Annotated in this window: 57 protein-coding genes (1 of these 57 only partly in view); 23 read left to right on the forward strand and 34 right to left on the reverse strand. The window is 45.1% G+C overall.

Annotated features, from left to right (window positions below; all coding sequences use genetic code 11):
- Positions 1-126: 126 nt before the first annotated feature.
- The 4 genes from QUB11_RS15540 to QUB11_RS15555 all read right to left on the reverse strand — a co-directional run bounded on the left by QUB11_RS15540 (position 127) and on the right by QUB11_RS15555 (position 4,560).
- Complete coding sequence (locus tag QUB11_RS15540) at positions 127-396, reverse strand: FitA-like ribbon-helix-helix domain-containing protein (RefSeq protein WP_333204243.1); 270 nt, start codon at positions 394-396, stop codon at positions 127-129.
- A 322-nt stretch (positions 397-718) separates the two neighbouring features.
- Entirely contained in the window at positions 719-3,421 is a 2,703-nt protein-coding gene (locus tag QUB11_RS15545; protein WP_333204241.1) for a protein-arginine deiminase family protein, read from the reverse strand.
- Positions 3,422-3,700: 279 nt separating this feature from the next.
- The gene (locus QUB11_RS15550; RefSeq protein WP_333204240.1) at positions 3,701-4,027 is read right to left on the reverse strand and encodes a DUF433 domain-containing protein; all 327 of its coding nucleotides are present in this window, start codon (positions 4,025-4,027) and stop codon (positions 3,701-3,703) included.
- A 29-nt stretch (positions 4,028-4,056) separates the two neighbouring features.
- Positions 4,057-4,560, reverse strand: a complete 504-nt coding sequence (locus QUB11_RS15555; protein ID WP_333257039.1) for a hypothetical protein — start codon at positions 4,558-4,560, stop codon at positions 4,057-4,059.
- Between the two features lie 183 nt (positions 4,561-4,743).
- On the opposite strand from QUB11_RS15555, the gene QUB11_RS15560 reads away from it, so the two are divergent.
- The 4 genes from QUB11_RS15560 (at position 4,744) to QUB11_RS15575 (ending at position 7,612) form a co-directional block, all read left to right on the forward strand.
- Positions 4,744-6,072 carry a hypothetical protein gene (locus QUB11_RS15560; protein WP_333204236.1) on the forward strand — a complete coding sequence of 443 codons (1,329 nt, stop codon included), beginning with the start codon at positions 4,744-4,746 and terminating at the stop codon, positions 6,070-6,072.
- 136 nt (positions 6,073-6,208) lie between these two features.
- Entirely contained in the window at positions 6,209-6,823 is a 615-nt protein-coding gene (locus tag QUB11_RS15565) for a hypothetical protein (protein WP_333204234.1), read from the forward strand.
- 7 nt (positions 6,824-6,830) lie between these two features.
- Positions 6,831-7,274, forward strand: a complete 444-nt coding sequence (locus QUB11_RS15570) for a hypothetical protein (RefSeq protein WP_333204232.1) — start codon at positions 6,831-6,833, stop codon at positions 7,272-7,274.
- Between the two features lie 137 nt (positions 7,275-7,411).
- The gene (locus QUB11_RS15575; protein ID WP_333204230.1) at positions 7,412-7,612 is read left to right on the forward strand and encodes a type II toxin-antitoxin system HicB family antitoxin; all 201 of its coding nucleotides are present in this window, start codon (positions 7,412-7,414) and stop codon (positions 7,610-7,612) included.
- 298 nt (positions 7,613-7,910) lie between these two features.
- Here the strand turns inward: QUB11_RS15575 and QUB11_RS15580 are convergent, their stop codons facing one another.
- From QUB11_RS15580 to QUB11_RS15590, 3 genes are all read right to left on the reverse strand, one after another.
- On the reverse strand, positions 7,911-9,320 hold the full coding sequence (locus QUB11_RS15580) for an NAD(P)(+) transhydrogenase (Re/Si-specific) subunit beta (protein WP_333204228.1): 1,410 nt from the start codon (positions 9,318-9,320) through the stop codon (positions 7,911-7,913).
- Positions 9,317-9,610: an NAD(P) transhydrogenase subunit alpha gene (locus QUB11_RS15585; protein ID WP_106150865.1), complete on the reverse strand. Its 294-nt coding sequence runs from the start codon at positions 9,608-9,610 to the stop codon at positions 9,317-9,319. The genes QUB11_RS15580 and QUB11_RS15585 overlap by 4 nt, the downstream gene beginning before the upstream one ends.
- A gap of 258 nt (positions 9,611-9,868) precedes the next feature.
- Positions 9,869-11,017: a Re/Si-specific NAD(P)(+) transhydrogenase subunit alpha gene (locus QUB11_RS15590; protein ID WP_333204224.1), complete on the reverse strand. Its 1,149-nt coding sequence runs from the start codon at positions 11,015-11,017 to the stop codon at positions 9,869-9,871.
- A 548-nt stretch (positions 11,018-11,565) separates the two neighbouring features.
- Here QUB11_RS15590 and QUB11_RS15595 point away from each other — a divergent pair.
- The 3 genes from QUB11_RS15595 (at position 11,566) to QUB11_RS15605 (ending at position 14,861) form a co-directional block, all read left to right on the forward strand.
- A complete protein-coding gene (locus QUB11_RS15595; RefSeq protein WP_333204222.1) occupies positions 11,566-12,756 on the forward strand; it encodes an RNA-guided endonuclease TnpB family protein in 1,191 nt (396 codons plus the stop codon).
- A 34-nt stretch (positions 12,757-12,790) separates the two neighbouring features.
- On the forward strand, positions 12,791-13,303 hold the full coding sequence (locus QUB11_RS15600) for a DUF2808 domain-containing protein (RefSeq protein WP_333204220.1): 513 nt from the start codon (positions 12,791-12,793) through the stop codon (positions 13,301-13,303).
- 289 nt (positions 13,304-13,592) lie between these two features.
- Positions 13,593-14,861, forward strand: coding sequence for an MFS transporter (locus QUB11_RS15605; RefSeq protein WP_333204218.1), 1,269 nt, complete (start codon positions 13,593-13,595; stop codon positions 14,859-14,861).
- A gap of 119 nt (positions 14,862-14,980) precedes the next feature.
- On the opposite strand, the gene QUB11_RS15610 is transcribed toward QUB11_RS15605, so the two are convergent.
- The gene (locus QUB11_RS15610) at positions 14,981-15,748 is read right to left on the reverse strand and encodes an ATP-binding cassette domain-containing protein (protein WP_333204216.1); all 768 of its coding nucleotides are present in this window, start codon (positions 15,746-15,748) and stop codon (positions 14,981-14,983) included.
- Positions 15,749-15,974: 226 nt separating this feature from the next.
- The gene (gene glyQ / locus QUB11_RS15615; protein WP_242720870.1) at positions 15,975-16,853 is read right to left on the reverse strand and encodes a glycine--tRNA ligase subunit alpha; all 879 of its coding nucleotides are present in this window, start codon (positions 16,851-16,853) and stop codon (positions 15,975-15,977) included.
- A gap of 181 nt (positions 16,854-17,034) precedes the next feature.
- Here glyQ and QUB11_RS15620 point away from each other — a divergent pair, with 181 nt between their 5' ends.
- Together QUB11_RS15620 and QUB11_RS15625 are read left to right on the forward strand one after the other, a co-directional pair.
- A complete protein-coding gene (locus tag QUB11_RS15620; RefSeq protein WP_333204212.1) occupies positions 17,035-17,952 on the forward strand; it encodes a hypothetical protein in 918 nt (305 codons plus the stop codon).
- A gap of 39 nt (positions 17,953-17,991) precedes the next feature.
- Complete coding sequence (locus tag QUB11_RS15625; protein WP_333204210.1) at positions 17,992-20,097, forward strand: SUMF1/EgtB/PvdO family nonheme iron enzyme; 2,106 nt, start codon at positions 17,992-17,994, stop codon at positions 20,095-20,097.
- Positions 20,098-20,136: 39 nt separating this feature from the next.
- Here the strand turns inward: QUB11_RS15625 and QUB11_RS15630 are convergent, their stop codons facing one another.
- Positions 20,137-21,459, reverse strand: coding sequence for a DUF4041 domain-containing protein (locus QUB11_RS15630; RefSeq protein ID WP_333257042.1), 1,323 nt, complete (start codon positions 21,457-21,459; stop codon positions 20,137-20,139).
- 220 nt (positions 21,460-21,679) lie between these two features.
- Here QUB11_RS15630 and QUB11_RS15635 point away from each other — a divergent pair, with 220 nt between their 5' ends.
- Positions 21,680-22,822 carry an Rpn family recombination-promoting nuclease/putative transposase gene (locus tag QUB11_RS15635; RefSeq protein WP_333204208.1) on the forward strand — a complete coding sequence of 381 codons (1,143 nt, stop codon included), beginning with the start codon at positions 21,680-21,682 and terminating at the stop codon, positions 22,820-22,822.
- 192 nt (positions 22,823-23,014) lie between these two features.
- Here the strand turns inward: QUB11_RS15635 and QUB11_RS15640 are convergent, their stop codons facing one another.
- Both QUB11_RS15640 and QUB11_RS15645 read right to left on the reverse strand, forming a co-directional pair.
- Positions 23,015-23,302: an NfeD family protein gene (locus tag QUB11_RS15640; RefSeq protein WP_333204206.1), complete on the reverse strand. Its 288-nt coding sequence runs from the start codon at positions 23,300-23,302 to the stop codon at positions 23,015-23,017.
- A 94-nt stretch (positions 23,303-23,396) separates the two neighbouring features.
- Positions 23,397-23,684 (reverse strand): NfeD family protein, encoded by a 288-nt coding sequence (locus QUB11_RS15645; RefSeq protein WP_333101688.1) that lies wholly within the window; start codon positions 23,682-23,684, stop codon positions 23,397-23,399.
- Positions 23,685-24,088: 404 nt separating this feature from the next.
- Between QUB11_RS15645 and QUB11_RS15650 the strand changes: the two genes are divergently transcribed.
- The gene (locus QUB11_RS15650; protein WP_333204204.1) at positions 24,089-24,262 is read left to right on the forward strand and encodes a hypothetical protein; all 174 of its coding nucleotides are present in this window, start codon (positions 24,089-24,091) and stop codon (positions 24,260-24,262) included.
- Positions 24,263-24,751: 489 nt separating this feature from the next.
- Here the strand turns inward: QUB11_RS15650 and QUB11_RS15655 are convergent, their stop codons facing one another.
- The 5 genes from QUB11_RS15655 to QUB11_RS15675 form a co-directional block, all read right to left on the reverse strand.
- Complete coding sequence (locus QUB11_RS15655) at positions 24,752-25,222, reverse strand: GNAT family N-acetyltransferase (protein ID WP_333204202.1); 471 nt, start codon at positions 25,220-25,222, stop codon at positions 24,752-24,754.
- On the reverse strand, positions 25,222-25,854 hold the full coding sequence (locus QUB11_RS15660) for a type I restriction enzyme HsdR N-terminal domain-containing protein (RefSeq protein WP_333204199.1): 633 nt from the start codon (positions 25,852-25,854) through the stop codon (positions 25,222-25,224). The genes QUB11_RS15655 and QUB11_RS15660 overlap by 1 nt, the downstream gene beginning before the upstream one ends.
- 36 nt (positions 25,855-25,890) lie before the next feature.
- Positions 25,891-26,940 (reverse strand): DUF1611 domain-containing protein, encoded by a 1,050-nt coding sequence (locus tag QUB11_RS15665; protein WP_333204197.1) that lies wholly within the window; start codon positions 26,938-26,940, stop codon positions 25,891-25,893.
- Between the two features lie 80 nt (positions 26,941-27,020).
- Entirely contained in the window at positions 27,021-27,821 is an 801-nt protein-coding gene (locus QUB11_RS15670) for a Uma2 family endonuclease (RefSeq protein ID WP_333204255.1), read from the reverse strand.
- A gap of 34 nt (positions 27,822-27,855) precedes the next feature.
- Positions 27,856-28,926 (reverse strand): dipeptide epimerase, encoded by a 1,071-nt coding sequence (locus QUB11_RS15675; RefSeq protein ID WP_333204195.1) that lies wholly within the window; start codon positions 28,924-28,926, stop codon positions 27,856-27,858.
- Positions 28,927-29,047: 121 nt separating this feature from the next.
- Between QUB11_RS15675 and QUB11_RS15680 the strand changes: the two genes are divergently transcribed.
- On the forward strand, positions 29,048-29,761 hold the full coding sequence (locus tag QUB11_RS15680; protein ID WP_333204192.1) for a hypothetical protein: 714 nt from the start codon (positions 29,048-29,050) through the stop codon (positions 29,759-29,761).
- Between the two features lie 48 nt (positions 29,762-29,809).
- Positions 29,810-30,256, forward strand: a complete 447-nt coding sequence (locus tag QUB11_RS15685) for an NADAR family protein (protein WP_333204190.1) — start codon at positions 29,810-29,812, stop codon at positions 30,254-30,256.
- A 454-nt stretch (positions 30,257-30,710) separates the two neighbouring features.
- Here the strand turns inward: QUB11_RS15685 and QUB11_RS15690 are convergent, their stop codons facing one another.
- Both QUB11_RS15690 and QUB11_RS15695 read right to left on the reverse strand, forming a co-directional pair.
- Positions 30,711-31,415: a hypothetical protein gene (locus QUB11_RS15690; protein ID WP_333204189.1), complete on the reverse strand. Its 705-nt coding sequence runs from the start codon at positions 31,413-31,415 to the stop codon at positions 30,711-30,713.
- Between the two features lie 205 nt (positions 31,416-31,620).
- On the reverse strand, positions 31,621-31,989 hold the full coding sequence (locus QUB11_RS15695) for a hypothetical protein (protein ID WP_333204187.1): 369 nt from the start codon (positions 31,987-31,989) through the stop codon (positions 31,621-31,623).
- Between the two features lie 43 nt (positions 31,990-32,032).
- On the opposite strand from QUB11_RS15695, the gene QUB11_RS15700 reads away from it, so the two are divergent.
- The 3 genes from QUB11_RS15700 (at position 32,033) to QUB11_RS15710 (ending at position 34,581) form a co-directional block, all read left to right on the forward strand.
- A complete protein-coding gene (locus tag QUB11_RS15700; protein ID WP_333204184.1) occupies positions 32,033-32,242 on the forward strand; it encodes a hypothetical protein in 210 nt (69 codons plus the stop codon).
- A gap of 166 nt (positions 32,243-32,408) precedes the next feature.
- Entirely contained in the window at positions 32,409-33,125 is a 717-nt protein-coding gene (locus QUB11_RS15705) for a Uma2 family endonuclease (RefSeq protein ID WP_333204182.1), read from the forward strand.
- A gap of 115 nt (positions 33,126-33,240) precedes the next feature.
- A complete protein-coding gene (locus QUB11_RS15710) occupies positions 33,241-34,581 on the forward strand; it encodes a 16S rRNA (cytosine(967)-C(5))-methyltransferase (protein ID WP_333204180.1) in 1,341 nt (446 codons plus the stop codon).
- A gap of 116 nt (positions 34,582-34,697) precedes the next feature.
- On the opposite strand, the gene QUB11_RS15715 is transcribed toward QUB11_RS15710, so the two are convergent.
- The 7 genes from QUB11_RS15715 to QUB11_RS15745 all read right to left on the reverse strand — a co-directional run bounded on the left by QUB11_RS15715 (position 34,698) and on the right by QUB11_RS15745 (position 42,924).
- Positions 34,698-37,280 carry a penicillin-binding protein 1A gene (locus tag QUB11_RS15715; protein ID WP_333204253.1) on the reverse strand — a complete coding sequence of 861 codons (2,583 nt, stop codon included), beginning with the start codon at positions 37,278-37,280 and terminating at the stop codon, positions 34,698-34,700.
- A gap of 239 nt (positions 37,281-37,519) precedes the next feature.
- Positions 37,520-38,530 (reverse strand): chlorophyll synthase ChlG, encoded by a 1,011-nt coding sequence (gene chlG / locus QUB11_RS15720; protein WP_333204178.1) that lies wholly within the window; start codon positions 38,528-38,530, stop codon positions 37,520-37,522.
- Between the two features lie 293 nt (positions 38,531-38,823).
- Positions 38,824-39,306 carry a DUF29 domain-containing protein gene (locus QUB11_RS15725; RefSeq protein WP_333391117.1) on the reverse strand — a complete coding sequence of 161 codons (483 nt, stop codon included), beginning with the start codon at positions 39,304-39,306 and terminating at the stop codon, positions 38,824-38,826.
- Between the two features lie 136 nt (positions 39,307-39,442).
- Entirely contained in the window at positions 39,443-40,180 is a 738-nt protein-coding gene (locus tag QUB11_RS15730) for a helix-hairpin-helix domain-containing protein (protein WP_333391120.1), read from the reverse strand.
- Positions 40,181-40,324: 144 nt separating this feature from the next.
- Complete coding sequence (locus QUB11_RS15735; protein ID WP_333204172.1) at positions 40,325-40,672, reverse strand: NINE protein; 348 nt, start codon at positions 40,670-40,672, stop codon at positions 40,325-40,327.
- A 96-nt stretch (positions 40,673-40,768) separates the two neighbouring features.
- The gene (locus QUB11_RS15740; protein ID WP_333204170.1) at positions 40,769-40,981 is read right to left on the reverse strand and encodes a hypothetical protein; all 213 of its coding nucleotides are present in this window, start codon (positions 40,979-40,981) and stop codon (positions 40,769-40,771) included.
- Between the two features lie 350 nt (positions 40,982-41,331).
- Complete coding sequence (locus QUB11_RS15745; RefSeq protein ID WP_333391123.1) at positions 41,332-42,924, reverse strand: type II CAAX endopeptidase family protein; 1,593 nt, start codon at positions 42,922-42,924, stop codon at positions 41,332-41,334.
- Between the two features lie 215 nt (positions 42,925-43,139).
- On the opposite strand from QUB11_RS15745, the gene QUB11_RS15750 reads away from it, so the two are divergent.
- The 5 genes from QUB11_RS15750 (at position 43,140) to QUB11_RS15770 (ending at position 47,250) form a co-directional block, all read left to right on the forward strand.
- Complete coding sequence (locus QUB11_RS15750; RefSeq protein WP_333391126.1) at positions 43,140-44,501, forward strand: histidine phosphatase family protein; 1,362 nt, start codon at positions 43,140-43,142, stop codon at positions 44,499-44,501.
- Between the two features lie 234 nt (positions 44,502-44,735).
- On the forward strand, positions 44,736-46,049 hold the full coding sequence (locus tag QUB11_RS15755) for a dihydroorotase (protein WP_333391129.1): 1,314 nt from the start codon (positions 44,736-44,738) through the stop codon (positions 46,047-46,049).
- A gap of 39 nt (positions 46,050-46,088) precedes the next feature.
- On the forward strand, positions 46,089-46,268 hold the full coding sequence (locus QUB11_RS15760) for a hypothetical protein (RefSeq protein ID WP_333391132.1): 180 nt from the start codon (positions 46,089-46,091) through the stop codon (positions 46,266-46,268).
- 4 nt (positions 46,269-46,272) lie between these two features.
- The gene (locus QUB11_RS15765; protein ID WP_333391135.1) at positions 46,273-47,028 is read left to right on the forward strand and encodes a 4'-phosphopantetheinyl transferase superfamily protein; all 756 of its coding nucleotides are present in this window, start codon (positions 46,273-46,275) and stop codon (positions 47,026-47,028) included.
- Positions 47,029-47,079: 51 nt separating this feature from the next.
- Entirely contained in the window at positions 47,080-47,250 is a 171-nt protein-coding gene (locus QUB11_RS15770; RefSeq protein ID WP_333204158.1) for a hypothetical protein, read from the forward strand.
- Between the two features lie 154 nt (positions 47,251-47,404).
- Here QUB11_RS15770 and QUB11_RS15775 read toward each other — a convergent pair whose 3' ends face one another.
- Positions 47,405-48,145, reverse strand: a complete 741-nt coding sequence (locus QUB11_RS15775; protein ID WP_333391137.1) for a response regulator transcription factor — start codon at positions 48,143-48,145, stop codon at positions 47,405-47,407.
- A 535-nt stretch (positions 48,146-48,680) separates the two neighbouring features.
- Between QUB11_RS15775 and QUB11_RS15780 the strand changes: the two genes are divergently transcribed.
- Positions 48,681-49,427 (forward strand): creatininase family protein, encoded by a 747-nt coding sequence (locus QUB11_RS15780; protein ID WP_333204157.1) that lies wholly within the window; start codon positions 48,681-48,683, stop codon positions 49,425-49,427.
- Between the two features lie 459 nt (positions 49,428-49,886).
- Here QUB11_RS15780 and ndk read toward each other — a convergent pair whose 3' ends face one another.
- Positions 49,887-50,336, reverse strand: a complete 450-nt coding sequence (gene ndk, locus QUB11_RS15785) for a nucleoside-diphosphate kinase (protein ID WP_333035325.1) — start codon at positions 50,334-50,336, stop codon at positions 49,887-49,889.
- Between the two features lie 771 nt (positions 50,337-51,107).
- Between ndk and QUB11_RS15790 the strand changes: the two genes are divergently transcribed.
- A complete protein-coding gene (locus tag QUB11_RS15790; RefSeq protein WP_333204155.1) occupies positions 51,108-51,866 on the forward strand; it encodes a hypothetical protein in 759 nt (252 codons plus the stop codon).
- Between the two features lies 1 nt (position 51,867).
- Here the strand turns inward: QUB11_RS15790 and proB are convergent, their stop codons facing one another.
- The 6 genes from proB to QUB11_RS15820 all read right to left on the reverse strand — a co-directional run.
- Positions 51,868-52,977 (reverse strand): glutamate 5-kinase, encoded by a 1,110-nt coding sequence (gene proB, locus QUB11_RS15795; protein WP_333204153.1) that lies wholly within the window; start codon positions 52,975-52,977, stop codon positions 51,868-51,870.
- Positions 52,970-53,497, reverse strand: coding sequence for a YqeG family HAD IIIA-type phosphatase (locus QUB11_RS15800; RefSeq protein WP_333204152.1), 528 nt, complete (start codon positions 53,495-53,497; stop codon positions 52,970-52,972). Before QUB11_RS15800 ends, proB begins: the two co-directional genes overlap by 8 nt.
- A gap of 149 nt (positions 53,498-53,646) precedes the next feature.
- The gene (gene mltG / locus QUB11_RS15805) at positions 53,647-54,771 is read right to left on the reverse strand and encodes an endolytic transglycosylase MltG (protein WP_333204149.1); all 1,125 of its coding nucleotides are present in this window, start codon (positions 54,769-54,771) and stop codon (positions 53,647-53,649) included.
- A 247-nt stretch (positions 54,772-55,018) separates the two neighbouring features.
- The gene (locus QUB11_RS15810) at positions 55,019-55,597 is read right to left on the reverse strand and encodes a DUF3727 domain-containing protein (protein ID WP_333105541.1); all 579 of its coding nucleotides are present in this window, start codon (positions 55,595-55,597) and stop codon (positions 55,019-55,021) included.
- 313 nt (positions 55,598-55,910) lie between these two features.
- Entirely contained in the window at positions 55,911-56,372 is a 462-nt protein-coding gene (gene ruvX, locus QUB11_RS15815; protein ID WP_333204147.1) for a Holliday junction resolvase RuvX, read from the reverse strand.
- A gap of 256 nt (positions 56,373-56,628) precedes the next feature.
- Positions 56,629-57,671, reverse strand: partial view of a GNAT family N-acetyltransferase gene (locus tag QUB11_RS15820; protein WP_333204145.1) — the 3' portion only. 283 nt of this gene lie beyond the right edge of the window; only the last 1,043 of its 1,326 coding nucleotides appear in the window; the start codon falls outside the window, past its right edge; its stop codon occupies positions 56,629-56,631.

Below are 57,671 nucleotides of genomic sequence, written 5' to 3' on the forward strand. Positions count from 1 at the left end.
TGTGGAACAGGCATCTTGCCTGTTCATAAAAATGGTACTTGTGTGGAACAGGCATCTTGCCTGTTCATAAAAATGGTACTTGTGTGGAACAGGCATCTTGCCTGTTCATAAAAATGGTGCAAGATATTATTTGTCACGCTCCTCTCTAATTAAAGCGGTACTATCTAGTATCATCCCCATATTCGCCGGACGAGACTCGCGACGACGGCTGATTTCTGCCAATATTTCTGTTACAGACTTTTTACGTTTTCCTGAGAGGGGTTTTGTCTCTGTTGATAACTCGGCTTCTAAAATGGCGATCGCAAACGCGCTAATCGAGAGGTTTTGAGCTGCGGCTAACTCTTGCAGTCTCGCGTACAATTCCTCTGGTATGTTTTCTATTTGCAGGGTAGCCATCTGTTAAACTCCTAGCATAGTTTGGCTAAATATTAGCATAGGGAGGCGGGTTTAGGAGGTATATTGAGATTTACCGTTGGGTGGGGGCGGGTTTACGAGATTGTTCGTTACAGCTCACATCTTGCACCATTCTCAAGAACGGGCAAGATGCCCGTTCCACAAAGAGTAGATTTTCTTGTGGAACAGGCATCTTGCCTGTTCCTAAAACGCTAATTGAGAATGGTGCAAGATGTCAGTTACAGGCGCGTATTGTTGGTGAACCCGCCCCTACAAATTCCTGATTCACGATTCCCGATTCCCGATTCCCATGCCCGATTCCCAATTAGTAATTATTAGGCAAAGACTGCCAAAAAGGTCGCTCTTCTGGCTTCCTCACAGTATTCGTCGCCGACTGCACGTTTCCTTTTAATTCTTGATAATACCTGTCATCCAGAAAACTAACGCTGACGCCAGCAGGAAGCAGCAGTTGGCGCAATCTTTCCTGAGTGTAATCTACACCGTCAATCATTGGCCCGCGCGGATTTGAAACTAACAACTTGCCGTTAACTGGCACCGAATTGACCATATTTGGCCACCAAGCATAACCGCTATAGCCAAACATCACCGGAACTTGAATAATTTGGTCGTCTCCGAGTAAAAACTCTCTTTTCAACTTCTCTATAATCGGATTAAGTTTCTGATTTTGCAAATAGAGATTGTGTTGAATTAAAGCACGGTTTTTCAAGGCGGCGCTGACTGTTGTTTGAGTGCTCAAACCACGATTGATCGCCACATCGCCGTAACCTCTTTCCTCCAAGTCTTGCAACAGCTTAACTCCGGCTTCGGGACTGGCGATCGCCATTACATATTGTCCGGGAGTTTGAGTGGGAATAAAATTGATAATTTCATCAACTTGGCGAGTCAAAAGCCAAGAAGTATCAATATCCACTGGCGGCCCTTGAATTCTCTGAGCTTGAATAAAATCAAGTACCTCTGGATTAAAACTAGCATTTCCCGAATTCCCGTAATAAACTCGACCCATTGGGTGTCCGGGAATCGGCGGTGTCACCTGCAAATTGCCGTATCCGTCAGACCACTGACTTACAGGGTCTAAAGAACGAGGATTGCCAATTTTAACTACTTTCAAATCAGGGTTTTGAGTTGATTTAACAGGCGGGTTTTTCTCTGGTTCGCTATTGCTTTTTAGGGCGACATTAAACTGGCGTATCTCCGATTTTTCGGGGAGTTGAACGTATCCGTTTTTCTGGGTATCTTGCATCCAAGTGCGATCGCCCTGGAGAATTTTTACTTTGGCGCCCGTGGGTTCTACTGCTTGTTTTAGTTGCGAGATAAATTCGCTGTTTACCGCGCCTCTGTCGCTGACCTGAACTTCGGTTACTGGTGCTGTATTGGGCGCTATCATCCAAGGACTAACGCCCATTTGGATTGTTGTGGAGGCGATTTCTTGACCGTTGTTTTGGGCAGTTGCTTTGAGATTAACAGTGCCGTTCCAATTGCGATCGGCAAATTGTTTTGCTTCGACACCTAAAACAATATTCGTGCTGAAAACTAGAGGTTTAGCACCGGATATATCTACAGGTTGCCAGCCGTCGCCCGTCTTCTGAAAAACGCTGATGTGAGGGCTAGCAATGCTGTCAGCCGTGATAAATAATTGAGAGGTTTTGAAGTTTTCCGACAGTGTTAAGTTAACTTGAGAAAGCATTGCTGCACGGCGGGGAGCGCTAACTTTGGTTTGTTTCCAAGTCGGTATCTTGCCGCGATCGTTATTGCGATCGTTAAATGAAATTAGCGCGCCACTGGACAAAGACCATTGTTCTTTTCCGAGTTCGTCTTGCTGGTTAATTTGGCCATCTCTGTTAGTATCTCCCGCAAAGAAAAAGTTCGACGGGGACGCAGCAGGCGTAGCTGGGGCGGGAGTTGGTGTTGCAGTTGATTCAGGAGTTGGTTGAGAAGTTGCTTGCTGATTTCTCTCTAACTCTTGTCTTTCAAGTTCTTGTCTGGCTAATTCTTGTCTGGCTAATTCTTGCCTTTCAAGTTCTTTTCTAGCTAACTCTTGTCTAGCTAATTCTTGCCTTTCAAGTTCTTGTCTAGCTAATTCTTGTCTGGCTAATTCTTGCTTTTCAAGTTCTTGTCTAGCTAATTCTTGCCTTTCAACTTCTTTCCTGGCTAATTCTTGCCTTTCAACTTCTTGCCTTTCAACTTCTTTCCTGGCTAATTCTTGCCTTTCAAACTCTTGCCTTTCTAGTTCTTTACGGGCTAATTCTTGCCTTTCAACTTCTTTTCTGGCTAATTCTTGCCTTTGGAATTCTTGTCTTTCTAGTTCTTTTCTAGCCCGGTCTTTTTTCTCTTGCTCTTTTCTCTCTATTTCTCGACGAGCAAATTCTTTTTTCTCTTGCTCTTTGCGGGCTCGCTCTCTTATCTCTTCTTCCTCGGCTCTAACTTTCTCAACAGAACGTGCGACTTGCATTTCATAGGTAGCTACACTGAGGTTTCCTTGGTATTCAATGGTTTTGTCGATCGCCCGATCGGCCAAAAAAGAATCGTGAGGAATGAGTCGCAGCGTATTGATAGCCAACTGCCACAGCCGCTGGGACTCTTCCCAGGTAGCAGAAGAAGGATTAGAAGTGCGTCCAATTAAGACTGCTTGGGCGGCTAATTTAGCAGCATCGTCCCAATTATATTTTGCTCTTTCTTCTATTTGAATCTGACTTTGAACGTTTTGGAGTTGCTGCGTCAGAGTTTGGGATTGCTGGCGGTTGATTGCGGATTTCCAAAGTTCACCAGGAAACGGGGCGCTGTCGGAAGTTTTGGCAAGGTTATCTAATTGTACTTTCAGGCGATCGCGCAATTTGTAGAGCTCGGAAAGGGATTGCGGAGTTTCCCCGTCTGGCTGTCGCCCAGAGAGTGCGAGTTGGTAGTTTAGGGAAGGTTGAGCCACTGTTGTGGGGACTGCTACCCAGATAATCCCGATGACGACACCGAAACCATTGATAATGGCGATCGCAATATATCGAACCCAGCGCATATAGTTTATCCTCAGACTCCCAAATGATTTTAGCTAATATTGGGAGCAATGGGGGATTTAATTATAAGGACTTACGCATGGGCCCAGAAACCGGGTTTTTTACGAAAATACTTCGCTGCTACCGATAGATTAGGTAAAAACCCGGTTTCTTAGCATCGCATACCAGGCCAGAAACCGGGTTTTTTACGAAAATACTTCGCTGCTACCGATAGATTAGGTAAAAACCCGGTTTCTTTGCCAAAGTCGGTAAGTCTTGTTATCGCAAATTCGCGCCATGTTTTAAGCAGCCTCATTTTCTATTCTCGCAGCTTCAATTTCCTCTGGGTGTGCCTCAGCATAAGCCCAAGCATTCGCCAAATCTGCTGCACTCAAATGAGGAAAGTCTTGCAAAATCCGCACATCATTTGCACCCAGAAGGCGATAATTTATCATCGACCAAATGGGTATGCGAGTCTTGGCAATTCTAGCATCGCCGCCGCACACGCCCGGAGTTTTTTCGATTCCTTGCCAAGTATTGCTTAGACTTTGAACTAATAGCTGTATTGCTTGAGTTTTTTCACTTAGAGTTAAGGCAAGTAGTTGTTTTTCTAATTCTTTCAGTGCCATTTTTTACAATCTCAATCCTTTTTTCTAAATTATAACGCTTTATCCACCTGTTGAACCTCTTCCAAGGTTAGCCCCAGAAACTCTGCGATTTGCTCGTCGATCAAGCCAAACTGCCGCAACTTACTAATTTTTTCAATCTTGGCTTCATCCTTTGCCTGCTGAAAGTCAGGAGTTTTAGGCTGATTTTCATCTGGGCTCGCAGTAGGGCGATCGGAACAAACATTGATATAGCCAATTATGTTGCTATTACCAATAGTACAATCCGAGATATTCAGATTTCCTTGCCGATCTAGAACAGATTTAAGATTACCTTTATCAACAGGTTCATCAAAGGTATCAGATAACATTTGTAAAAGTTCGTAACCCACATCTTTAACGTGACCTTGTGTAAGACGATAAGTATCTGCAATCTCAGAATACTTTTGTTGTTTCAGTGTTCCCTCGATAATTCCGCGCTGCAAGTCATTTAGACGTTTGCCTGTCTTGGCATAGACTACTTTATCTACAAATTGCAATACCTCGTGAATGTCCATCAGCATAGAGGTGAGAGAACTAGCAGTATTATACCCGACTTTATCCGTCTATATCCGTCCAGATCCGACTTGCACATCAAGGTTAGAAAAGCTCCGTCTTTTTCCGCTTTTCAGATTGTGAGAGAAAACTCTACTATATGGAGGGTAAAGTTATGAAGCGTAGCTTGGCTGGAGAAAGTAGCTATGAGTGGAGGACTCTTCGATTGGGTTGGCGAAGTGGTTACTGAGATCGGCTCTGAGATTGCTGAAGCCTTGGGCTTTGATGATGCTGCTGGTAGTAACTCAGGGGAGGCACAGGCGACAACCACTAGCAGAAGTCAAGAAATAGGTAGAGCTAGTTATGAAAAGGGAGAAAAATTTGAGGAAGACACAGAGGAAAAACTCGCAAAATTTGGATTTAATGCTGTTCAGGTTCCTCGTAACTTCCTTTACAATGAGACATGTGAACAGTACGGTAGACCTACTCAAATCGATGTCACCATTGATGACAATAATGACAACGAAGTAGCAATAATAGAGTGCAAATCTTATACATCTAAATGGAATAATGACGAGGCGGTCGATCAAGCTAAACGGCTAGTTCATGTAGCAAATGAGAGAGGAATACCCCTCATATTTTCTACTCCTGATGGTACTACCGACTGCTTCGGCTCTCGTGTCAAAGAAGTGTTGAATGAAACTCAGTGCTTCGTAATCTCTCCCGATAATATCTTCTTTGCCGATCCATCTGATGTCAAAGAAAATGGCATTACGTTGGGACTTCCTCCTGAAATTAAACCTCACTGGAATAGTAACAGTAGCGATAGCGGGGGAGAATCATTATCGAGTGATGGTGGAGGAGAATCCTTACTTGGTGGCTTTATATCATCATTTGTTGGCTTTTTTGGGAGCAGTCCCGACTCTGAATCAAGTGATACTTCTGATTCCAATAGCAGTGATTCTGGCGATAGTGGTGGCTCTTGGGATTTGTTCGGTAATTGGTTCGATGATAGCTCTGACTCCGAATCTAGTGATAATTCTGATTCCGAATCTAGTGATAATTCTGATTCCAATAACAGTGATTCTGGCGATAGTGGCAATTCTTGGTTCGGTGGTTTGTTTGGGGATAGCTCTGACTCCGAATCAAGTGATAGTTCTGATTCCAGCAGTAGTGACTCTGACTCAAGTTACAGTTCCGACTCTGGCTCAAGCTATAGTTCCGATTCTGGAAGTAGTGATTATGGAGATAGTGGCGGCTCTTGGGATTTGTTCGGCGCTAGCTCTGACTCCGAATCAAGTGATAGTTCTGATTGCAGCAGTAGTGACTCAGACTCAAGCTACAGTTCCGATTCAGACTCAAGCTATGGTTCCGATTCAGACTCAAGCTATAGTTCCGATTCAGACTCAAGCTATAGTTCCGATTCAGACTCAAGCTACAGTTCCGATTCTGGAAGTAGTGATTATGGAAGTGGGGATTATGGCGATAGTGGCGGATCTGATAGTAGCTCTAGCAGTAGTGATAGTTGGTGGTAACACCTGCTTTTTATGGAAAGGAAGCAATGGATAAAGCTATCTGGCAAGAAAATAAATTTTCGGCAAAGGTAAGCGACTACATCATCCTAGTAGCACAGGGCAACATCCTAAATAGTGAGACTTGCAGTGTGGTTTTATGACTCAACAACCAGTTATTAGACAAGAGACTCATAGCGGACACAATTTTGAGACTCCTCTCTCTCAACTATCGGAAACAATTAGAAAAAGCAAATGGGCTAGGTCTCCACTAGATGCGATAGTTACAGATGGTTTGGAAGTTGCCAAGGAGACTGACGCTATTTACTATGAGGAAGGAAGCTTTACCAAGTTTAGGCTATACCTACTGTACAAAGTAGCTTTTGAAGTATGGTCATATCAGCATCAAGCTCTTCTTGAGATTCTTAAAGCCAATAAACAGCAACAGTTTCCAAATAATTCGCAGCTAGTTTGGCAGCATCACAATGTAATGATAAATATGTTTGATGATCTCAACCAGCTTGCTAGTGTCACTGACCCCAATAGCTTGAGAGATAGCTGGTTATCAGTATGGACACAGACTATCTCTGAGTTGACGAAATTCGTAGACATCCCAAGGGTTTATCCTGTAAATAAAAACAAGCGAAATTTCCCTAAATTTAGCTTTAGGATGAGACTATCGGATATGTCTGTCAATACTAAGTATGCCATTCTTTCAGCCTTTTTATTGGTGCTTGCAATAGTGATTGTTACCCGAATACTGATTCGTAATTGAGGAATATATGAGAGATAAAGGAATAATACCAATCTTAATTACTGGGTTTTCCGTTGGACTGCTTTGGGACTTCATGACAACATTTTTAGGAGTAGTATCAATAGTTGCAGGTCCAAAATTTTCTATTTCTCTGAGTAATTTTGATCCCAATACTTTAGGAGCCTACGGAATAGGTGTTGCTAGTACAGTTATAGTCTTTTGCTTCAACCTACTTACTACAGACGTATGGAAAGAAGCTCGTGAGGGAAAATGGACATTAGTATTACCTTGGTTTCTCTGCGTTGTTTTTGACTTCTTTACATCACTTGCTGGAAACTACCATTTTATACTACCGGAGAGACAAAATCAAATAGCTGTAACAGGTGTCGTATGGTTCGCAACTCTACTCACTACCATCAGTCCAATGGCTGTTCGCTATTTAATACTGGAGTACGAGGATAAGAACCGCTAGATAGATATAAGTTCCCAAAACAAAAACCCGGTTTCTCTAAGAAACCGGGTTTTTTACGAGAGGCGAGCATAATTAATGTGATATAATATCGAGTAAAACTATAATTGTTTGAGCTTGGCAGTCCGCCACTTCAAATTATGAAGTCAACACAACAGTTTACAGCAATTATTGAACGAGAAGGCGATGGATATATATCCCTTTGCCCAGAACTTGATATTGCCAGCCAAGGTGACAATATAGAAGAAGCGCGACGAAATCTGATCGAAGCGTTGGAACTATTTTTTGAGACAGCAGATCCTTCTGAAGTCAAGAATCGGCTGATAAGATTCGGCGATTGAAATCGCTTCTACACAAACGAAGTCTGCCTCCGCCGACTGAAGAATATTGATATCAAATCGGCGATTGAAATCGCTTCTACACAAACGAAGTCTGCCTCCGCCGACTGAAGAATATTGATATCAAATCAGACTTAAATACCCGGTAATTTTCTTAGTCCGCGAAGGCGGACTTTGTTTGTGTAGACGCGGTTTCAACCGCCGAGTTTATCAAAACAACCCCAAAACAAAAACCCGGTTTATCCAAGAAACCGGGTTTAATCATCCGCGTTAATCCGCGTTCATCTGCGGTTGCAAAATCCTACAACTGCTTCACCTCAGCAACCAACTTCGCAACCACATCCTTAGCGCTACCAAACAACATCATCGTCTTATCCTTATAAAACAACTCATTGTCAACACCCGAAAAACCAGCACTCATCCCGCGCTTAATCACGATCGTATGTTTGGCCTTATCAACCTCCAAAATCGGCATCCCGTAAATCGGGCTCGCCGTATCGTGACGCGCCGCCGGATTCACTACATCATTCGCACCAATCACCAACGCCACATCCGTTTCTTCAAACTGCGGATTGATATCGTCCATATCGTACAACTGCGGGTAAGGCACATTTGCTTCCGCCAACAGCACATTCATGTGCCCCGGCATCCGCCCAGCCACCGGGTGAATCGCGTATTTCACGTCAACACCCATTTTTTCCAAACCGTCGGCCAACTCGCGCACGGCGTGCTGTGCTTGCGCTACAGCCATCCCGTAGCCCGGAATAATTACAACCGATCGCGCATAGCCTAACATCATCGCACTTTCTTCGAGATTGATACTGCGAACAGTTTTGTCGATCGCACCAGCAGCCCCAGCAGCAGCCCCAGCACTAGCACCACCGCTACCAAAGGCGCTAAACAGCACACTACCTAACGATCGATTCATCGCCTTGCACATGATTTGCGTCAAAATAATCCCCGACGCGCCCACCAATGCACCAGCGATAATCAGCATATTGTTCATCAAAATGAACCCAGCCACACTCGCCGCAATCCCCGAATAAGAGTTAAGCAGCGACACCACCACCGGCATATCGCCACCCCCAATGGGTAGCACAAACATGATTCCCAGAATATTGGAAATCGCCACCAAACCCAGGAATACCGGCACATCCTCCGGATTAAACAGCATATAACCGCTGCCGGCTAAAAGTGCGATCGCCAGCGCAGCATTAAACGGCTGTTGCAGCGGAAACGTCATCGGCGCACCCGGTAGCAATTCTTGCAGCTTCGCAAACGCCACAAGGCTACCAGTGAAAGTAATTCCGCCAATCAACACACCCAAAAGGATCGTGATTGTCGCGTCTGGAGTTGGCGATTCCGGGATGCTGAGATAGCGCCAGAATTCGCCCACAGCAACGAGTGCAGAAGCCGCGCCCCCAAAACCGTTAAGCAAACCCACCATCTGCGGCATATCCGTCATCGCGACGGTTTTTGCCATAATTGTTCCCAAAATGGAACCGACGATTATTCCGACAGCAATCAATTCGTAGCTGACTACTTGCTTTTCCAGCAAAGTACCGACGATCGCAATTAACATCCCGATCGCAGCTAACACATTTCCTTGACGCGCAGTTGCAGGGGAACCCAACTGTTTCAAACCGATAATAAACAAAGATGCCGCAACTAAATAACCTAGTTGAATGCCACTGGGCAGAAAATCGCTCACGCTTTAACCTCTTTTTTCTTGAACATTTGCAGCATTCGATCAGTTACTAAGAAACCGGCGACAACGTTAATTGTGGCCAGGGCGATCGCGATCGTCCCCAAAATCGAAGTAACAGTCACATTACCTTGGCCAGAAATCAGAATTGCACCTAAAACCGCAATTCCTGAAATCGCATTGGAACCCGACATCAAAGGTGTGTGCAGCGTCGGCGGGACTTTATTAATTACTTCAAATCCCACAAACGACGCTAGAGTAAACACCACTAAACCTGCAATCAATCCTTCTGCCATAACAATTGGTAATGGGTAATTGGAAATAACTCGTTCCCGGTTGAATCCGCCAGGGAATTCATTCCCTGGCTCAAAGCCAAAGTCCTCTTAAGAGGACTAATAGACCTCTCCAATAATTCTTGTGGAACAGGCATCTTGCCTGTTCAAAAAAGCCTTTTTTGGAGATATTTAATCAGTTCTTCAGTCCTCATAGCGAGGACTTTAGCTTTGAGGCAGGGGTTTCAACCCTTGCCGGACTTTGCCTGATAACGACAGAATCTAACTGACGGCTGAAGCCTGAGCAGCCAAAGCATCGCGAACTCGCTGGTTACTAATTTCACCATCGCGAGCCACACAGGAACCAGCAATGATATCGTCTTCAAAATTCAAATTGAGTTCCTTATCTTTCACCATCAACTGAACTAAAGCCGAGATATTCTTCGAGTAAGTTTCGCTAGCGTGTACCGGCATCGACGAAGGCACATTAATCGGGCCGATGACATTAACGCCGTTCCATTCAACATCTTTCCCCGCTTCCGTGCATTCGCAATTGCCGCCTTGTTCGCCCGCGAGGTCAACAATTACCGATCCGGGCTTCATTTGAGAAACCATTTCTCTAGTAACTAAAATAGGTGCTTTTCTGCCGGGAACTTGAGCAGTTGTAATCACTGCATCGGAAGCGCTGACGTGTTGGGTGAGCACTTGGCGGGTGTATTCTTTAGCCGCTTCTGAGAGCTCTTTAGCATAACCTCCGGCGGCGACGGTTTCTTCCTTGAGTTCGACATCAAGGAATTTAGCGCCCAAACTTTGCACTTGTTCTTTTGTTTCTGGGCGGATGTCGAAGGCTTCGACTACCGCACCCAAACGGCGCGCCGTGGCGATCGCCTGTAAGCCAGCAACGCCCACACCCATTACCAATACTTTCGCGGGGCGAATTGTACCCGCCGCCGTTGTCAGCATCGGGAAATACTTCGGCAATGCACAGGCTGCGATCAGTACCGCTTTGTAACCGGCGACGTTAGCCTGAGATGACAGCGCATCCATGCTTTGAGCGCGGCTGGTGCGCGGGATCATTTCCATGCTGAATGCCGTTACTTTGCGATCGGCTAAACGCTGCACTAAAGCTGGATCTCCCAGAGGATTCAAAAATCCGATGAAAACGCCTCCTTCCCGGAGTTGATGAACTTCTGATTCTTGCAGGGCCCCGATTTTCACGACGACATCGGCTTCGCCCCACAGCCTAGCGGTATCGGCGACAACCTGAGCTCCTGCTTCTTCGTAAGCAAGATCCGAGAAAAAGGATTGTGCGCCGGCACCGGCCTCAACCCAAACTTCGACCCCCTGTTTGACTAATCGGGCTACAGCGTCGGGTACTAAAGCCACCCGGCGTTCCCCTGCTGCTATTTCTTTTGCGATCGCTAATTTCATGAACTCTCCTTATTTAAGCCTTCCCAGGGCGGTTGAAACCGCGCCTACACAGACAAAACCTGCCTCCGCAGGTTTCTTGAAGTGCGATTTTTAATCGCCCGATGCCTTGCTTTACATTGAAACAGCCGTTGCCCTAAACTTCTCTCGTTGATACTAAAGCCGATCGCCCAAATTCGACCCGTATCTTTAACTTATCTTATACATTCAAATTCGCTAAATTGTTAAGTTTGCCACCGATTATGATATAATTTTATGTCGCCTAATTCTGTAGTTTGAATGTCAGTTATCAGTATTACGCAAAAATTACGCAAAAAAAAGTGACCTCAGCCGGCGGGCGATCGCCCTCATCAAATGGCTGAGAGATTCGATATATTGTAGGCACGATCGCAAATTTCGGGCGAGCAATATTTAATGTTCACCAAAAAACTGGGCGGAGCGTAGCGGAGGGCTGAAGCCCCGTCCTTATAGGACGGCTTTGATTCTCTTCATTTTCTGTTAATTGTATTGATAATACATGGTACAATAAAGCAATCAAGCAATAGTAAACAATGAAAGCAAGGTACAAGTACAGAATCTATCCGACCGACCAACAGAAACAGAGCTTGGCTCAGTTATTCGGTTGCGTTCGCGTTGTCTGGAATGATGCTCTTGCACTTTGCAAACAATCCGAAAAAAAGCCGAAATCGACAGAACTTCAGAAAATAGTAATAACTGGGGCAAAACAGACTGAGGAAAGGACTTGGCTGGAAGAGGTGTCATGCGTTCCCTTGCAACAGTCTGTAACCGATTTAGAAACGGCTTTTAAGAATTTCTTTGATTCCTATAAAGGGGAAAAAAAAGGGCAAAAAGTACGGTATCCTAGGTTTAAAAAAAAGACAAGCCGTCAATCGGCCAGATTTACCCTTCGTGGATTTTCCATGAAGAAAAACGGTGGCGTTTACTTAGCAAAAATTGGAATTGTCAAGCCAATATGGTCGAGGGATTTGCCGTCAGCACCTAGCTCGGTCACGGTAATCAAGGATTGCGCTAATCGCTATTTCTTAAGCTTTGTTGTAGAGGTCGAACCAGTTCAATCCGAGGCTTTGCATCCCAGTATTGGTATCGACTTAGGGATTAAAACCTTTGCGGTAATGAGTAATGGCGCCAAAGCCGAAAGTCCTAGTTATAAAAAACTAGACCGGAAAGTTCGCAAACTGCAACGCAAGTTAGCTCGCCAACCTCATGACTCCAAAAGAAGGAATATAACTCGAATCAAGATCGCCAAGCTTCATAACCGTATTTCTGATGTCCGTAAAAATTTTCTACACAAATTATCGACCAAAATAGTCAACGAAAACCAAGTGATTGTTTTGGAAGATTTAAATGTGTCGGGCATGGTTAAGAACCGCAAACTTGCTAGAGTAATCAGCTTGCAAGGTTGGAGAGAATTCAGGACTTTGTGCGAAGCTAAGTCTGAAAAGTTGGGCAGAGAGTTCAAGGTGATTAGTCGATGGGAACCCACCAGCCAGGTCTGTTCGGACTGTGGTTTCAAGTGGGGTAAAATCGATTTATCTATTCGCTCAGTGCTCTGTTTGAATTGTGGTACCGAGCAGGATAGAGATGAAAATGCGGCTAGAAATATAGCTCAAGTCGGGATGGGGAATCGCCACGACTCTAAATGGACGCTGAGGGATTGTCAGACTATTTCGGTAGCAGAACCCGATGAAGCGTCAAGAATCACCGCGCCTGATAGCCGGTGAGTATTTCAACAAGAGTTTAATTAGAGGAGTTGTTATGCGACGATTATTTTCAGCACTAGCGGTTACAGGTTGCTTGGTGGCTGGATTACCCGCCATCAGTTTAGCTCAGTCCATGCCAGGATTCACGATTTTCGGCGGCCCGGAGCGCGCCAACCAATTAAACTATCGCTTAGATTACGGCAAAGCGGGGATGAGCGGCGATAGATATCGGCTGCGAATTCCTTCCAAAAAAGTAAGTTTGGCGATCGCCCAACTGAACATATCCTATCCAGACTACTACAAAGGCGAATTCGACCAAAAAGACATTAAAGTGCGCGTCAAAAACAAAACAATAGAATTGCAAGAAGTAATCTGGGACAAAGAAAATCGTTTCATAGAAATTTATCCCACAGAACCAATTCCTGCAGGCAACAATGTTGAGGTTGTACTCTCCAACGTCCAAAACCCATCTCCGGGCGGAATGTACCATTTCAACGTCCGCATCCGCACTCCTGGAGACGTTCCCTTGCTGCGTTACCTCGGTACTTGGCTATTGAGCATTGATTGAGGAAAGAGTTAGAGGAAGGAATTTCTTGTTAGTCAAGCGATCGCGACTGAAAAATTTAAATGTGGCGATCGTTTTGCTGCGGGCAAAAATTTAACAATACTCAAATCCGGGTTTTCGGGAGTTATAAAATAGAACCTTCGGCTCATATCGCAATTCTCAATGATTCGTAATAATGAGTCTAGGGGCAGTCCCCCGATGGTTGCCCTTAGCTAATTAGGGGTAAGCCCCGGGGCGCTACCCCTACAAAATGTTTACCAATCAAATAGGATTGCTAAGGCCGTACTCTCGCATGAATCTACTAGCAAAAATCAAAACAATACAACTTCCTCCAGCGCTGCGATCGAGAAATTATCGCCTGTTTTTTGCAGGACAAGGGCTCTCACTGATTGGCAGTTGGATGACGCAAGTCGCTACTGTTTGGCTTGTCTACAATTTGAGCGATTCACCTTGGATGCTCGGCGTGGTGGGATTTACAAGTCAAATCCCCACATTAATTTTACTGCCTTTTGCAGGAGTTTTAATCGATCGCTGGAACCGCCACCGAGTCATAATTGCCACTCAAATATTAGCAATGGTTCAATCCTTAGCGCTAGCATTTTTAGCGCTAACAGGAGTCGTTAACATTTGGCAGATCCTGGTACTGAGTTTCTTTCAAGGCGCAATTAACGCCTTTGACGCGCCGGCACGGCAAGCTTTTGTACCGGAACTTGTAGAAAAGAAAGAAGATTTAGCAAATGCGATCGCCCTCAACGCTTCCATGTTCAACGGAGCCCGATTAATCGGCCCAGCAATTGCAGGTTTGCTAATAGCTACAGTCGGCGCAAGTTATTGCTTTCTTATTGATGGACTCAGCTACATAGCTGTAATTGCAGGCTTATTAGCGATGAAGATCAAAGCCCGTAAAATTGCGGCAACTAATACCAAACCCTTACAAAGATTAAAAGAAGGATTCGTTTATGCCTTCGGGTTTCCCCCGATTCGAGCAATTTTACTGCTATTAGCATTAGTCAGTTTTGCGGGAATGTCACACACAGTATTAGTCCCGATTTTTGCCACAAAAATTCTGCAAGGCGACGCACAAACCCTCGGCTTTTTGATGGCATCTTCGGGAGTTGGCGCCTTCGCGGGCGCGATTTATTTGATTTCTCGCAAAAGTATAGTTGGCCTCGGCAAATTGATTGCGATTTCACCAGCAATTATGGGATTCGGGCTGATAGGTTTTGGTTTGTCCCGCGTCTTATGGCTCTCATTAATCATGATGTTGTTCGTGGGGTTTGGTTTCATTTTGCAATTTGCAGGAGGAAACACATTTTTGCAAACAATTGTGGAAGATGACAAACGCGGAAGAGTGATGAGCATATACACGATGGCATTTTTTGGAGTGACACCGTTTGGTAATTTAGTGGGCGGCGGATTAGCCAATTATATCGGCGCTCCCAATACAGTCATCATTGGAGGTATAATTTGTGTTTTAGGCTCCATAGTTTTTACCAAACAGTTGCCCGCTTTAAAACATTTAGTCAAACCAATTTATCAAAAAATGGGTTTAATTTCCTAAACAATTTGTAAACGGCTCTTTTTCTTTGTTCCCCTCTCTTTCTCTGCGCCCTCTGCGCCCTCTGCGGTTAAAAAATCCAAATTAATTACACCAGAGGCTCTGCATCCTATTTTTTATCTTCACCATTCTTGTTGGGCTTCTGCTTCTGCTTGGATTAAATTTTGCCGCAGTTGCACCCAATTAATTTGATGAGAGGGCAAATCTTCGATGAGCTTTCCGCGCTGTAAATGCAGAATTCGCGTGCTAAATTGCTCGGCTAATTCTAATTGATGGTTCACCATTACAATTGTGGTTTTGCCGTTTGTTAGCTGTGTCAATACTTGCAAAAGGTGGGCGGCTTTTCCGGCGTCTAGGGCGGATGTTGGCTCGTCTAAAAGCAAGATTTTTGGTTGTAGGATGATGCCGCGGGCGATCGCCACGAGCTGTTTTTGGCCTGTGGAAAGCTGCAATTCGGTGCGATTGAGCCATTCTTGGGGTATGTGCAGTTGTTCGATCGCCCCGCTAATTCTCTCACTAATGTTTGATGAATTGACGCCCCGCAGCTTCAAAGGATAAGCCAATGCTTCTCGCACCGACATTCCCAAAAGCTTGGATTCTTGCAGGATGAGGGTGATTTGTTTGCGAAGTTCGATCGCAGGTATTTGGCGATATTCTGTATTTTCCAGATAAATCGAGCCGCTGGTGGGAGTGCTGAGCCGATTTAGCAGTCGCAACAGCGTTGTTTTGCCAGCACCTGAAGGGCCCACAATTGCCACGCGAGATCCCTTGTGTACCTGAAACGATATATTTTCCAACAAATGACTTGAGGCGATCGGTGTTTTCAAGCTTACACCGTCAATTCGCAGTTGAGGAGTTGTTTCTGTATTATTTTCCGAATAATTAGGCATTTAATTAATTAAAAACATGACCTTCGTGGAACGGGCATCTTGCCCGTTATTGAGCCAGGCAAGATGCCCACTCCCCAATCCAACTGACTCTTTGTGGAACGGGCATCTTGCCCGTTCTTGAAGCAGGCAAGATGCCCACTCCCCAATCCAACTCACTCTTTGTGGAACGGGCATCTTGCCCGTTCTCGAAGCAGGCAAGATGCCCGCCCCACAATCCAACTCAAACTCAAACTTTTACAGCTTTTTCTAAAGGAAAACCCAGCTTTTCGCGCTGTTCCAAATAAAGCTGAGCCACTCGCCGCGCCAAGTTGCGAATTTTGGTGATATACCGAGTTCTTTCCGTTACCGAAATTACACCTCTAGCATCGAGTAAATTGAAAGTGTGAGAACATTTTAACACATAATCAAGACTAGGCAAAACCAATCCTTTTTTTGTCAATTGTTCGGCTTCTTGCTCGTACAATCCAAATAGAGTAAACAGCAATTCTGGATTGGAAGCTTCAAAGTTATAAGTACACTGTTCTATTTCTCCTTGCAGGTGAACGTCGCCGTAAGTGATGCCATCTTTCCACTGAATTTTCGTCATCGCATCGACTTCTTGGAGATACATTGCGAGGCGTTCTAGTCCGTAGGTAATTTCAATGGAGACAGGGCGACAGTCAATGCTACCGCATTGTTGAAAGTAGGTAAATTGGGTGATTTCCATGCCGTCGAGCCAGACTTCCCAGCCGACGCCCCAAGCTCCGAGGGTGGGCGATTCCCAGTTATCTTCTACGAAACGAATGTCGTGGTCTTCTGGGCGAATTCCTAATGCTCTGAGGGAGTCTAAATAGATGTCTTGGATGTTGGGAGGAGAGGGTTTAATTAAAACTTGATATTGATAGTAATGTTGGAAGCGGTTGGGATTTTCGCCGTAGCGTCCGTCGGTGGGGCGGCGACAGGGTTCGATGTAGGCGACAGACCAAGGTTCGGGGCCAATTGCTCTGAGAAAGGTGTGGGGATTCATGGTTCCTGCACCTTTTTCTGTGTCGTAGGATTGGGCGATCAGGCATCCTCGATCGCTCCAGAATTTGTTTAAGGTGGCAATGACTGATTGAAAGTTCACTGGTTTAAATATGGTTAGTATGTGTCTCAACTTATTTAAGCATACTAGGAGTGGCGGATTTATGGCGATCGAGCCTACGTACACTCTCCAGCAACTTACAATGATAAAGATACTTTTACAATTTCCCAAAATCAGCTTGGTTGTAGGGAAAATATTGTAATCACCACCCGAGAGACCTAATATGAGCGATAACCTATCCCTGCCTAACATCCAAGAAGCGGATACCCTGCTGTCAGAACTCCTTCAAGAGGTGCAAAAGTGGGAAGGCACCCTGGCTGGAGGGACAAAACTTGGTACAGGTGCAGCAGCCGTTGAGAGTCTATTGAAAACTCAGGTCAGCTTTGGCAATCCGCAAGATAGGTTGATCTTGCTGACAGAGGAAATATTTAAAGAAAGTGGGACTGAATTAATCGGCATCTATAAACAGCAGATGCAAACTCAGTATGATTTTTATTACATGACACTGACAGTAGATTTGCGTCCTAAACCGGGCGCTCAATTCAGACGGTTAATCTGTAAGCTTGATTTTCATCCCAAAGGTAATAATGAGCCAATTATTCAGAGCATTTTCCCTCATCAGAAGTGGCGAACTATAATGAATTTTGGGGTTGGCATAGACATCGGGCTAAATGGAAACCTCGAATGGAGTGCTGGAGTAGACAGCGCTTGGCTAGGTGAACTTACAAACCTGCTTCCGGGTGAGCTAAAAACAAATGCAGCAAATAAGAATGAACTCAAAGCATTTCTGGCGCTTCCTGAATATAAATACGAACTGAGTCATGCTGAGATTACTGCCGTAGGTGAGGGGAATTCCACTTGTTATTGGCGCATCCAAGACGAGGAAATTCAAAAAGTCGGAACAGCAAAATTTGCAGTGGTTTTCAAAGTGCCTAAAGGAACAGAATCGATTAATTTGCGAGGGATGGCCTGGGCAGAACCCAATATGAATTGGCTGACTGCCGATGTGCGGGATGTATTTAGCGAATTATCAGATCGGTTCAAGAATCTACTGCGCCGTGATGAAGCTGCGATTCAGTTGGCTCGAATTGCAAATGAAAAATGGTCGCTCATTCTACCCCAAGCAACTACTAAAGGCTAGAAAATTAGGTAGAAATTCACTATTTTATGATAATAATCAATGACAAAAGCTTACTGTACTTATCGCATTTGCGTGGCTAACTACGATCGTGTGCAGGTGAAAAAGTGGGATGCTCAGCATCAACCTCTAGGTGAACCTTATGGGATATTTAGCTATGAGAAGTTAGAAGAAATTAAACCCTTGCTCGAAGTGGCTGGTAACAACGATCTGAAAGAATCCAGCAATACACGCGCCATTGGAGAAGGTTTGTTTAATATTCTATTTGATAATGTACTGCGCCAGGATTTCGTAAACTTTTATTACGATGTCGTGCAGACAGACAAGCAGTTGCTGCAAGTTGAGCTAGATATTGATGAGCATGGAATGTCTGATGTGGCGGCATTACCTTGGGAGTTCACCTGCTTACCTGGGAGTGCAAACTTAGGTGAAATATGGCTGGGAACTGACCCTAATCTCATCTTCACCCGCCGACGTTCCCAATGGTATTCAGCTCCTGCGATTCAGTTAAACCTAGATGAAAAGCTGAGGATTGCCTTAGCGATCGCTGCACCCATAAATTTAGGTTCAGTTGTCTATGAAAAAGTGCAGGTTGCGTTAGAAAAACTGGCAACTAACCAATCTGATCTGGTCGAGCTACTACCCATTGTCAATCCAGCCACTCCTGAAGCTATTGATGAGGTGCTAGAACAAAAACCCCATATTTTTCACTTCATTGGGCATGGTCGTCTGCATGATGAGAGAGGTCAGGAAGTGGGGGAAATTGCTCTGGTTGACGATATGGACGAAGCCTTATGGGTAGATGCCAGTTTCTTCGGTGGGCTATTTAACCGACACCGCCCTGGAGTTGTAATGCTGCAAGCTTGTGAGGGGGGAAAGCTGTCTGCTTCGCAAGCTTTTGTTGGCGTTTCCTCTAAGATTGTGCAGCAGAATATTCCGGTGGTTGTGGCGATGCAGTACGAAGTTTCTAACTTTACAGCAAGTCGCTTTGCTGATTGCTTCTACAAACGGTTAGCTCAGGATGACCCAGTTGGTATTGCGGCTCAGAATGGAAGGAGAGCGATCGCGCTGAATACGCAATATCGGAAACGGGATTTTGCCACCCCTGTTATCTTTATGCGCGTGAAAGATGGCTATCTATTCAAACGTGACGAAAAATCGAACAACAGTAACAATATAGAAGAGTTTCCAACGCAATTACAATCCACTAGACAGCAGCAGGAATTACCTATAATTTCTACCCCCAAGCAAGGGATAGAGGGTTTGGAGGAACAACAAAATACCAACTTGATTATCCCATCAATTCCTGGAACTCAACCCTTTGAATTTATAACGGTGACAATAGATGCTCAAGGTAAAGAGATTAGTAGTTATCCAAAGCAGACTCAATGCCTTATCGAAGATTTAGGGAAGGGGGTGATGTTAGAAATGGTTGTTATTCCGGGAGGAGATTTTTTAATGGGTTCATTGGAATCTAAAGACAAGCGATACATTAATGAAAGACCTCAACATTCAGTTAAAGTTAAACCTTTTCTGATGAGTAAGACACCAATTACACAAGCACAGTGGAGAGAAATTGCTGGTTTAAAAGAAGTCCATCAAAAGCTAAAACTTCGTCCGTCAAACTTGGGAGGAAAAAAACATCCAGTTACTAATGTTTCTTGGTATGATGCCATTGAGTTTTGCGATCGCTTATCTCAAAAAACAGGTCACGAGTATCGTATTCCTAGCGAAGCAGAGTGGGAATACGCCTGTCGTGCAGTAACTACAACTCCTTTTCATTTTGGCGAAACAATTACTAGCAACTTAGCTAATTACGATGGTCGCTATCTTTGGAGTTCAGAACCTCAAGGAATTTATCGTGAAAAAACTAATTCAGTAGATAGCTTTCAAGTAGCGAATTCCTTTGGACTATTTGATATGCATGGCAACGTATGGGAATGGTGTTTAGATAGCTGGCATGAAAGTTATGATGGTTCACCTACCAATGGAGATGAATGGCTAGATGGTAGCGAAAATCAAACTCATGTAATCCGTGGTGGTTCGTGGCGTAATGAACCCTTACGATGTCGTTCTGCTAGCCGCTGGTACAATAATACCAACAAACCATCTCACAATATTGGTTTCAGGATTGTTCGCTCTTTATAGCTGACTATATTCCAATATGTTTTTATGTCGTTACTGTTCCTAAGCTATCTCATCTTCATCTATATATGCGTCGATTAAGGTTGTATCATCGGATTTTCTTCGTTCTGCTACTTTAGTTCTGCGGTATTCGTAAGCTTGAGGTACTCTTTCACATTTTTCAATCGTCAAAGCCCCAGTCTCTCGCTCAAGTTCTTGTACAATTTGCTCAATTTCATTGAATGAAACCCTAAAAAACTCTCTCCTTTCATTTTCTATATTCACTCTTCTATCATAAAACTGCTCATGAAAATGCTGTATTGTGGCTGAAGCATCATCTGAAACAATCTTATAATGAATATCAAAGGGGAATGGAACATAAGGATTCATGGTTCTGATATATACATCTGGGTCACTATTCTTCGTCATAAATATCCTATATACATCTCGTCCGAGAGAACCAATATTTGAAATTACATAAATGTAACCAGACTTGAGCATTCGGGAACATGAAATAACTTTTTCTTGAGCTTTTTCTTTATCAGTTTTAGCTTGAAAAAGCCCCTCTTTAAGATATTTACTTTGACTCTCATATTCTTCTGGCTGTAAACCAGCCACTTTTTTCTTTTCTAGACCTACAAGCTCTTCTTGATATTGCCTTTCTCTTTGCTCAGCTTCTTCAGCTTCTTGTTGCGCCTTTTCCATTTTAATGCGCTCTTTTTTTTCTTGTGCCATCTGTTCTTTGATTGCTCTTTCTCTTGCTTTCTCTTTCTCTTTTATATATTCTAATTCATACTCGATATCTAGCTGTATCAATTTAAGACTTAAATACTTTTCGGAGATCCTACAGTCTATTTTTTGCAAATACCTATTAATTTTATCACAATAGTCATTTATCTTCTTCTTTAAAGAATCAAGGTTTTTAGATGTAACTTCTTGGCCAACATACCTGCACTGTTCTTCAAATACAATTTCTATCATCTTTAGGAGGTCTTTTATCATTTTTTCTCCTTGTTTTTCTCCTTGTTTACCTTCTCCTATACTCCAGGGAGTATCAGAAATAAAGGCTTCGTTATTGCGTTGCATTGTTCGCTGTTTTTTTTGAATTTCTCCTAATTGTTGTAGATAATCTCCAGAGTTTATAAAATCATATTTTGGTTCGTAAGCCTCTATAGATATCAAATACTCTTTAGCCTGATTCTCACGCAGTTTAGCTTGTAAGTTTTTGATAGAGGTTCTTATGGTTTCCTGTTGGACATCCAGTTCTTGTAGCTCGTTTTGTTTTAACTGAATGTTTGAATCTAGTTGCTTTTCTGTTTCTTCCCGGGAAGTTAAACTCTGATACTTACTCAGAGCCTGTCTCAGCGAATTCCGCTCGTGTCGCATTTGAAGCCACGTTCTACTCAGGTAGATTATTAATATACCAACCAAGGCTGCTATTGTTAACAGAAGAGGTATTGACAACATTTGACTCAATATTTTTACTTAGGCGTTCTTAACCTAGTTTACAGGATATTCAGTTCTGGGGCAAGAGGTACATATAGGCGATCGCATTTACCAATCTTGGCATGATATAGTACCCATCTTCGATTCGCATCGACAACTCATGAAAACAGACACCATTTTCTACAGCCTGTTTCAGGAATTTCCCCGCTTCTTCTTTGAACTGATCGATCGTTCCCCAGACGAAGCCACCGCCTATGAATTCACCTCCCGCGAAATCAAACAACTCGCATTCCGCATCGACGGGTTATTTCTCCCCAAAACCGAAGAACCTGAAAAACCATTTTACTTGGCTGAAGTTCAGTTTCAACCCGATGCCGACTTGTACTACCGCATCTTTGGCGAACTCTTTCTCTATCTGCGACAATACAAACCCCTCAATCCTTGGCGCGTAGTTGTCATCTATCCCAATCGTCGCATCGAACACGAACAGATGCTGCAATTTCAGGAACTCTTAACCAGTCAGCGCGTCCAACGGATTTACCTCGATGAATTGCCAGAAGCCGCAGATCGATCGCTCGGAGTCAAAGTTGTTAAACTGGTAATCGAGCCAGCAGAGACAGCAGCAGAACAAGCACGGCAGTCGATCGCAATGGCCCGACAACAGATATCCGATCCCACCGTTCAACGCGATTTAATTAACCTCATCGAAACAATTATCGTCTACAAACTCCCCCAGAAAAGCCGCGAGGAAATTGCCGCCATGTTGAATTTAAGCGAACTCAGACAAACTCGATTTTACCAGGAAGTCAAGCAAGAAGGTTTAGAAGAAGGACTCGAACAAGGACTCGAACAAGGTGAACGCCAAGCGAAGTTAGAAGCCATTCGTCGGATGATAGCATTTGGAATGAATTTAGAGACGATCGCGCAATTATTAGATTTGTCTCTCGAATTTGTTCGGCAAACAATTAACAAAATTCAACGGGAATCGATGTCACTCCCCGAACAAAATATCGACTCGTTTATCGAACTATTAACTCAGCAGCGATCGCTCTTCGGGGCCGAACAATTAACCGAACTAGCGCAGCTAATTGAACCCTTATCCGATGAGATCGATGTCCTCTCAGAAGCGATTTCATCCTGGGCTGAAAATTACCCTTCAATTCAGGAAGCTCAAGCCAAACTGCTCGAACCACTACCGATCGCTAAGGCATCAGAAAAAGCAGCAGTCAGCCGAGAAAGTAGCGAATCTCAACTCCGCGATCGCCTCAACAAACAAGCTCTCAAAAATGCCATTTTATTGTAGCGCAGAACAGCTTACCTCCTTTATAATTCGGCGGTTGAAACCGCTACTACACAAACAATGCCCGCCTCCGCGGGCTAAGAAATAAAGGGGATATTTAAGCCAAATTGCCACTAAAAAACAGAATAGTCTGAGCCCCGACTTCTTGAATAAGTCGGGGCTCAGACAGTGAAAAAGTTGAGATTACTTTCTAGTTTAGTCTGCAGGAGCGAGGGAAACTAACAGAGTGATGTTGTCAACGCCGATGACATAAACCGTGTCTCCCGGTGTGAGAGTGATTTGGCGATCGCACCGTGCGGGCCACCAGCTACCTTGGAAGCGGACGCGACCTGTTTGATTCGGGTAAATCGATTCATCGACGACTGCTTCTTCGTTGAAGTAGTTAAAATTGGTGTTGATGTAGTTATCCATTAAGATATTCTTTTCTGGGCTGTAGGTGTGAAGAGAAAAAATAGAACCGAAAGCTTTTACTACGTTAAACATTTTGTTGACTCCTTTTGTGTTAAAATATATGGAAGTTTAATCGCCTATTGATGCTATTTGAAAGGTTGCATTTCCTGGTTGTTCAATCTCTGATTTAGTCTGCGGGAGCGAGGGAAACTAACAGAGTGATGTTGTCAACGCCGATGACATAAACCGTGTCTCCGGGTGTGAGGGTGATTTGGCGATCGCACCGTGCGGGCCACCAGCTACCTTGGAAGCGGACGCGACCTGTTTGATTCGGGTAAATCGATTCATCGACGACTGCTTCTTCGTTGAAATAGTTAAAATTGGTGTTGACGTAATTTTTGATGAGCATATTGTTAGCTGTGCTGTATCCTTGGGTAGAGAAAATCGAGCCGAAAGCTTTTACTACGTTGAACATGATATTTACTCCTGTGGTGTTAAAATATATGGGGATGTGTAATTGTCTGTTTATGCTATTTGAGAGGCTGCATTTCCTCGGTTAAGATTGACTGATTGCCTTGATATTTCATTGTTCTTGCCTTCCGTGCTTTTATCAGGATAAAAGCTAAGAATTTTTGAAATGTTGAGGGGATTTGAGAAGCGGTTGCGGGGAGTCAAAATCCATTAATTACGAGGTATTGAATTAAGGATTTAATGGTTGAGTAGTTGGTGGGATTTACCTTAAGGGTAGATGTGGTTAGCTACATTAGAGATTGTCTGATTCCGCATTACTGCTGCTGTGAAAATGTTTTATTTTTGGGTTTAACTTGTGGGTTGAATTTTTTGATTGGGTTGTGACTCACTTGCTTTACACTTACTAATGTGCCAGGAGTCGAATATCTTTGGGGCGATCGCCAGTCCACTTTCCGAGTCTGGTACTGGCACATGACACTTGCCAACCTGCAAACAACGATTTTGCAACGGTTTGTGCCTAGCTATCAGGCTTGTAGCTGTGCCAATTTAGCCAACTGGACTACCGCGAACGGTGAATTATGAACTTACGCCGTCTCCATCGCCCAATCCGGAATATCCATACATATCTAGTCGGTGACTTTGGCACCAAACCCCTAAAAACCCGGTTTCTGACACCCTGTGCGCCATTAGGGGCCCGTAAGCGCCCGGATCTATGATCTAAACCACTTTACTAGGGCACTCACCCGCCCTCCCCATGCGAGGTTGATTTGTACTCAGATGTTGCACCATTTTCTATAAGCTTTTTATGAACAGGCAAGATGCCTGTTCCACAAGAAAATTCACTCTTTGTGGAACAGGCATCTTGCCTGTTCCTGAGAATAGTGCAAGATGTGAGTTTTTACCTACCTATTTAGGCATAGACAATAGGCGATCGAGACTGACGCAGATATCGCGACGCGGTAGGAGTTTTCGCTCGGTGTAGCTCGATCGCACCCTGTTATCCAATTATTGAACAGGTCGAACTTAAAATCCATTCATAAATTCAGAATCTTAAATTCATAAAAGTCATAATTATAGAAAACCTGCTTGATACTGCATAATTGTTACAGGAATTTTGAATAAAGTTTTAGCTAATTGAGACAAACCGAACTTGAATTTAAGCGACTGCGGCAATTCTTGTACGGAAACTTCTACGAATCCAAAGCGAGTATAAAATGATGCGAGTCGCTTTCCCAAACATTCTAAATATAGCGGTTCTGTAGCTTGTTGAATTAAATATTTTGTGAGGTATCTTCCCAAACCTCGATCGCGCCATTCTTTCGCCACCACCAAACTGCCCAATTCTTGCGCGCCCGCAAAGTTCCGCAACTGTCCGCAAGCTGCCAATTTCCCACCGCATTCGATGACCCAGAATTGCTCCCAGCGCAACTGAGTTGGATCGAGTTTGGCGCTCCACACTAACCTTCTAATTGATTTGATATCTTGAGCTGAGGCTTGGCGTAGAACGCATTCTGGGGGTAAGGAAACAGAAATTTCAGTCATTAGTTATAGTTGGAAACTACAGCAGCGATTCGTTTAAATATGCGAAAAACTTCGTAAAGTTCGTTGTCCGGGCTCCAAATATCAAAAAGCTTAGACAAAGCATAATGGGGTGTACCTTGTTTAGTCACTTTGATGAATCGGAAACTACTGCCATTACTCAGAAGTCCAAATGATGGTCTTTCTGAATTCGGGTCATTCAGCATATAAAAGAGTAGCTGTGGAAGTCCCGCATCAAGAGAGTATTGAGCTCGCTTGGCTTCGATCGCCACAACCCAAAAAGATTCAATTAAAAGCAGAATATCAATGCTTCCTCTGACAAGTATATCTTCATCCACTGTAACCAGTTCCACCGATTTTTCTGACTCTATGTGAAAGGGAGTCAAGAATAAACCTGCTAAAAATAGCAAGGGAGCCAGTACCACCATTTTTACGGTATCTTCTATCATTGGGTACTCGGCACTGTTAGTATAGCCAGCCTTTACTTTGTCTAGATATCGCTTTTCTTCATTAGTAATTTCTGGTAAATCGTCAATCCACTCCCGGAAGAATTGCTCGTCTTCACAAAGTTGGAAGTTAAATTTTGTTTTGACATCGTGCAGAGTCAGTGTTTTTGCTTGAATTGATTGTGTCATGGCTTTGCATCTTCAATTGAAATTTATTGTAGCATACTAATTGTCGATCGCCTCCCACAAAACCTCCGCGCCAAACCTTACCGGATCGGTACAAGGCAATCCCGTTTCTGCTTGAACTTCAGCTATTGCTAACAGCGCATCAGCCTCATTGAAGTGATGAGTGTTGAGGGCGATCGCGCTCACTTTTCCCCCTGCAAAAGCACCCGCAGCAGCGGCTACCATTTCGTACAATTCAATTACTTTTGATAACCTGGGAATCGATACGTGCGGGTGATTGCGAATGCTAGTTTGTCCGGCTCTGTGCGCTAAAATTAAGTGAGTTGGCTGCGAACCCCGCAACAGCGGCAGAGTCGCCGTCGAACCCGGATGCAATAGCGAACCTTGCCCTTCTACGTGCAGAATCTCGCATTCAGAACCTAATTTTATCGCCATTTCTTCGACAGCACCAGCGGCGAAATCAACTCGCACTGCATCCAAAGGAATGCCTTCATTTCCAATCATTAAACCCGTTTGTCCCGTTGCTAAAAATTTGGAACGCAAACCTCGCCGCAAGCAAGTGCGATTAAGTTCCAGACTGGTTGACATTTTGCCAACGCTCATATCTGTACCCACAGTTAACACGCGGCGACAACTTAATTTAGCCGCAGCAGCAGAGGCGATCGCACCGACAGATTTCGGTTCCTGACGCACGTCCCAAATCCATTGATTTTCGGTTAACGGAACTGTTATCAAAGGTGCAAGTTTCGCGTGCAAACCGTTGACAACTGACAAACCCGCTGCTACCGCTTGATTAATTTCTGGCAGCCATTCCGCAGGCAAAACACCGCCGGAAGGAGCGATGCCAATTAGCAGAATATCCGGCGCAAATTGCAGTGCTGCTGCAACGGAAGCAACTATCGGTACTTGTTGAGGAATTCCCGTTAATTCAGGTAAAGATTTTCCGGCACATTTGCGGTCTATTACTGCTACAATTTGTGCTTCGCTGTAGCGTAAAAAAGCTAAGCCTGTTTTGCCGGAAGAACCGAGAATTCCCTCGTGCAGCAGGATAGCAACTTTACCATTTTTGATCGGATAGTTTTTAGTCATTGGTTCACTTTTGAGACGGCGATTTTAGATTTTAGCTTCAATCTAAAATCTAAAATCTAAAATCTAAAATCGATTGGGTGTTAGCTGTGATTTGGGTTCATGGTAAGATCATTCGGATCTTCTCCCAATTCTCGCAATCTGGCCTCTAGTCGCGAGGCTCGCTGGCGTTCCTGTTCGGCTTGCTGTTGAGCGGCTTCCGCTTGTTGTTGAGCGGCTTCGGCTTGTTGTTGAGCGGCTTCCTCCGGCAACAAAACTAAATTGCCAGATTCGTCGAAAAAACGCACCCAAGTTGCTGTTTCTCGATCGACAATTCCTTCCCAAGTGCCCAACCAAAAGCCTAAGGTTTCGCACCACAGCCAACCCCGCTCGTTGGCCACTAACGGCTGATAGCGCAGGTTGGCATCTAAACGCCATCCTTGCAAAGAATTCGGCTCGAAAGGATCGAAAACAAAGTAATCAGGAGTTCTAAAAACCTGCTCGTAAATATCCTTTTTTTTGCCTGTATCCTGATTTGCCGTTGACGGCGACAGCAGTTCCACAATGACATCCGGGTAACGTCCGTTTTCTTCCCAAACTACCCAGCCTTGTCGGGAAGGATTGCTGTCAACACCCAACACAGCGAAAAAATCCGGGCCTCGGAAATCCTGATTCCGAATCTGTTTAGCGCTGTAATAAATAAACATATTGCCACCGACAAAAAAATCGTTTCGGTTAGCTAAACCTTGTTCTACGGAACGGATTAAAACGGTCATTGCTATACGGTGGCGGTTGCTTTCCATTTCTGCACCATCATCAAAAATTAAATCAGTCGGCGGCTTGTGTTCTTCAAAGAAAAGCTTGGCTTCTCTATCAATTTGCTCTCCTATTGATTCCACTGGCATCATAGTATCTCCAGATGTGTTTTGAGCGATACTTCTATTCTACAATCTCAATTCGCCGCACTCCCAATCCCGATCGCCCGTTTGGCAGCAAACACCCATTTTCGACGATCGCACCGGTGAAAGGATCGTCTAATAAATTTAAGTGACTGTCCAAATCCAAATAGTCAGCTAGCGGTGAAAGTTGTGCGGCTGCTGTATTTGCGATCGCGCTATCAGAATAGCAGCCGAACATTACTTGCAACTTGTAGGCTTTTGCGGTGTGAATCATCCGCATTGCTTCCGTCAATCCGCCTGACTTCATCATTTTGATATTGATGCCGTGGACGCAGTGCGCTAACTTGGGTATATCGGAACTATTAAAGCAACTTTCATCAGCAAAAATTGGCAGGGGCGATTGACGGTACAGTTCTGAGAATTCATCCATATCTGCGAGGGGTGAAAGCGGCTGTTCGACATAATTTATATTGTATTTTTCCAGCCAGCGACACATTTCGATCGCGCTGGTCAAACTCCAACCGCCGTTAGCATCAACACTAATTTTAAGGTTAGCTGGTGCTTCATCTAGCACTGCTATTAACATAGCTTTGTCGGCTTCGATTCCTGCGGGATTTCCTAATTTAACCTTAACGGCGCGGTATTTGAGACCTGCTGGAGCTTTGCCAAACCAATCGCGCACTCTTTCTATTGCACCAGAGGGGGAATTAATGCCGATTGTGACGGAGGTGGGGACGATGCGCGATCGATCTAATCCCCACATTTTCCACAGTGGCAAGCCTGCTTTTTTGCCCAGCCAGTCGTGCATTGCCATGTCGATGCCGGCGCGGGCGGATGAGGGTAAGTTGACCTCTGTTAATACTTGTTCGATTTTTTGGCGATCGAACAAAGTAAACTTTTCTAGCAGCGGTGCAACTTCTTGCAATGCAGCTAACAGCATTTCGGTAGTTTGGGGCCGAGAACCTGTGGAAAAGGGCGATGCTTCTCCCCAACCTTCGATGCCTTCGTGTGCTAATTTTACCCATAAATTCGTACTTTGGGCTGTTGTACCGCGGCTGATGGTAAGCGCAAACCGCTTGCGGACAGTGAAAGTTTCAATTTGAACGTGCATTGTCAGTGATTGGTAATTTTTTCTAAATAAAAATCCGAGGTGGCGGATTGTGCCGCTCTTGCGATTTGTAACTTTTTACTTTATAGTTTGATTTTGCTTGTTCTAGTTTATCAAAAACTTGATGAAATTCCTTATTTCTGTTTCGCCGAAGAGAGTTGCCTTCTCTCTCAGCATTTGGGTGCTCTTCTTTGCTGTTGCTGGTTGCATCGTACAAGTTCTGCGGTACGGTTTTAACTATAAAGAACGCTGGATTAGTTTGTTTAACTTAGACCAAGAAATAAATTATCCTTCGTGGTACTCGTCCTTTACTTTGCTGTTTTGCGCGATTTTGCTAGGTATTATTGCTAGTGCTAAGAAGAAGCAGGGCGATCGGTATTTTGGACACTGGAAAGCGCTGGCGTTGATGTTTGTATTTTTTTCTTTAGATGAAATATTGAGTCTGCACGAAATATTAATTATTAACGACTTGCGAAAGGCACTGAATTTAGGGGGATTTTTTTACTTCATTTGGGTAATTCCGGGGGCGATTTTTGTTGGGGTTACTGCGCTGGCTTATCTGAAGTTTCTCCGGCACCTACCCCGGAAAACAAGGGACTTTTTCTTACTAGCAGGCAGTATATATGTGGGTGGAGCACTTGGCATGGAAATGGTTACTGGCTATTATGCAGATGCGGTAACTAAACGAAACTTGATATACGGTTTGATGGTTTGTGTTGAGGAAATTTTGGAAATGGTAGGGGTGATCGTATTCATCTACGCCCTGCTGTCTTACATCGGTTCCCATCTTGAAGATATTGATGTGCGGTTGAAGATATTGGATAATTCAGAGAGGTAAAACTGACGATTAACCAAGATTATTAACGAAATTGAAATCGCAGACTTTATGGCTATCTACTTCTACACCACTGCCAGCGAATACGGCTGTTTTTCTAATTTTTCCAGTCATGGATTCGAGTTAGACGGAGAATATTGGTCAACTACCGAACATTATTTTCAAGCACAAAAGTTTCCCAAAACGGCTCACTGCGACCAAATTCGCCAAGCAAAAACGCCGAAAGATGCCGCAAAAATGGGACGCGATCGCTCTCGTCCCCTCCGCAAAGATTGGGAAAAAGTAAAAGATGATATCATGAGAAAAGCCGTACTCCGAAAATTTGAAACTCATGCCGAAATTAGAGAAATTTTACTCGCTACAGCGGATGAGGAAATAGTGGAAAATTCCCCTGTTGATTACTATTGGGGTTGCGGTAAAGATGGCAGCGGCAAAAATATGTTGGGCCAGATTTTAATGGAAGTAAGGGAGATATTGCGAAAACGCACGTCAGAGTAAAACAGAACTTAAATTTTCCAGGATAAAGCAGGACTTATTTAATCCTAAGTCCTGCAATGCTCCTCAGCGAGCATTTCCTCAATTTTCTTAAACACTGAACTTAAAAATCGGCATGAGCAACTGTCAAAACTTGTGTCAATCTCGTCGGGCTGTTCTAGTAGAGGGTTTAGCCTCTCCTCAGAGACTGCGAAGCAGGGGAAACGGTAAAAACCCTGCACCACTTTTTTTGTTTTAACAACTACTCTCAACCGGAATTAACTTTTCTCGTCGCAAGTACAGCATTGTTAGCCCGTCGCCTCCCGGACACCGTTCCCCTAAAGTTGGCGATTCACAGGTAAAACAGCAAAACACCTGTTCTGGTTAAAGTTGGTTTTTTATTGATGCTGTATCTTTACTATTGTGTACGATTTGTGGAAAGTGTCAGCAGTGCTACAGAATTCTTTACATTTGTGATTTATTTGGATACCATCGCGCCACTCTGTCGCAGTTGCTGTTGAATTCTATTAAATTCTTTCTGTTCTGCGCTTAGCAAACTATTGTCGATCGGCGATCGCATATCCCACTGCAATTCGGACAATAACAACAAACAGCCAGCCATAATTATTCCTGTGGTTAGATATTGCCAAGGTGCAACAAAACTTAATAGAGGTATGCTAAATAAATGAGTTAGTCCCATCAGGAGAAAAGTGCGCGATCGCAAACCGAGTCCCGTCAACAAATAGCCGATCGCGCTCAACCCCAACCACAAATCGCAAAGGTGCAGCAACAAACCTCCCCAACCGGCAAAAATACTGCAATCGGTCAGAACCAAACCACTTATCATCAAAATCGCCCAAGAGTAAAGAATCCAGCTAACTCGCTCGACTCTTACCCAAAACAAAGTCAAAACAGCCATTACCCCAGTGCCAATTAAAGTCAAAGTTGACCACAGAATCGCCTGAAAGCTCCAACTGATAGGGAAAAACTGAGCCGTAAAAAAAATCCCCCCTGTCACCAAACCCCAAAGCAGAAAAGTTTGGTCGATGCGGGTATAAAATCCTGAGAAAAGAGTAATATTTCCAATTTGCCAGCGGATTTGCAACAGGCCTTCGAGGTCTTGTACGTCGAGATGTTCCTGTTTGCAGCGGATTAGGGGTTCGGAGGCGTTGAAAAAGGTCATCCAGTGTTGGGGAAAGTATGAAGTTTTGTGTATTGTAACAAGTCTTAAAGAATATTTTTTATATTTTTTCTTGTTCCCCGGCTCAGCCTGGGGAGGTAGATTTGGAGGCTCTGCCTCCCCCTAGTCTAAGACTTGCGAGGCAGAGCAAGAGTGATATCGGTGCCCTGGCAGAGCCTGGGAACCAGTTAATCTGCTGATTAATTATTTATTGGGCCTGCTGTTCACACCACAGATTCAAAATTGATTGCCACTCCAGCAGTAGCCTTTTTGCTTCTGTCAAAAGGATCTCCGTGCTTTCTGGTTCTGCATCTTCTTCACCTGTGGGCCATAGTTCTGTAATTACAATACGGTCGGTATAAAGTTCAGCATCTATACAATTGCCAGTCAATGCAGTTACTTTTACATCCCTCAGATTTTTGCTACATTCAATTTTATCAATAATTTCTAGGTATATTTGTCCTTTCGTAGACCGAGCTTCTTCAAGAAAAGCTGCTAGGAGATAGCTCCGAGGGGGTAATTCTCGATCAAAAATAGCGATCAGTCTTCCGTTAAAATTTTCCACCCTGAATTTCATTGTTTATTCTCCTACTAATAGACCTGCATGGATCGGTAGCTGATTGAAGCCTCTGCGTTTTCGGAGTGAACAGAGTAGCCTATTATGCGATCGGCGTCCCCAAGCTACTTACGAACAATTCCAAATTCCCATCCGCCTGCTGAATGCGGCTGTCCGCTATAAGAAAACAAAGGGCGACAGACGAGTTTTGCTAGAGCTTCCCATAGAAGAACGCAATTTATTAGAACCATTAGTGTCAACCAAAACAGAATAAGTAAAACAGGACTTACGCACTCCCACAAAGAAACCGGGTTTTTTACCTAATCTTCGAGTACGAACGCGTCTTTTCGTAAAAAAACCCGGTTTCTGGGCCCCGTGCGTAAGTCCTATAAAATAGGTATAAAATAGAAATTGATGATACTAGCAAAGGACTCATCCCCATGACCGCAACAATTCCAACTAAAACCTCAGCAGAAATCATCTACCCAGACAGCGACGGCAAACCCATGTCAGACAATACCAAACAGTTTGAACTAATTGTCACCATTCAAGGTGGAATAGATGCCTTATACAAAGACAACGAAAATGTCTTTGTAGCCGGTGATTTGCTGTGGTATCCCGTCGAAGGAGATAACAAAACTCGCCAAGCACCTGATACGATGGTAGTGTTTGGCAGACCGAAAGGTTACAGAGGTTCCTACCAACAGTGGCTTGAAGATAATATCGCCCCGCAAGTTGTCTTTGAAATCCTCTCGCCTGGAAATCGAATCGGAGCACTGTTTAAGCTGTTTAATTTCTACCAGGATTATGGAGTCGAAGAATATTATGTCTACAGTCCAGAGGATAATGAATTAATTGGTTGGCTGCGTTCTGATGGAAAACTCAACTATATTGAATTAATGGATGGTTGGGTGAGTCCGCGTTTGCAGATCCGTTTTCAAACTGCATCGGGAGACTTGGAAATTTATCGGCCTGATGGACAGAAGTTTTTGTCTTATGTGGAGTTGTCAAGACAACAGGAATCAGCACAGCGACAAATGGAACTAACACAGCAACAAATGGAACAAGAACGGCAAGATAAAGAGTTAGCACAGCAAAAAGCCGATCGCCTTTCAGAAAAACTCCGAGAAATGGGCATAAATCCAGAGGACATTTGAGATTATAATAGTCCTCGAATCACGGGCGATCGGAAAATGGGTTTTTCACCAAATCTGCGGGCTGTAACGCATCTTATCGTAAAAAACCCGGTTTCTAGACCCCCATATCTTAATTATGCAAAATCCCCGCCAAATAGCCTTTCTCGCACTCCGCGAAGTCCACCGCCGCGGTGCATTCGCAGATGCCGCACTCGATCGCGCTTTCAGCAATTCTCAACTCAACGACCTCGATCGGCGTTTAGTGACAGAATTAGTTTACGGTAGCGTCAGGAGAATGCGATCGATCGACTTCATCATCGACAAACTAGCCACAAAGAAATCCTCCCAACAACCACCCGAACTTCGCACCATCCTACATTTAGGCTTATATCAACTCGAATATCTCAACCAGATTCCCCCCTCCGCCGCCGTCAACACCACCGTTCAACTAGCAAAAGAAAACGGATTTTCAGGACTCAGCAGTTTTGTTAACGGTTTGTTGCGCCAATACATCCGTTTAACAGATAACGACTTAAACCCATTAACAGTTACTAATTATAAATCCACCGTTGAACGCCTAGGAATTCTGCACAGCTTCCCCGAATGGCTGGTGAAATTGTGGATCGAACAAATAGGCGAAACCGAAACCGAACAACTCTGTGAATGGTTCAACCAATCTCCCACAATTGACCTGAGAATCAATCCTTTAAAAAGCTCGATCGCCCAAATTGAAGCTGCCTTCAAAACCCACAACATCTCAACTAGCAGAATCCCCAACTTGCCCCAAGCATTAAGACTAAATGGCAGCATCGGCGCCATTCAAAACCTCCCCGGATACAGCGAAGGTTGGTGGACAATCCAAGACAGCAGCGCTCAATTAGTCACCCATTTACTAGGGCCCCAGGCAGGGGAAACTATCATCGACGCCTGCGCCGCACCGGGGGGGAAAACCACCCACAGCGCCGAATTAATGCAGGATGAAGGGACAATTTATGCCTGCGACAAAACCGCCAGCAGACTCAAAAAACTTAAAGAAAATGCCGACAGACTTCAGATGAAATCCATTAAAATTCATACCGGAGACAGCCGCCATTTCCCAGAGTTTGTTAACCTCGCAGACAGAGTTTTACTAGACGCACCTTGTTCCGGCCTCGGAACCCTCCACCGCCGCGCCGACGCCCGCTGGCGACACACACCCGAAAACATTCAACAACAATCTCAACTGCAATCGGAATTGCTAGCAAATGCAGCGACGTTTGTCAAGTCCGGCGGCGTATTAGTGTATGCAACTTGCACAATTCATCCCTTGGAAAATGAAACAGTTATTCGATCGTTCTTAGACAGCAATCCTCACTGGCAAATAGAACCGCCAACCATTGATTTACCCGTACAGCCATCACCCGAAGGATGGGTGAAAGTGTGGCCGCACAGACATCACATGGACGGCTTTTTTATGGTGAGACTAAAGCAAGATTAGATTTGTAGATGGTGATTTACGGCTATCGTGGGGGCGGGTTTATGAGATTATTGGTTTTAGGCGATTATTGTTGGTGAAACCCGCCCCTACGGGTGGCAATTGTTGGTAAAACCCGTTTAATATCCCGGTTCTTGATAAGCTGGCTCTTCATAAGCCGGCTCTTGATAAGCTGGCTCTTCATAAGCCGGCTCTTGATAAGCCGGTTCTTGCCACTCGCGATACCGGGGTTGAGGATTGGGATTGTAAGGTACGATCGCACCATCCTCATTCACAATCATCCCCCGAATAATCCTCTTAGGCTCCACCGGTTTCGCCTTAATACTACCTTTGCGGCCCTCCAACTCCGGCAACTTCGGAAACTTCTCTACCGGCATTCCCTTAACAGCTTGACTCATAAAATCGCGCCAATTGTAGGCCGCCGTACCGCTAGTTCCCCAAGTCGGATAATTGTCATCATTCCCCAGCCAAATCCCAGTCACAACCTGTGGAATGTAACCAATAAACCACAAATCCCTGACATTTTCCGAAGTACCGGTTTTGCCTGCTACAGCGCGATCGTTTAAAGCCGCAGGCCCCCCCGTACCGTCTTGCACAACACCCTCCAACATCCAAGTAGTAATCGCAGCACTATCCTTATCCAAAACCCGCTTCGGTTTAAAATTAGCCTGATAAATCACATCTCCCCGCTGATTAATCACCCGCTTAATTCCGTGGGCTTCAATAAAATTCCCTTGCGCGGCTAAAGTACCGTAAGCATTGGTTAACTCCAGCAAATTCACTTCCGAAGAACCCAAAGCCAGGGAATAAATCGGACTCAATTTCGACTTAATTCCCATATCGTTGGCTACTTTGATCGCCGGTTCAAACCCCACATCCATCAACACCTTCACAGCTACGACATTCACCGAACTCGTCAAAGCATCAGAGATCGATCGCCAACCGCTAAATTTTTTGCCATAATTATTCGGTTGATAGCCGTCTATAATAATTGGTTCGTCTTCGTAACTGTCATAGGGAGAAAAACCCGCCGCCATCGCCGCGGCATAAACCAACCCTTTAAACGTCGATCCGGGCTGCCGCAAAGCCTGCGTAGCGCGATTAAATTCACTTTCCTTAAAATTTCCACCTCCTACCAGCGCCTTAACTTCCCCAGTCTTAGTGTCCATAGAAACTAAAGCCGCCTGTTCAAAACCCTGACGGCGGCCATCAACTTCGATCGCATTTTTAACAACCTGTTCCGCTATTTTCTGCCACTTCAAATCCACCGTCGTCTCGACAGTCAAACCGCCAGCTTCCAAAGCATCCTCAGAAACATAGCGCGGCAATTCCTTCCGAATGTAACTAGCAAAATAAGGTGCGACTACTTTAAATCGCTTCGGCGGACTTGGTTTAACTGCGATAGGTTCCGCCATCGCCTCCTTCGCCTCAGCCTCTGTAATTACCTTCGCTTCCTGCATTTGTTGCAGCACAAGATTGCGGCGTTGCTTCGCAATATCAGGATTAACTAAAGGCGAATATTCGCTCGGTGCCGGCGGCAAACCCGCCAAAGTTGCCATCTCTGCCAAAGTTAATTTATCGACTGTTTTGCTAAAGAAAACCAAAGCTGCATCTGCCACTCCGTAGGCATCCGAACCCAAATAAACCAGATTTAAATATCTTTCTAAAACTTGGTCTTTACTCAACTCCCGCTCTATTTTCTGAGCTAAAAGAGCTTCCCGAACCTTCCGCCTAATACTTCTTTCCTGATTCAGAAAAACAACGCGAGCCAATTGTTGCGTAATTGTACTGCCGCCCTGCACTAAATCTCTCGCTATCAAATTAGAAACAATCGATCGCACAATACCTTGATAATCCACCCCGCGATGTTGATAAAAACGGCGGTCTTCTATGGCAATAAAAGCTTTAACCAACAGTTCGGGAATTTCTTGAAGTTTCAGTTTATCTCTAGTTGCAGGCCCCGACTGCAACAAAATCGTATTATCGGCCGCCTTAATTGTCAGTGTCCCGTCGCGGTTAAAGGCGGACAAATCGTTAACATCTGGCAAACCTTTGTCTAAGGTGTACAAAATCCATAAACCGTAGATTAAAGCGCCCCCGCCTATACTGGCAACACCTAAACTTATCCAAAATCTAGGACGGCGGGGGATACGTTTTTTAGTATTTTCCTGCGGTGCGCTATTTTCCTGTAGTGCCGTATTTATCTGCAGTTGGGTGTTCGGCGATGCGCTATTTTCCGGCAATTCGCTACTATCGGATTTTTGGGGTGATTTAGTTCCCAGCAAACTTAATCCCGGCCGCAACAATTCTTTTCCCTTGGTTTGCAAGCTGGTAACTTGAGGTTCAATTTCCAACCAAGCAATTAAGCGCTTCAACCCTTCCCAATTGCGCTTGACTATTGGATATCGAGCGTATTCTGGCTCTAAATATTCTGAGTCTAAATATTCTGAGTCTAAATATTCTGAGTCTAAATATTCTGACTCTTCTAGAGGTGCAGCATCTTCTGATACCACATACTCGGAGCGCTCATCTCTTGTCCGTGTAGAAAATTCCGCCTCCGATTCCGGCGAGTTGAGCTTATTGCCCTTCGCAGCCTTCGGCGGTTCTCGATCGGAATTACCGCTTATTGCGTTAGTGACTTTGCTCAATGTATCTTTGATATTTGAGAAAAATTCAGCCACGATCAGACCTTCAAACCTCATCAAGTCCGATTAAAAATTAAAAATTAAAAAAGCTAGCCTTCTTCAATTCTTAATTTTTAATTCGACATTTTTTCTTGAATAACACGCTGCCTTGAATTAGATTTTTTGAATTAAAAACTTTTTAATTCACAACTCAAAATTCAAAACTTTTCTTAACGCTGCAGAGCTTGGTATTTTTTTGAGAAGTGAATTAGATTTTTTGACTTCAAAATTTTTTAACTCAAACCTCAAAACTCTGCTTAACTCCCATGACCCAGTGCCAAGGCTGCTACCAGCATACCCAAAACCAGGAAAGGCTGAGCACTGGCCTGATATTTAACATCATTTTCCAGGGGATTACGCAAAAAGTACATATCCTGAAAAGTAATTTGGGGAATTATCAGCAGCAGCAGAATGACAGCGTAAAGGTTTTGGTGGATGCTGATCAGGTAGCCTGCAATCCCAGCTTGAAAGATGTCGATCATCAACACGCAAATCCAAGCTGCAGTGCTGATGCCAAACATCACTGGCAAAGATTTTAACCCTAATTGCCGATCGCCCTCAACACTTTTGAAATCGTTGACGATCGCAATCCCCAGCCCTGCCAAACTGTAAAACAGCGTCAAAATCATAATCGTGGGATCTAGTGTACCAAACAAAGCTTGACCAGCCCACCAAGGCAGGGCAATGTAGCTAGCACCCAGGGCATAATTTCCCAACCAGCCATTCTGCTTGAGTTTCAGCGGGGGCGCAGAGTAGATATAAGCTAGAAACGCGCCGCCGAGAGTCAAAACAGTCATTATCGGGAATTCATGACCCGCCCACAAGTCTAGAGCATAAGCCACCCCAATGCCAGCGGCTAATAATACCAAAATTTGCGTTACTACTTGGGGAATCGAGATGATACCGGAGGGAATCGGACGGTAGGGCTCGTTAATGGCGTCGATGTCGCGATCGTAAAAATCGTTCAAAGTTTGAGTGTACCCGGCCAACAACGGCCCTGACATCAACATACAAGCTGCTGCGATCAAGACATTCTCTAGGTTCCAAACATAGTTTCCAGAAGAAGCCGCCCCGCACACCACGCCCCAAATTAGGGGAATCCAGGTAATCGGTTTCATCAATTGCAAGCGAATCTTCCAGATGGAAGTTTCCCCGCTAGCGGCCCCTTTCATGCCCAACAGTTGCCTAGTTTTGGCACTGCGGTTTTCGGTAGCAGCACTTTCCGGTGCAGCTTCTGGGGAGATTTGGGATGGAGGAGAGTCAGACATAAGTGTGATGTTAGTGGTACTGCTACTATTGTGTCGTTTTCCGTTTCAATAATAATTCTGATAGAATACCACTGATATTTAAGGCAGAGTCTTGAAAACTTACCCCGGCTTGGAGTTGATGCTAAGGAAAAGTAGGAGTTTCACAATATATTGAAATATCATTATTTTGTGTAAATGTCAAGAGGATAAATACTTTTTTTATAATTTCGCGCTTGCCCGCCTGCTGGGGGAGATTTTTGCCAGCAGGTGCATTTAATGTCAATTACCAGGAGGCGATCGAGTTTTTTGCCATACTACCCTTGAATCATCTCATCTGGCAGAAAATCTGGCAAAAATTCAGAATCTAGAACCTCGACAGCACTGTAGATACATAATTTCGGAAACGTCTCTACAAGCAATCCAGTTTCAGCACCTGCTTGTTCTGCTGCATCCGCATAGCATTGGGCCAGTACCTCTTCAAGATATGGTTTGAGACTGGGGGAATCTTTCAGAGCTTGGCGAATGCGTCTGCGATGTTCGACAATGCTGCCTTTCCAACTACCGCTTCTTTGATCCGGTTGAAATTGCCACTTGAGCATGTGCAGGAGAATTACCACCAGATTACTCTCTAAACTCCGGCGTTCACTTCGCCCCATGTCTTCTATTTCTGCAATCAGATTTTCCCAGTCGATGTTTGAATAGTCGCGAACCCGCAACTTTTCCACAGTGGTTTCCATCCATTTCAGGTAATCTGTATCATACAATTTTTGTCGTTCTACTTCTAATTTTGTTGTCATAATACTTTTTAGTTGGGCGGGGGCGGGTTTACGAGATGATTGGTTTTAGGCAATTATTGTTGGTCAAACCCGCCCCTACAAGGTTCGATCGCATATTATTGTTTTTTTTGTTTTGGACTTACTTAACAACTGTAAATTAACAAATATGGCGATAGGAATCAAAAGGCAGTCCCGTCCGCCGCTTGACTTCGACAACTGATTTGTAAGCGCCTTTTCTCTGCCTTTCTCTAACTATTTTTTCCGCAACATATCTATCTAAACCGCTGGCGATTAACTCTTCCGGCGAAAGAATATTTAACCGTTTCCAAGTAAACTGCAATTCTTTTTGATAATTGTAGCTGAAGCAAATCATCGGGGCGATTCGTCTGACGTGACTTTCGGGAACTCCGGCTATTTCTGATAACTCTTCGGCGTGGGTAAAAATGTAGCCTTCGTTTTGCAAAGATTCAATATCGTTGGCGTAGACGATCGGCAAACCCAAGATTCTGACCATATCGTCTTTGGTACACTCGTTAATATCTATTTTGCCGCGCACGTTTGCCAGTTCTTCGGCATTCGTCGCACTTGCAGGAACCAGTAAACCTCTGGGTGCGGTTTTGATCAGATAGCGCTTTTTCAAACTAAAAGCAGTGACAATTTGAGCAATCCACACGAGCGTACCCAAATTAGTTGAAGAAGATACCGCTAGTGCTGCTAAAGTAATGCCAACACCCCATCCCATCCAACTGCGAATATTTGACTTTTGGCCTGCATAGGCGATCGCCAATCCGCCGAAGTAGGGAATAAAAGAATACCACACCCAGTTTGGAGTTTGACGCAGCCAGTATAAATCTTGAGACACTTTAATTTTATCCTTAAATAGTTGTGCTCTCACACTTATTTCAATCCCACTTTTTTAATAGCGGGCTTTCTTCTTCCTTCTTCCATCGGACTGACATCCGTTACATCCGTTACATCCGTTACATCCGTTACATCCGTTACATCCGTTACATAATCCGTTGCCGAACTTCCTTCTTAATTACAATTCTCGCAACAGTTTTTGGCGTTTTTCCTCATATTCTTCGGCCGTAATTGCGCCCATATCGTAAAGTTTTTTCAATTCGCCGATCGCCCCGGTTACATCTTTTGCCGCTCTGAGGGCATACCCCGACGGCAACGTGCCGCCATTGTACTGAACCTGAAAAGCTTGTTCCGAAATCAGCAGCAGGCCGATAAAATCGAAAAATGCGATCACTGATGGAATTAATGTCCAAGAAAATAGCAAGTATAATACCCCTGCTAAGTTATTGCCCAAATAAAATTTGTGAACTCCGAAACCTCCTACAAAGAAAGCTAACACAACTGCTACGGTTTTATCTTTTACCATTTTTACTTTCCCCTGTTTTTTTTATTTTAAGTTCCGCGATCGACCTTTAAATCTCTACCTTTAACGATCGACATAAGTAATCTTACTAATTTTTACTCATTTATTGGGGTTTTTGCGAAACTTAGACATCGCAAAATACAGCAGAACTATACCGACTTGAGCCTGTATAATCACCAAGTAGCCTCTCAAGAAATAATTGAGTTCGCTGCCTGAATTGAGAGAAAATATTAAAAGGCCCAAGGCTGCGTAGGGTGCGAAACGCATCCAACTCGGCGTTCCCTCTAAATTACGGCTGTTCAAATTGCTCATGGGTTTAAGCCTCATCCTAAATAAAAATTTAGCTATAAATTAGCCGGATTGTCAACTTCCGTTTGGTGCGATCGCCCGCGCCAGTCTCTCAATCATCAGCCGACAAGATATTACTTCCATTTTAAACCAGCTTTTTCCGCTAAAGTAAGGAACTGGGGCGGGTAGATCGGGATCTGTGACTAATATTACAGATGAAGCTGAACCCGCCCCTATGGGAGTTCCGGTTATTTTACCGAACTAGAGATTAGGGCGCATCGAGCAGCCTACTGCTGTTTTTGCCCTTGTCGATCGCCCAGACGATCGCTGTCAAAAAAACAAGGTTAATTCACAATTATTAACAACCCCCCAAATTAACTCGCGCCGCCGCCCAAAAGAAACAGACTCAGGAGAGTACCGCTGTTCCAAAGACTGTGGAGAAGCATAGGAGCCAGGAGATTGCGCGAGCGCGTGTACACAAAGCCCAAAACCGCACCCAAAGTCGCCAAAGGCAGAATCTCAGAGACACTCAAGTGAGCCACAGCAAACAAGAAAGCAGAAGCAGCGATCGCCCCCCAAACAGGCAAATAGCGAGTCAGAGAAGGCAGCAGAAAGCCTCGAAACACGATTTCCTCAAAAACCGGAGCCGCGATCGCAGCAGTGCCGAAAAACACCACCAAAGCCACGTTGTCCCTACCTTCAAGAACGATAGGCAAAATCGGATTACTGCCACCTTGTCCCTGCCAGAATTGCTGATTGATCAGCGACACCAAAACTACCAAAGGCAAAGCAACAAAATAGCCACCAAATCCCCACAAAAACCAATTTCCCCGCCAATTAATCCGAAACCAACCTTCCGGCAAAGGCAAAAAAGACTTGACCGAAAAATACAGTACCGAAAGCCCCCCAGCCGACAGCAACAAATAAGTAGCAAAGATATAAAAAGCCTTGTCGCGCGGGTCAAAAGTAGCAGGATTGAGTTTTAAAACCGCCAGAGAAACAGGCAGCAACAAATAGGGAATCAAGATTTGCCCGACAAAGAAAAAGCCGACCACAAGCACCTGCCAAACAATCTCACCGTCCCAAGGCACATCCCAAGTCAAGCTCGCATTTCGCGCCAACACAGGGCCGGAACCTGCTGTATCTAACTGCTTTCGCTGCAACAACCACTGCACTGTCAAGCCAACCAGCAAAACCGTACCAATACAAAGTGCGATCGCCGGAACGCCAACTATAATTGCCAACTTTTCTACAGCTTGCTCTGCCGTTGCTTGCTCTGCTGCTTGCAGCGCCACCACGTCTTTAGAACGTTCTTGCAGCTTGTAAAGTTGAGCTAGAGCGCGATAGCGAAACCAGCCCTCCAAAGACTTTTGAATGCGCGGCTCGGCATCCGGCAGCAGTTGAGCCGGATTGCTCCAAATTCCTGTTAAAACTTGAGCAGTTTCCACCGAAGAATCGTCATCAATTTTAGTTTGGTAGCGCTCAACTAAATTTTTCCAAGTTTGAAGCGCCGCCTCAGTTTTGCCACTGCTTGCCTGCAAAATTCCTAAGCGCAAGTCAAGTTCGTTTAGCAGCACTGACTGTTGCTTGATTGACTCTGACACCGCCTTATTTTGAGCCAAACTCAGAGTATTATCATCAGACTTAGAGGCGATGGCAGACTGAATTTCTTTAACTTGTGCTTGAGTTGTTTCGAGAGTTTTGCGAGTCGAGTCTCGCGCTTCTTGATATTGCGTCAAAGCCGTATTTAAAGGATCTGCACCGACAATATTGTTGCGCGCCGAACTTAAATTAGCACTCTGATTATTTTCTCCTTGCCACTCCGAGGCGTGCAGCAGCAAATTTGTCTGGTAGAGTTCCAGCCGACTTTGAATTTGCGGCTGATTCCAACTAGCAAGTAAAGATAAACCGACCATGGCGATCGCGATCGCCGTTAAAATACCTAAAATAACCCGCTTCAGTGTCATTACTGCTTTTCCGTCCCGCGCGAATCCGTGGCTAAGTCTTTTCCGTCTTTAATCATAGGTCGTTGCAGACGAGAGTATCCCGACAACTGGTAAAATTTCACTGGCTCATCTTTTTGACTCGCCTCGCACCCGAAGACTGGGTAAGGCGTGCACCCCGCACCCGAAGCGCGGTAACAGGCTAAATCTAAAATCTAAAATCTAAAATCTAAAATCGAATGACTCGCATTATCTTAGTCCGTCACGGCAAAAGCACATACAATCAAGAACGCCGCATCCAAGGCCGCCTCGATAAATCAATTTTGACAGAAGCAGGCCGCAGCGCCGCCCAGCAAGTAGGCGACACACTCAGCAGTATCGCCTTTGATGCCGCCTATACCAGTCCCCTGCAACGAGCCAAAGAAACAGCGGAAATCATCCTGTCGCGCTTGACAAATCCGCCACAACTTCAGCCAACTGATAATTTGATGGAAATCGATTTGCCTCTGTGGGAAGGAATGTTGCGCCAAGATGCTATAGACAAATTCCCCGAAGCATATCAGCAGTGGCAAAAACAGCCAGACAAATTTTCCATGAAACTGCCATCTGCTGACGGAGAAATCGAACACTTTCCCGTATTAGCCGTTTTTGCTAACGCCCGTCATTTTTGGCAAGAACTTTTATCGCGCCACCAAGACGGCACAATTCTAGTAGTAGGTCACAACGGAATCAACCGCGCTCTCATCGCCACAGCATCAGAAATTACCCCGGATTACTATCAATCAATCCAACAGTCAAATTGCGGAATTAGCGTAATTAATTTTGGAACTTCCCCTGTTACCAACGACGCACTTGAAGAGCAAAAAAAGAAAGTTTCAGTTCAATTAGAGTCAGTGAATTTAACTTCCCATACCGGGGAAATTTTTCCCAAACCGAGGGACGGACACCAAGGCCCCCGCTTGTTGCTGGTGCGTCACGGCGAAACCGACTGGAATAAAGCAGGTAAATTTCAGGGGCAAATAGACGTACCTCTCAACGATAACGGCCGCGAACAATCCCGGCGGGCAGCAGAATTTCTCAAGAATGTAAAATTAGATTTTGCGATTAGCAGTTCGATGCTGCGCCCGAAAGAAACTGCGGAAATTATTCTCCAACATCACGGCGGTTTGCAACTAGAACTCCGCGACGACTTGAGAGAAATTAGCCACGGACTTTGGGAAGGAAAATTTGAATCAGAAATCGAACAATCCTATCCGGGTTTGCTACAGGAATGGAAAACATCTCCTGAAAAAGTCCAAATGCCCGAAGGAGAGAATTTGCAGCAAGTTTGGCAGAGAGCGATCGCAGCTTGGCAAGAAATTGTACAATCTGTTTCTGGTACTGGGATTGTCGTTGCTCACGATGCCATTAACAAAGCAATTCTCTGCCACCTATTCGGTTTGGAACCAGAACATTTCTGGAAGTTCAAACAAGGAAACGGAGCCGTTAGCGTGATTGATTATCCCCACGGCCCCGATGGTTTGCCGGTATTACAAGCGATGAATGTCACAACTCATTTGAGCGGCGGCGTTTTTGACAAAACAGCAGCCGGAGCACTCTAATTAGTAAAGTGCTGAGCGCGAACCCGTAGCGGAAGGAACGCCCACCGCTACGGGTTCGCGCCTGAAAAAAGTTTGAATTTTGATAACAACCGCGCCCGACGCTTAGGAAGTTCTTAATTCCTGAAACTAATGCGCTGGATTGCTTCTTCCTTCTTCCTTCTTCTTTCTATCCTTTACATCCGTTACATCCGTTACATCCGTTACATAATCCGTTGCCGAACTTCCTTCTGTTATATGAGCCGCGAACTGCTACAAAATGTACGAGTGCTAGATCCAGTTTCAGGGAGCGATCGCATCGCTGATATTCTAATTACCGAAGGTAATATCAAAGCAGTTGAGGAAAAAATTGCTGAGTTTCCCGCTGACACGGAAGTGCGGGATTGCCAGGGACTGATTTTGGGGCCGGGGTTAACTGATATCTACAGTCACAGCGGAGAACCGGGTTTTGAGGATCGGGAAACCCTGGAATCTTTGATGCAGGCTGCTGCGGCTGGCGGTTTTACGCGAGTGGCGATTTTGCCGGATACCTCGCCACCTGTTGACAATTTGGCCGGTTTAGCATTATTGCAGCAACATATCCGCAATTTGCCGCCCGGGCAGCCCCGCTTGTATTTTTGGGGAGCGCTGACAGCGGGCGTTAAAGGTCAGCAGATGGCCGAGTTGGGCGAGCTGGCCTCCTGTGCAGTGGTGGGTTTTGCGGACGGTTTGCCGCTGTCTAATCCGGCTCTGGTGAGGCGTTTGCTGGAGTATATCAAGCCTTTGGGCAAGTCGGTGGCTTTGTGGCCGTGCGATCGAACTTTGGCAGGAAAAGGCGCGGCGCGGGAGGGTGCGGTGTCGGTGCGCTTGGGTTTACCGGGAATTCCGGCGAGTGCGGAAACTTCGGCTTTGGCGGCAATCCTGGAGTTGGTGGCATCTGCGGGCACTCCGGTTCACATTATGCGCGTTTCTACGGCGCGCAGCGTGGAATTGATTCGAGATGCGAAGGCGCGAGGTTTGCCGGTGACTGCGAGTGTGACTTGGATGCACTTGCTGTTGAATGTCGGGGCACTTTCAGGAAACTCTCAAGATTCCGGCGGGAAAAATGCTCTGACTGCTTCGTTGGCCTACGATCCGAATTTACACCTAGAACCGCCGTTGGGCAATCTCAGCGACCAATTAGCGCTGATTCAAGCTGTGAAAGATGGTGTAATTGATGCGATCGCGATCGACCACAACCCGCATACTTATGAGGAGAAAACTGTGGCTTTTGCTGATAGTCCGCCCGGGGCGATCGGCTTGGAATTAGCTTTGCCTTTACTGTGGCACGGACTGGTAGAAACTGGCGATTTTTCGGCTTTAGAACTGTGGCGAGTGTTGAGTACCGGGCCGGCCGTTTGTATCGGGCAAACCCCCGCCACGGTTGCACCGGGAGTCTCTGCTGAGCTGATTTTGTTCGACCCGCAAATGAGTTGGACTGTTGACGGGCAAAGTCTGAAGTCGCGATCGGCAAATACGCCTTGGTTGGGACAGCAATTAGCAGGAAAAGTTGTACAAACCTGGATTAATTAACCCTTGCGATTAAAATTCATCTGTTGTAGAACAGGCATCTTGCCTGTTTCTCAAAGTAGAACAGGCATCTTGCCTGTTTCTCAAAGTAGAACAGGCATCTTGCCTGTTTCTCAAAGTAGAACAAAAGTAGAACAGGCATCTTGCCTGTTTCTCAAAGTAGAACAGGCATCTTGCCTGTTTCTGGGAATGCTGGATGAGGTGACTCAGAAAAGAAGATAAATACATGATTGCTGCTTTTGATTCGTGGAAGTCCCCACCGCAAAACCTGACATTGGATCTGGGCGAAATTCATGTTTGGCGCGTCTCTCTGGCTCAAACAGAATCTTGCTTGGAGAGTTTACAAGAGACTCTCTCTACCGACGAGCGGACAAAAGCCGAGGGTTTTCACTTTCCCAAAGGTCGATCGCAATTTATTGTGAGTCGTGGCGCACTCAGAGCGATTCTGAGTCGCTATCTTAACATAAATCCTCACATTTTGCGCTTTGACTACAATCCCTACGGCAAACCCTCTCTCATCGCCACCCAAGGTGGAAATACCCTGCGTTTCAATTTGTCTCACTCAGGGAGCCTGGCTCTAGTTGCTATTACCAAAAATCGAGATATTGGTGTCGATGTTGAAGGAATAAATCCCAACTTTCCTTGCCTGGAAATTGCTGAAAAGTTTTTTTCACCATTAGAAAATTCTGTGTTGCGTTCGCTCCCTGAACAGATCCAACCCCGCGCTTTTTTCACCTGCTGGACTCGCAAAGAAGCCTATATCAAAGCAGTTGGTAAAGGACTTTCTATTCCCCTGAATCAGTTTGATGTCAGCCTCGCACCAGGAGAACCTGCAGCGCTGTTAAATGTTGAAGACAACCCCGAAGAAGCATCGAGATGGTCTCTAATGGAATTAACTCCCTCTTCAGATATGGTGGCGGCTGTTGCGGTTGCAGGAGATTGCTCGAAACTTCATTGTTGGCAGTGGACAGGGGAGTTTTGATTTATACTGAGATGTTGCACCATTCTCAATAAGCTTTTATGAACAGGCAAGATGCCTGTTCCACAAGAAAATTTACTCTTTGTGGAACAGGCATCTTGCCTGTTCTTGAAAATGGTGCAAGATGCCTGTTCCACAAGAAAATTCACTCTTTGTGGAACAGGCATCTTGCCTGTTCTTGAAAATGGTGCAAGATGTGAGTTTATAGCGATCGCGAGCGGGTAAAAGAGAACGGCAACAGTCGCTGGAAGATATCTACTGGTTGCACATCCAAGCTATTGTGTTGCACACCCTCCATAGACAAATAAGGACACAACATTTTTGTGTCCTTATTTGTCTATTCGACTGCAATTTGCCACCCTACAACTGATTTAATAATTTAACCAAATCGATAGCCAAACCCGCGTACCGTAATGATATATTCCGGTTGGCCCGGATCGATTTCCAACTTTTCGCGTAGCCAGCGGATGTGAACGTCAACTGTTTTGCTGTCTCCGATAAAATCTTGACCCCAAATTTTTTCCAGCAACTGATCGCGAGACCAAACTCGCCGGGGATAACTCATAAATAGTTCTAGTAAGCGAAACTGTTTAGGAGAAAATTTCACTTCCAGACCACGAACCAACACGCGGCACTCTTCAGGATACAGAGTTATGCTCTTATATTGCAGCGTCCTCGGTTCCGGTAACCGACTGAGGCGCTGGCGCCGCATCAGCGCCCGACAGCGAGCGATAAACTCCCGCATTCCAAAAGGCTTGGTCAGATAATCATCCGATCCGGCTTCGAGGTAAAAAGCGCAATTGTTGGCGCTTCCTCTAGCACCGATAATCAAAATAGGGACGGGATTTCCTTGATGCCGTAACATTCGACACAGATCCAAACCGTTAATTGAATCCATAATTAACAGGTTAAAGGCAAATTCACCGTGGTATGACGAAGCAGCCTGTACAGAAGGTAGAGCGTTACGCCCGTCGCTAGTAACCACCACCTCATAGCCCTGTTCTTTAAGGGCTAAAGCTAGCATTTCCCGCAACAGGTCTTCACCTTCCAATAACAAGATACGGCCGGCTTGTCCAACAGCCAACCTTGAAGGACATTCGCTTAATTCAGCAGAAGACATAAATATCAGTGGGAGTGATGTTTGTATGTGGCTAGCGCGAGGTACCTTCTTCAGTAGCTGAGGTACTCTCGCGCTGCGATCGCTTGTACGATCGCCAGAAAGTTCGATCGCTTAGAATCCTTCGCCAGTCCATCCCACAGACACGCGCTCGACCTTTGCTACTTGCTCATGCAAGGAATACAACCGTAGAGCAGTTGCCGGAGCCGCGCTGTCTGCCTGGGTCCAGGCCACAGAAGTCTGGTCATTTTTCGGGGTCGGTGTTAATTTCATAAAACATTGCCCGCTGTTAATTGACCACATAACACCCAATCTATAGGGAGATGCTTGTTATACTACTCTTAAAAGGTTATTAAAAGGTAAAATTTTGGTAATCAATTGGTTAAATTATTAACGTTAAGTAATATAACGGTAAAGTTGCGATCGCACTTTAAGAGCTTTTTTTAAGAATACAATAATAAGTTGCTCCAAATTCCTTATTCTTCCCGTGCCGGCTACGATCGACGATAGTAAGTAAAAATTCTGTAGACTGCCTATCATGTTGCTGCATTTGAGTACCTGGCCTCTTGTAGAAGCTTATCTCGAAAGCTCCCGAGGCATAATTATCCCGATCGGCTCCACCGAACAGCACGGGCCCACCGGCTTGATCGGCACGGACGCCATTGCTGCCGAGGCGATCGCCCGCGGTGTCGGCGAAGCTGCCAATGCCTTAATCGGCCCGACAATTAATGTCGGGATGGCTTTGCACCACACCAGCTTTCCCGGCACAATCAGCCTCCGACCGCAGACGCTAATACTGGTAATCAGGGATTATATCACATCTTTGGCAAAAGCGGGATTTGAGAAATATTTCTTCATTAACGGTCATGGTGGCAACATTGCCACCATGAAAGCAGCCTTTTCCGAGACATACGCGCATTTGTCGGACTTAAATTTGCCGAATGCCGATAAAATCCAGTGTCAAATCGGCAACTGGTTTATGTGCGGCTCAGTCTACAAACTCGCAAAAGAATTATACGGAAACCAAGAAGGTTCCCACGCCACCCCCAGCGAAATCGCCTTAACCCAGTACCTTTATCCAGAAGCAATCAAGCAAGCTCCGCTTTCGGAAGAAGTCGCTTCCGGGCACAAAATTTTCGGTGCTGCTGACTTCCGCCGCCGATTTCCCGACGGGAGAATGGGTTCAAATCCCGGCTTAGCAACCCCCGAACACGGTCAGCAGTTTTACGAATTAGCAGTCAAAGAATTGACTAATAATTATTTGGAGTTTTTAAGTTCTGATTAACGTTTTTTATTCTCGTTATCAGGAAGCTCCTGGTAACGAGAATAAATCTCAAACTCTTCTATATTTTACGCTTATGAGTGAGTCAGCGACATGATATTTCATATCAATTCCGGCTGCACCGGAATGATATCAAATCCGCGCTTCCTCGTCGGGATTAAAGTCTAATCAAGCTGCCAATAAATAATTCGCGCAATTTTCATTTTTTTAACATCGAGTCAACAGTCAACAGTCAACAGTCAACAGTCAGTCGATTTTAGATTTTAGATTTTAGATTTTAGATTTTAGAATTGACTCCACAGATGAATCTGGGAGGTGGAAATTAGGTGTAAAATATTTCCCTTGTCAACTGTCAACATTCAACAGTCAACAGTCAACAATCACGGACGGTGCAACCGGAATCGATATCATCTATCTGAAAAAGGCTATATCTCCCGATTAACCACCGGGAGAATATCAAAACTATTCCACAATCCAAGGAGTTAAACAAGGTGTCCAAGCACTCAATTCTTCTTCCTTGAACCAAAGGCTAATTTCCGCACGGGCAGTCTCGACAGCATCAGAACCGTGAATCAGATTACGGCCGACATTGACGGCAAAATCGCCCCTAATTGTCGCCGGTTCTGCATTCAGAGGATTTGTTGCGCCAATGATTTTTCTCGCCGACGCCACAACGCCGTCGCCTTCCCACACCATCGCCACTACAGGGCCTGAAGTGATAAAGTTTACCAATCCTGCAAAGAATGGTTTTTCTTTGTGAACATCATAATGTTGTTCCGCTAGTTCGCGACTCGCCGTCATCAACTTCATGCCAACTAGCTTAAAGCCCTTGGCTTCAAAACGACCGATAATTTCACCGACGAGTCCGCGCTGTACGCCGTCGGGCTTAATTGCTAAAAAAGTCCGTTCCAAGATTAACTCCTATAATTGTGTTAACTGATCCAAAAGATAGAGTAACTCAGAACGCACCTAAAGGCAATTCTGAGAATTGGAAATTGTCATTTTGAGACTTATGGCCGGGGAGCATCTCACTTTTGCCGCCCAGCTAGAAATTGAAGTTAGGAGCCAGGAGCCAGGAGTCAGGAGGAAAGAGTCAGAAGGAAGGAGGAAGAAGAAGTGTTTTTACAAATATGAGATGCTCCCTATGGCCGAAGGAAGAAGGAATAAGGAATAAGAAGAGGGAAGAGAAAAGAGGGAAGAAGCAATAAAAGCAAGGGTTAAAGAAACCGGGTTTCTACGAGAAATCTGGGTTTACCAGCGAGGAATCTGCGAAGAAACCCGGTTTCTAGACCCCTATGTGTCGAGGACTGATTTGCATGGCTCCCCTGGATTTTGTAAAAAGCATTTTTTTAGGAGTGCGAATAGGATGCTTACTTGCCTAGATAAGCTAATCAGTCTTTAAATGATCTGTAAAGAAATAATCAAAGTCTTGTGGGGTGGCTGTGAGCAACGCCCGAAATATGCAATCTAAAAGTAGAACATTTTATCTCTAGCGAACAAGATGCTCGATCTTCTGGCACAATATGATACAAGTCACAATTTCCTGTGATTGCCAACACTCTTACCTATGATCTCAAATACAAATATGTATGATAATAAACACAATTATTTAGGCTCGAAAATATAGATAATTAACAGATGTATGAAGATGATATTAACAGCAACTATTCAGGCGAAAAAAGTATGAAAGCCATTGTAGCATTCATTGAACCCAAAAAGCAAGAATTTGCCAAATTGCCCTTGTTTGACTTTCTAGCCAACAAACACATTCACGCGAATCAACGACTAATTTTTGCACCTGTACTCGCTCCTTTGGCTGTGGGGTTGAGCGATTTAAATAAATATGTATTGCGAGAATCTTCTAGTAATAGCAAAGTTCAGGAACTAATTAATAAATATACTTATAAAAAAAACTATTACTGGCACGACTATCTAGAATATCTAGAGGAACTGGGCTTAAACCAATTAATGAGTTACGGCGATTTCAGGCTGCTTTGGGGTGAAGAAACTAAAAAAACTCGATCGCTATGTTCAGTGCTGGAACGCTACGCTTGGAAAGCTTCTCCCATTCAGAAACTGGTGTTAGTGGAAGTCCTCGAAGGAACTGCCCAAGTTTTTTTTGAGGCGGCGCTAGCAGTGGTAATGGAATTACAGCAAATTAACCAAAAAGAATCTGTTGATTTTGGAGGAGGTTATGGGGGTTTAGAAAATTATCACCTTTTAAACACGCCAGAGATGTTGGAAGTTTTAGCAGAGATTAAACTTACTAATGCGGAATGCCAAGCAGCTTTAGAATTAGCACAAAATGTATTTGAACTGTTTACAGAAGCGATGAACGAGCTGTTCCGACACAGCAAAACAAATTCTTGCAAGACTGTGCTGCAAATATCCTCAATTTCTACCTTCGCTCATTGCCCGATCGACAGTCTCGATATTTGTTAATTTAAACAATCACTAAATTATCTCGGTGTACCGCCGTTTCTACGCCTGCATAGCCTAAAATCTCAGCAATTTTCTCGGACTTGCAGCCCTGGATTTGTCTCAATTCTAAACTGCTATAATTCACAAGTCCTCTAGCAATTTGCTTGCCGGCTGCGTCGCACAACTGCACGGAATCATCAGCTTGAAATTCTCCTTCTACTTGAGCAATACCCGCAGCTAAAAGCGATTTTCCGCCGTGGGAAATTGCCTTGACAGCACCCGCATCTAAATATAGTTTTCCGGCCGGAATTAGCACGTTAGCTATCCAGTGTTTGCGAGCGTTTACAGGGCGCGGTTGAGGCTCGAATTGAGTACCGATCGACTCTCCGTTAAGTATTTTCTCGATATTACCAGGAAAGCAGCCGTCAGTGATGACAGTCCGTACTCCCGATGCAGTTGCTATTCTCGCCGCTTCAATTTTTGTCACCATTCCGCCGGTTCCCCAACCGCTGCGGGAATCTCCTGTTTGCACCTGAAATTCTGTGAGCTGTGCCATACTTTGGACTAGGGCGATCGGCTGCGCGTCTGGATTGCTGCGCGGATCGGCGGAATACAGCCGATCGACATCTGTGAGCACAAACAACCAATCTGCTTCTACCAAACTCGCTACTAGCGCCGAAAGCGTGTCGTTATCGCCAAATTTAAGCTCGTCTACCGCTACTGTATCGTTTTCATTGACGATCGGAATCACGCCCAACCTGAGCAGTTGCCCAAAAGTATTGCAAGCGTTAACATAACCATTACGCTGCACTAAATCGCCCCTGGTGAGCAATACTTGAGCGATCGGCTGTTGCAGAGTAGTAAACAAGTCATCGTACACACGCATCAGTCGCCCTTGGCCCACAGCCGCCACAGCCTGTTTCAGAGCGATATTTCGCGGGCGTTCCGTCAAACCCAAGCGCGCGCAGCCAACCCCAACCGCACCCGAAGAAACCAAAACTACTCGATGGCCTTGCTGCCGCAAATCAGCTAAAATTTCGACCAATGCAGCAATAGTTGAAAGAGCTAAGTTTCCGGTAGTCGATCGAGTCAGAGTCGAAGTTCCAATTTTAACAACAATAGTTTTAGTCATGATCTTTAATTTTCAGAGATGCCCCCAAAGCTTGAGAAACCCACACTTCAAAAGAGCGCACCGGATACTTGCGAAGCGCATACCCAGCATCAACCATTGGTTCCACTAAAATAGTGAACATACCCAAACGATTGCCTGCTAAAACATCAGTAAAAAGTCGATCGCCCACCATCGCCACCTGTTCCACCGGCAAATTCATCGCCGTCACAGCTTTCCGCAACTTGCGGCGGGACGGCTTAGCTGCACCAGTGATGTACGGTAGATTCAAAGACTCAGCAATTCGACCGATCCGATTTTGACTTAAATTATTGCTTGCCAACCATAGCGATACTACGGGTTTAATTTCTTGTACCCACAAGCTGAGTTCAGGAGAAGCATTCATTGCCGTAATGGGAACAAGAGTTTCGTCCACATCCAACACTAATCCTTTAATCTGATATTTCTCCAGAATATCAGCCGTTAACTTCATGACTGAATCGCCTAGAACTAAGTCAGGCTGTAGTAGTTTACCCCAAGTCATAATGATTTTAGATTTTAGATTTTAGATTTTAGATTGAGAAATAAGAAATTGGGAGTTAAAGATTGAAAAAGTAAAAAATCAAAAGTGAATAATTATTGCTTTTCCTTCGTTACTTTTGACTTTTTACTTTTGTATTAGTCATTGCCCATCTATTGAGTAGATCGCACTTTTTGGTCAACTTGAGCCACAGCAGCATTGTGTTCGGCCAGAGTGCGACTGAAAATGTGAGTGCCGTCGTACCGCGCCATGAAATACAGATATTCTGTATTTTCAGGAGTCAGAGTCGCTTCCAGACTTGCTATTCCCGGAGATGCGATCGGAGTTGGCGGCAGCCCTACATTGATGTAAGTATTGTAAGGAGAAGGTGTTTCCACCTGCTTGAAAGTCAAAGGCTTTTCCTTCGTTTGCCTAATGCCGAGGGCGTATTCAACCGTCGGGTCAGAACCCAAGGGCATACCCTTTTTCAGACGGTTGTTGAATACCCCAGAAATGCGGTTCCGCTCGGAAGCAACCACAGCTTCTTTTTCTACAATACTCGCCAAAGTCACCCATTCTTTGAGAGAGAGCTTCGTATTATTCTGATTTTTTTGATATACCGGCAAAGCTGTCTGCTCGAAACGGGTGAGCATTTGTGTGATCGCAGCTTGAGGAGTAATTCTATCGCCGTCTAGCTGATAAGTATCCGGGTACAAAAAACCTTCCAAATGAGGCAGGCCGCTCGGCAGCCAAGGGTATTGAGCGTAAGGAATTTGACTCGCGGCCGCCATAAACTCCTTAGCAGGAAAAAAACCTTGCGCTTCAAAATAAGTGCTCATTTGTTGCAGCGACCACCCTTCGGGAATCGTGAAACTCTGCTGTACGACTTCGCCCTTCCAAATTTTGTCAGCAACTGCACTCAGAGGCTGAGTCGGCGACAGTTGGTAAGTTCCTGCTTGAAAACCTCCCTCGCGGTTTTGCAGAGTCAGCCAGCGGGCCCACATATTCCATGCCGAGCTCGATCGAATCAACCCCGCAGCCTCTAAATCCCGCCCGATTTTTTGACTGGGAGTACCCTCCGGGATTTGGATCGAAACAGCCGAATCCTCTGGCGGGGAAGTTGACGTTTGAGCTATTTTAGGAGGCGCCGAAGCCCAGCTCCACCAAGCCCAGCCCTGCCAAGCGCAAACTCCCCAGATTGCCGGCAGCAACGCCAGATAAAACAACCATTTAGAGGCTTGCGGAGTACCTTTTCGGCTCTCGCGCGCGCTGCCTTTTGTCATTTGTTCTTTATTCATAGTCCGTTGTCTTGGATAAGCGGCGGGTAACTAGCGACTAATGACTGATGACCTGCGATTGATGACCGAAAAGTTACGAATACAAGCCCTTTAAAAGACCCAATTCACGCGGCCCAATTCAAAAGCCCGATCGCGAAGGCAGAAGCGGCCACCTCGAAAAAGTTCGATCGGGCGAGCAGTTTACTTTTTTATAAAATAGTAAAAAATTCTGCTTTTTGCCATCAGGGCTTGTGCCTGCAATTAATATCTAATCAAGCTCGTCAAAGAACTGGTCTTCCAGCATAGGTAACATCGGTTCCAGCCTTTGGAACTCTTCTTCCGAAAGCAATTCTGGCTTACCGTCGTCATCCATTCTAGCCAAGATAAAGAACGGGTCTAGAGGCGTATAAATCGCATATTCCTGTTCTTCGTGGTAGAAGCTGGTCAGCCACATCAGCTCCTCGAACTCCGACTCCTCATCGGGATCGACATCAGATGCCATATCCTCTTCGGGAAATTCCGGCAATTCGCCAACCACAGTCAGCGTCACTGCCGTGCGTCGGAGGGTCAAGTTCTGCTCTTGCAGCACAACTCTAGCTGTATCAAAAATTTTGTCAATTTCGGTCTCGTCTTCTACAGGAATTGCTGCTTCGTCCGTATCGTCTCCCTGCCAGGTAAAAATTTCTACGGGTGAGTCAATCGGAAGCAGCAAAGCGTATTCTTGACCTTCGAGATTCATAGAATATTCTATGTTGCAAGTCAGCGATCGCCCAACTTCATCCGTCAGGGTGACGGACTCTTCGTTGGAATTGCCATTCTCTTTTTTGCGGTATGGGGATGAGGACATCGCGTGTATCTTAGTTTTCCGTCAATAATTCAGTAACGTTGGCTTGACAATTGGGAATTTTCGTGGCGATATTCTGGCTAAGTGGGCGATCGCCAGTCCACCAGCTTAAACCGCGAGACTCGCGGCCTTTTCCACAGGCGAGGAGTGCAGCGGTTAAATCTCAGTCGAGTCAGCAACCGACACTGAGGACAAATCACGATTTTGTGCTTCTTCAGTACCAAGGGTACAGCAGAATTTTCTCCAGTTTGTCAAGGGTTACAGGTGTGCGTAGCAAACTTGCACAACCAGGATATCACGCCTTTGTTACCACCTATCAAGGATTGGGAGGGGCGGAGATATTTTGCCTCCGCTCGTCTAGCCACTGCTGCAAAATCAGGGCTGCTGCTTTGCGATCGATCGAACCCTTATTATTTTGCGACGGCGAAATCCCTGAAGCTTTCATCAATTCCTCTGCCTCAACCGAAGTCAGGCGCTCGTCCACGTATTCTAGGGGGATCTCTAAGGCGGAGGCGATGCGATTGGCATATTTCTGCACCTGTCGGGCTTGGGCGCCCAATTCTCCGCTCAGGGAGTAGGGCAAGCCTGCCACTAAAATTTGCACTCTCCGCTCTCGCACGAGTTCTCGGAGATAAGCTACGTCTCGATCAAAGGACGATCGTACCAGTGTTGTAATGCCCGTAGCTATTAAACCGGTGCCGTCACACCCGGCGATGCCGACTCGTTTGAGGCCGATATCTAATCCCAGAGCTGAAATCCATAATTTATCGTTGGACATTATCAATCAAGCAATTTTAGATTTTAGATTTTAGATTTACTGTTTTTTTGCGGAAATAATCTTATTTAACGAACCGCGAAGACGCGAAGCAATAAGAGAATAAAGTAAGAAGAAGATAGGTAATCTTAGGTTGATATCAATAATCAAAAGCAGAAGGGTTATTTTGGGATTATGACCGAAAAAATGAATTCTTTGGATGATTAATTCTATTTTTTATACCTTTTACCTTTTACCTTCTGCTTTTCACTATTAAGTATTAACTTTTCTCTTGGGAGCCTTCGTCTAGAGGCAATTCGGGCAATTTTAGAGGCAAAATGCTGCTGATATCTGTTGCCGATGATTCGGAATGCTGGAAGTTCAAGGGGTTAACTTGATTCGTTTGGCTGTTTCCTGAGTCAGCCAACAGCGGTTTAATCTCGGAGGATGCGGGCCCTGCTGTGGCTTCCCCCGCCATCGGGCCGAGCCAGGACATCCGGCCCGGTACGGGTTTGCGAGTTGGCTGGAAGCTTTGCAGCATTTCTGATAGCTGGAGTCCTTCGAGAGAGACCAACTTGGACTCGCGCAATTTGTGCCACACCGATCGAGACATCAGCAAACTGTGTTCCAAGCGCACTGCTCCAAATTGCTCTAAATAAGCTTCCCGTTCCGGCTGATAGTCAGCGGAAGCCAGTTGCAGGCTTTGAATCGGGAAATCTTGAACAAGGCGCGCCATCTGCGACAGCAGTTCCGGGTAAAGCCAAGTGTAGGCCGGGTGTACAGTCAACTGGGCGACGTGCGGTTGCTGGCCATTGCGGGATAGCTGCACCTGAAAATAGCCGATCGCGGCTTTGCGCTGCGGTTCAAACACGTAGCCGCTGACTACCTCGGTTTTGGCCAGCCACTGTCTGACACCTTCGACTAAAGCGCCGAAAAAACTGGTTTTGAAATCTTGAATGTGGCGATCGAATACTTGGCGCACCAGCGGGGGCATAGACGCGGTATCCAGTTGGTATAGCAACTGAGCGTCTGCGTTGCTCACCGGCAGCAGGTTGGGCAAATCTGGCGTCGAGGAAGCCATTTCTTGCAGGCGTTCTGGGGCGATCGTCCAGTAAGTCATCTGGGCCAAAGGCTGAAACCCGTTTTGCCGATATAAAGCCAAGGAAGTTTTGTCGCCGACATTCACTTCCAACAGCCACGTCCGCGCCTCCCAGACTGCCTCAAAGCAGTACCGCAGCAGCATGGAACCAATTCCTTTGCTGCGGGCTTCCGGGTCTACTCCTATGCGATCGATCCGCCAAGTGCTGCGGGTGCGGTTGAAAG

The sequence above is a fragment of the Microcoleus sp. B6-A1 genome (assembly GCF_036705085.1).
Classification (GTDB): Bacteria; Cyanobacteriota; Cyanobacteriia; order Cyanobacteriales; family Microcoleaceae; genus Microcoleus.

Coding starts and splice junctions, on each gene's coding strand:
- QUB11_RS15540 (WP_333204243.1), bottom strand. CDS start 396: ATGGCTACCCTGCAAATAGAAAACATACCAGAGGAATTGTACGCGAGA.
- QUB11_RS15545 (WP_333204241.1), bottom strand. CDS start 3,421: ATGCGCTGGGTTCGATATATTGCGATCGCCATTATCAATGGTTTCGGT.
- QUB11_RS15550 (WP_333204240.1), bottom strand. CDS start 4,027: ATGGCACTGAAAGAATTAGAAAAACAACTACTTGCCTTAACTCTAAGT.
- QUB11_RS15555 (WP_333257039.1), bottom strand. CDS start 4,560: ATGGACATTCACGAGGTATTGCAATTTGTAGATAAAGTAGTCTATGCC.
- QUB11_RS15560 (WP_333204236.1), top strand. CDS start 4,744: ATGAGTGGAGGACTCTTCGATTGGGTTGGCGAAGTGGTTACTGAGATC.
- QUB11_RS15565 (WP_333204234.1), top strand. CDS start 6,209: ATGACTCAACAACCAGTTATTAGACAAGAGACTCATAGCGGACACAAT.
- QUB11_RS15570 (WP_333204232.1), top strand. CDS start 6,831: ATGAGAGATAAAGGAATAATACCAATCTTAATTACTGGGTTTTCCGTT.
- QUB11_RS15575 (WP_333204230.1), top strand. CDS start 7,412: ATGAAGTCAACACAACAGTTTACAGCAATTATTGAACGAGAAGGCGAT.
- QUB11_RS15585 (WP_106150865.1), bottom strand. CDS start 9,610: ATGGCAGAAGGATTGATTGCAGGTTTAGTGGTGTTTACTCTAGCGTCG.
- QUB11_RS15590 (WP_333204224.1), bottom strand. CDS start 11,017: ATGAAATTAGCGATCGCAAAAGAAATAGCAGCAGGGGAACGCCGGGTG.
- QUB11_RS15595 (WP_333204222.1), top strand. CDS start 11,566: ATGAAAGCAAGGTACAAGTACAGAATCTATCCGACCGACCAACAGAAA.
- QUB11_RS15600 (WP_333204220.1), top strand. CDS start 12,791: ATGCGACGATTATTTTCAGCACTAGCGGTTACAGGTTGCTTGGTGGCT.
- QUB11_RS15605 (WP_333204218.1), top strand. CDS start 13,593: ATGAATCTACTAGCAAAAATCAAAACAATACAACTTCCTCCAGCGCTG.
- QUB11_RS15610 (WP_333204216.1), bottom strand. CDS start 15,748: ATGCCTAATTATTCGGAAAATAATACAGAAACAACTCCTCAACTGCGA.
- QUB11_RS15620 (WP_333204212.1), top strand. CDS start 17,035: ATGAGCGATAACCTATCCCTGCCTAACATCCAAGAAGCGGATACCCTG.
- QUB11_RS15625 (WP_333204210.1), top strand. CDS start 17,992: ATGACAAAAGCTTACTGTACTTATCGCATTTGCGTGGCTAACTACGAT.
- QUB11_RS15630 (WP_333257042.1), bottom strand. CDS start 21,459: ATGCGACACGAGCGGAATTCGCTGAGACAGGCTCTGAGTAAGTATCAG.
- QUB11_RS15635 (WP_333204208.1), top strand. CDS start 21,680: ATGAAAACAGACACCATTTTCTACAGCCTGTTTCAGGAATTTCCCCGC.
- QUB11_RS15640 (WP_333204206.1), bottom strand. CDS start 23,302: ATGTTTAACGTAGTAAAAGCTTTCGGTTCTATTTTTTCTCTTCACACC.
- QUB11_RS15645 (WP_333101688.1), bottom strand. CDS start 23,684: ATGTTCAACGTAGTAAAAGCTTTCGGCTCGATTTTCTCTACCCAAGGA.
- QUB11_RS15655 (WP_333204202.1), bottom strand. CDS start 25,222: ATGACTGAAATTTCTGTTTCCTTACCCCCAGAATGCGTTCTACGCCAA.
- QUB11_RS15660 (WP_333204199.1), bottom strand. CDS start 25,854: ATGACACAATCAATTCAAGCAAAAACACTGACTCTGCACGATGTCAAA.
- QUB11_RS15665 (WP_333204197.1), bottom strand. CDS start 26,940: ATGACTAAAAACTATCCGATCAAAAATGGTAAAGTTGCTATCCTGCTG.
- QUB11_RS15670 (WP_333204255.1), bottom strand. CDS start 27,821: ATGCCAGTGGAATCAATAGGAGAGCAAATTGATAGAGAAGCCAAGCTT.
- QUB11_RS15675 (WP_333204195.1), bottom strand. CDS start 28,926: ATGCACGTTCAAATTGAAACTTTCACTGTCCGCAAGCGGTTTGCGCTT.
- QUB11_RS15680 (WP_333204192.1), top strand. CDS start 29,048: ATGAAATTCCTTATTTCTGTTTCGCCGAAGAGAGTTGCCTTCTCTCTC.
- QUB11_RS15685 (WP_333204190.1), top strand. CDS start 29,810: ATGGCTATCTACTTCTACACCACTGCCAGCGAATACGGCTGTTTTTCT.
- QUB11_RS15690 (WP_333204189.1), bottom strand. CDS start 31,415: ATGACCTTTTTCAACGCCTCCGAACCCCTAATCCGCTGCAAACAGGAA.
- QUB11_RS15695 (WP_333204187.1), bottom strand. CDS start 31,989: ATGAAATTCAGGGTGGAAAATTTTAACGGAAGACTGATCGCTATTTTT.
- QUB11_RS15705 (WP_333204182.1), top strand. CDS start 32,409: ATGACCGCAACAATTCCAACTAAAACCTCAGCAGAAATCATCTACCCA.
- QUB11_RS15710 (WP_333204180.1), top strand. CDS start 33,241: ATGCAAAATCCCCGCCAAATAGCCTTTCTCGCACTCCGCGAAGTCCAC.
- QUB11_RS15715 (WP_333204253.1), bottom strand. CDS start 37,280: ATGAGGTTTGAAGGTCTGATCGTGGCTGAATTTTTCTCAAATATCAAA.
- chlG (WP_333204178.1), bottom strand. CDS start 38,530: ATGTCTGACTCTCCTCCATCCCAAATCTCCCCAGAAGCTGCACCGGAA.
- QUB11_RS15725 (WP_333391117.1), bottom strand. CDS start 39,306: ATGACAACAAAATTAGAAGTAGAACGACAAAAATTGTATGATACAGAT.
- QUB11_RS15735 (WP_333204172.1), bottom strand. CDS start 40,672: ATGGTAAAAGATAAAACCGTAGCAGTTGTGTTAGCTTTCTTTGTAGGA.
- QUB11_RS15740 (WP_333204170.1), bottom strand. CDS start 40,981: ATGAGCAATTTGAACAGCCGTAATTTAGAGGGAACGCCGAGTTGGATG.
- QUB11_RS15745 (WP_333391123.1), bottom strand. CDS start 42,924: ATGACACTGAAGCGGGTTATTTTAGGTATTTTAACGGCGATCGCGATC.
- QUB11_RS15750 (WP_333391126.1), top strand. CDS start 43,140: ATGACTCGCATTATCTTAGTCCGTCACGGCAAAAGCACATACAATCAA.
- QUB11_RS15755 (WP_333391129.1), top strand. CDS start 44,736: ATGAGCCGCGAACTGCTACAAAATGTACGAGTGCTAGATCCAGTTTCA.
- QUB11_RS15765 (WP_333391135.1), top strand. CDS start 46,273: ATGATTGCTGCTTTTGATTCGTGGAAGTCCCCACCGCAAAACCTGACA.
- QUB11_RS15770 (WP_333204158.1), top strand. CDS start 47,080: ATGCCTGTTCCACAAGAAAATTTACTCTTTGTGGAACAGGCATCTTGC.
- QUB11_RS15775 (WP_333391137.1), bottom strand. CDS start 48,145: ATGTCTTCTGCTGAATTAAGCGAATGTCCTTCAAGGTTGGCTGTTGGA.
- QUB11_RS15780 (WP_333204157.1), top strand. CDS start 48,681: ATGTTGCTGCATTTGAGTACCTGGCCTCTTGTAGAAGCTTATCTCGAA.
- QUB11_RS15790 (WP_333204155.1), top strand. CDS start 51,108: ATGAAAGCCATTGTAGCATTCATTGAACCCAAAAAGCAAGAATTTGCC.
- proB (WP_333204153.1), bottom strand. CDS start 52,977: ATGACTAAAACTATTGTTGTTAAAATTGGAACTTCGACTCTGACTCGA.
- QUB11_RS15800 (WP_333204152.1), bottom strand. CDS start 53,497: ATGACTTGGGGTAAACTACTACAGCCTGACTTAGTTCTAGGCGATTCA.
- mltG (WP_333204149.1), bottom strand. CDS start 54,771: ATGAATAAAGAACAAATGACAAAAGGCAGCGCGCGCGAGAGCCGAAAA.
- QUB11_RS15810 (WP_333105541.1), bottom strand. CDS start 55,597: ATGTCCTCATCCCCATACCGCAAAAAAGAGAATGGCAATTCCAACGAA.
- ruvX (WP_333204147.1), bottom strand. CDS start 56,372: ATGTCCAACGATAAATTATGGATTTCAGCTCTGGGATTAGATATCGGC.